44 protein-coding genes and 1 other annotated feature are annotated in these 45,760 nt (G+C 43.9%); of the genes, 7 read left to right on the top strand and 37 right to left on the bottom strand.

Annotation, left to right across the window (positions count from 1 at the left end; genetic code table 11):
• Window positions 1-88 precede the first annotated feature (88 nt).
• The 8 genes from BR02_RS0113375 to gdhA form a co-directional block, all read right to left on the bottom strand.
• Window positions 89-400, bottom strand: a complete 312-nt coding sequence (locus BR02_RS0113375; RefSeq protein ID WP_031517904.1) for a thioredoxin family protein — start codon at window positions 398-400, stop codon at window positions 89-91.
• A 27-nt stretch (window positions 401-427) separates the two neighbouring features.
• Window positions 428-1,342, bottom strand: a complete 915-nt coding sequence (locus tag BR02_RS0113370; RefSeq protein ID WP_031517903.1) for an NAD(P)/FAD-dependent oxidoreductase — start codon at window positions 1,340-1,342, stop codon at window positions 428-430.
• 119 nt (window positions 1,343-1,461) lie between these two features.
• On the bottom strand, window positions 1,462-3,318 hold the full coding sequence (locus BR02_RS0113365) for an aryl-sulfate sulfotransferase (RefSeq protein ID WP_031517900.1): 1,857 nt from the start codon (window positions 3,316-3,318) through the stop codon (window positions 1,462-1,464).
• A 165-nt stretch (window positions 3,319-3,483) separates the two neighbouring features.
• Window positions 3,484-4,098, bottom strand: coding sequence for a transporter permease (locus BR02_RS14965; protein ID WP_169738632.1), 615 nt, complete (start codon window positions 4,096-4,098; stop codon window positions 3,484-3,486).
• Between the two features lie 32 nt (window positions 4,099-4,130).
• The gene (locus BR02_RS14960; protein ID WP_051688332.1) at window positions 4,131-4,934 is read right to left on the bottom strand and encodes an SLC13 family permease; all 804 of its coding nucleotides are present in this window, start codon (window positions 4,932-4,934) and stop codon (window positions 4,131-4,133) included.
• A gap of 299 nt (window positions 4,935-5,233) precedes the next feature.
• Window positions 5,234-6,565, bottom strand: a complete 1,332-nt coding sequence (gene glnA / locus BR02_RS0113355) for a type I glutamate--ammonia ligase (protein WP_031517898.1) — start codon at window positions 6,563-6,565, stop codon at window positions 5,234-5,236.
• 228 nt (window positions 6,566-6,793) lie between these two features.
• Complete coding sequence (locus BR02_RS15700; RefSeq protein ID WP_031517897.1) at window positions 6,794-7,039, bottom strand: hypothetical protein; 246 nt, start codon at window positions 7,037-7,039, stop codon at window positions 6,794-6,796.
• 205 nt (window positions 7,040-7,244) lie between these two features.
• Entirely contained in the window at window positions 7,245-8,573 is a 1,329-nt protein-coding gene (gene gdhA / locus BR02_RS0113340; protein WP_031517894.1) for an NADP-specific glutamate dehydrogenase, read from the bottom strand.
• A 198-nt stretch (window positions 8,574-8,771) separates the two neighbouring features.
• On the opposite strand from gdhA, the gene BR02_RS0113335 reads away from it, so the two are divergent.
• Both BR02_RS0113335 and BR02_RS0113330 read left to right on the top strand, forming a co-directional pair.
• Entirely contained in the window at window positions 8,772-9,896 is a 1,125-nt protein-coding gene (locus BR02_RS0113335; protein WP_031517892.1) for a PRK06851 family protein, read from the top strand.
• Between the two features lie 140 nt (window positions 9,897-10,036).
• Entirely contained in the window at window positions 10,037-11,122 is a 1,086-nt protein-coding gene (locus BR02_RS0113330; protein ID WP_238442483.1) for an NAD(P)/FAD-dependent oxidoreductase, read from the top strand.
• 75 nt (window positions 11,123-11,197) lie between these two features.
• On the opposite strand, the gene BR02_RS0113325 is transcribed toward BR02_RS0113330, so the two are convergent.
• The 3 genes from BR02_RS0113325 to BR02_RS0113315 form a co-directional block, all read right to left on the bottom strand.
• A complete protein-coding gene (locus BR02_RS0113325) occupies window positions 11,198-11,869 on the bottom strand; it encodes a TerC family protein (RefSeq protein WP_031517888.1) in 672 nt (223 codons plus the stop codon).
• 76 nt (window positions 11,870-11,945) lie between these two features.
• Entirely contained in the window at window positions 11,946-12,521 is a 576-nt protein-coding gene (locus BR02_RS0113320; RefSeq protein WP_051688331.1) for a YqaA family protein, read from the bottom strand.
• Window positions 12,522-12,535: 14 nt separating this feature from the next.
• Window positions 12,536-13,102, bottom strand: coding sequence for a DUF2062 domain-containing protein (locus BR02_RS0113315; RefSeq protein ID WP_031517883.1), 567 nt, complete (start codon window positions 13,100-13,102; stop codon window positions 12,536-12,538).
• Window positions 13,103-13,330: 228 nt separating this feature from the next.
• Here BR02_RS0113315 and BR02_RS0113310 point away from each other — a divergent pair, with 228 nt between their 5' ends.
• A complete protein-coding gene (locus tag BR02_RS0113310) occupies window positions 13,331-13,972 on the top strand; it encodes a class I SAM-dependent methyltransferase (RefSeq protein WP_031517881.1) in 642 nt (213 codons plus the stop codon).
• A gap of 651 nt (window positions 13,973-14,623) precedes the next feature.
• On the opposite strand, the gene BR02_RS0113295 is transcribed toward BR02_RS0113310, so the two are convergent.
• The 14 genes from BR02_RS0113295 to nagB all read right to left on the bottom strand — a co-directional run bounded on the left by BR02_RS0113295 (window position 14,624) and on the right by nagB (window position 28,790).
• The gene (locus tag BR02_RS0113295) at window positions 14,624-15,082 is read right to left on the bottom strand and encodes a hypothetical protein (RefSeq protein WP_031517879.1); all 459 of its coding nucleotides are present in this window, start codon (window positions 15,080-15,082) and stop codon (window positions 14,624-14,626) included.
• 207 nt (window positions 15,083-15,289) lie between these two features.
• Window positions 15,290-19,045: a phosphoribosylformylglycinamidine synthase gene (locus BR02_RS0113290; RefSeq protein ID WP_031517877.1), complete on the bottom strand. Its 3,756-nt coding sequence runs from the start codon at window positions 19,043-19,045 to the stop codon at window positions 15,290-15,292.
• A gap of 111 nt (window positions 19,046-19,156) precedes the next feature.
• Window positions 19,157-19,459, bottom strand: coding sequence for a YbjQ family protein (locus tag BR02_RS0113285; RefSeq protein WP_031517875.1), 303 nt, complete (start codon window positions 19,457-19,459; stop codon window positions 19,157-19,159).
• 23 nt (window positions 19,460-19,482) lie between these two features.
• Window positions 19,483-20,244 carry an ABC transporter permease gene (locus tag BR02_RS0113280; protein ID WP_031517873.1) on the bottom strand — a complete coding sequence of 254 codons (762 nt, stop codon included), beginning with the start codon at window positions 20,242-20,244 and terminating at the stop codon, window positions 19,483-19,485.
• Entirely contained in the window at window positions 20,241-21,134 is an 894-nt protein-coding gene (locus BR02_RS0113275) for an ABC transporter ATP-binding protein (protein WP_031517871.1), read from the bottom strand. The genes BR02_RS0113280 and BR02_RS0113275 overlap by 4 nt, the downstream gene beginning before the upstream one ends.
• A complete protein-coding gene (locus BR02_RS0113270; protein ID WP_031517869.1) occupies window positions 21,127-21,528 on the bottom strand; it encodes a GntR family transcriptional regulator in 402 nt (133 codons plus the stop codon). Before BR02_RS0113270 ends, BR02_RS0113275 begins: the two co-directional genes overlap by 8 nt.
• A gap of 116 nt (window positions 21,529-21,644) precedes the next feature.
• The gene (locus BR02_RS0113265; protein WP_031517867.1) at window positions 21,645-22,643 is read right to left on the bottom strand and encodes a radical SAM protein; all 999 of its coding nucleotides are present in this window, start codon (window positions 22,641-22,643) and stop codon (window positions 21,645-21,647) included.
• A gap of 204 nt (window positions 22,644-22,847) precedes the next feature.
• Complete coding sequence (locus tag BR02_RS0113260) at window positions 22,848-23,870, bottom strand: hypothetical protein (protein WP_207641038.1); 1,023 nt, start codon at window positions 23,868-23,870, stop codon at window positions 22,848-22,850.
• Between the two features lie 147 nt (window positions 23,871-24,017).
• Window positions 24,018-24,815, bottom strand: a complete 798-nt coding sequence (locus tag BR02_RS0113255) for an ABC transporter ATP-binding protein (RefSeq protein WP_031517864.1) — start codon at window positions 24,813-24,815, stop codon at window positions 24,018-24,020.
• A complete protein-coding gene (locus BR02_RS0113250; protein WP_274377138.1) occupies window positions 24,781-25,722 on the bottom strand; it encodes an ABC transporter permease in 942 nt (313 codons plus the stop codon). The genes BR02_RS0113255 and BR02_RS0113250 overlap by 35 nt, the downstream gene beginning before the upstream one ends.
• 12 nt (window positions 25,723-25,734) lie before the next feature.
• Entirely contained in the window at window positions 25,735-26,718 is a 984-nt protein-coding gene (locus BR02_RS0113245; RefSeq protein WP_031517861.1) for an ABC transporter substrate-binding protein, read from the bottom strand.
• A gap of 217 nt (window positions 26,719-26,935) precedes the next feature.
• Window positions 26,936-27,182, bottom strand: a binding site (T-box leader).
• A 68-nt stretch (window positions 27,183-27,250) separates the two neighbouring features.
• Window positions 27,251-27,511 carry a hypothetical protein gene (locus tag BR02_RS0113240; protein ID WP_169738631.1) on the bottom strand — a complete coding sequence of 87 codons (261 nt, stop codon included), beginning with the start codon at window positions 27,509-27,511 and terminating at the stop codon, window positions 27,251-27,253.
• A 107-nt stretch (window positions 27,512-27,618) separates the two neighbouring features.
• Window positions 27,619-27,954: a BRCT domain-containing protein gene (locus BR02_RS0113235; RefSeq protein WP_031517857.1), complete on the bottom strand. Its 336-nt coding sequence runs from the start codon at window positions 27,952-27,954 to the stop codon at window positions 27,619-27,621.
• 110 nt (window positions 27,955-28,064) lie between these two features.
• Window positions 28,065-28,790 carry a glucosamine-6-phosphate deaminase gene (gene nagB / locus BR02_RS0113230; RefSeq protein WP_031517855.1) on the bottom strand — a complete coding sequence of 242 codons (726 nt, stop codon included), beginning with the start codon at window positions 28,788-28,790 and terminating at the stop codon, window positions 28,065-28,067.
• A gap of 193 nt (window positions 28,791-28,983) precedes the next feature.
• Between nagB and BR02_RS0113225 the strand changes: the two genes are divergently transcribed.
• Window positions 28,984-29,424, top strand: coding sequence for a MarR family winged helix-turn-helix transcriptional regulator (locus BR02_RS0113225; RefSeq protein WP_031517853.1), 441 nt, complete (start codon window positions 28,984-28,986; stop codon window positions 29,422-29,424).
• A 13-nt stretch (window positions 29,425-29,437) separates the two neighbouring features.
• Complete coding sequence (locus tag BR02_RS0113220; RefSeq protein ID WP_031517851.1) at window positions 29,438-30,817, top strand: MATE family efflux transporter; 1,380 nt, start codon at window positions 29,438-29,440, stop codon at window positions 30,815-30,817.
• A 46-nt stretch (window positions 30,818-30,863) separates the two neighbouring features.
• On the opposite strand, the gene BR02_RS0113215 is transcribed toward BR02_RS0113220, so the two are convergent.
• The 8 genes from BR02_RS0113215 to BR02_RS0113175 all read right to left on the bottom strand — a co-directional run bounded on the left by BR02_RS0113215 (window position 30,864) and on the right by BR02_RS0113175 (window position 39,557).
• The gene (locus BR02_RS0113215) at window positions 30,864-31,736 is read right to left on the bottom strand and encodes a PhzF family phenazine biosynthesis protein (RefSeq protein ID WP_031517849.1); all 873 of its coding nucleotides are present in this window, start codon (window positions 31,734-31,736) and stop codon (window positions 30,864-30,866) included.
• A gap of 348 nt (window positions 31,737-32,084) precedes the next feature.
• Window positions 32,085-32,849 (bottom strand): nitroreductase family protein, encoded by a 765-nt coding sequence (locus BR02_RS0113205; protein ID WP_031517845.1) that lies wholly within the window; start codon window positions 32,847-32,849, stop codon window positions 32,085-32,087.
• 65 nt (window positions 32,850-32,914) lie between these two features.
• Complete coding sequence (locus BR02_RS0113200) at window positions 32,915-33,358, bottom strand: MarR family winged helix-turn-helix transcriptional regulator (protein WP_034639664.1); 444 nt, start codon at window positions 33,356-33,358, stop codon at window positions 32,915-32,917.
• An 85-nt stretch (window positions 33,359-33,443) separates the two neighbouring features.
• A complete protein-coding gene (locus BR02_RS0113195; RefSeq protein WP_031517842.1) occupies window positions 33,444-35,309 on the bottom strand; it encodes an aryl-sulfate sulfotransferase in 1,866 nt (621 codons plus the stop codon).
• A 32-nt stretch (window positions 35,310-35,341) separates the two neighbouring features.
• Window positions 35,342-35,542, bottom strand: coding sequence for a hypothetical protein (locus BR02_RS0113190; protein WP_031517840.1), 201 nt, complete (start codon window positions 35,540-35,542; stop codon window positions 35,342-35,344).
• Between the two features lie 326 nt (window positions 35,543-35,868).
• Window positions 35,869-37,143: an MFS transporter gene (locus BR02_RS0113185; protein ID WP_051688329.1), complete on the bottom strand. Its 1,275-nt coding sequence runs from the start codon at window positions 37,141-37,143 to the stop codon at window positions 35,869-35,871.
• A gap of 374 nt (window positions 37,144-37,517) precedes the next feature.
• On the bottom strand, window positions 37,518-38,168 hold the full coding sequence (locus BR02_RS0113180; protein ID WP_031517836.1) for a Crp/Fnr family transcriptional regulator: 651 nt from the start codon (window positions 38,166-38,168) through the stop codon (window positions 37,518-37,520).
• 69 nt (window positions 38,169-38,237) lie between these two features.
• Window positions 38,238-39,557 carry a stalk domain-containing protein gene (locus tag BR02_RS0113175; protein ID WP_031517835.1) on the bottom strand — a complete coding sequence of 440 codons (1,320 nt, stop codon included), beginning with the start codon at window positions 39,555-39,557 and terminating at the stop codon, window positions 38,238-38,240.
• Window positions 39,558-39,831: 274 nt separating this feature from the next.
• On the opposite strand from BR02_RS0113175, the gene BR02_RS0113170 reads away from it, so the two are divergent.
• Window positions 39,832-40,197, top strand: a complete 366-nt coding sequence (locus BR02_RS0113170; RefSeq protein WP_031517834.1) for a DUF4180 domain-containing protein — start codon at window positions 39,832-39,834, stop codon at window positions 40,195-40,197.
• Between the two features lie 233 nt (window positions 40,198-40,430).
• Here the strand turns inward: BR02_RS0113170 and BR02_RS0113165 are convergent, their stop codons facing one another.
• Entirely contained in the window at window positions 40,431-41,321 is an 891-nt protein-coding gene (locus BR02_RS0113165; protein ID WP_051688328.1) for an acetamidase/formamidase family protein, read from the bottom strand.
• Between the two features lie 100 nt (window positions 41,322-41,421).
• Window positions 41,422-42,894, bottom strand: coding sequence for a PAS domain-containing sensor histidine kinase (locus BR02_RS0113160; protein WP_051688327.1), 1,473 nt, complete (start codon window positions 42,892-42,894; stop codon window positions 41,422-41,424).
• Window positions 42,895-43,202: 308 nt separating this feature from the next.
• Here BR02_RS0113160 and BR02_RS0113155 point away from each other — a divergent pair, with 308 nt between their 5' ends.
• Window positions 43,203-44,318 carry a mechanosensitive ion channel family protein gene (locus tag BR02_RS0113155; protein WP_051688326.1) on the top strand — a complete coding sequence of 372 codons (1,116 nt, stop codon included), beginning with the start codon at window positions 43,203-43,205 and terminating at the stop codon, window positions 44,316-44,318.
• Window positions 44,319-44,433: 115 nt separating this feature from the next.
• Here BR02_RS0113155 and cas6 read toward each other — a convergent pair whose 3' ends face one another.
• Window positions 44,434-45,171: a CRISPR-associated endoribonuclease Cas6 gene (gene cas6, locus BR02_RS0113150; protein WP_031517830.1), complete on the bottom strand. Its 738-nt coding sequence runs from the start codon at window positions 45,169-45,171 to the stop codon at window positions 44,434-44,436.
• Between the two features lie 308 nt (window positions 45,172-45,479).
• A partial coding sequence (locus tag BR02_RS0113145; protein ID WP_031517828.1) for an integrase core domain-containing protein occupies window positions 45,480-45,760 on the bottom strand: 281 nt, incomplete at its 5' end.

Genomic DNA, 45,760 nt, shown 5'->3' with positions numbered 1-45,760 from the left:
TAGAGCAAATTTCAGAGATTATTTAGTTAGTTTAAAGCAAATTAAAAGGGCGAATTACCTTCCGCTGGGGGTAATTCGCCCTTTCAATCTACCGGTTTATCATTTCAATAATCTTCGGTTTTTGCTGCAGTCCCTTTACTCGCTCCACTTCTTCACCGTTATTGAAAAGTATCATTGTCGGATAACCTGATACTTCATACTTCTCTACAGCCTCTTTATTGACATCAAAATCCAAGGTTACAATTTCTACCCCATCAACGTCCTTGGCCACATCTTGTAATACAAATCTTAACATTTTACAGGGGCCACAGGTTTTTGAATAAAACTTAACTAAAACCTTACCTTCACTGATCACCCGGTCCAATTCTGCACCGGTTACTTCTCTAATGGTAACCGCCATTATTTCTCACTCCTTGTTTTAAATAAACTATTTTAATTTTTCTACATATTTTGCCACAGCTTGTGCAGCTATGGCACCGTCACTGCAGGCGGTGATAACTTGCCTCAGGTGCTTACTGGTAATATCACCGGCCCCATAAATACCGGGTACCTTGGTGGCCATAAACTCATCAGTTTCTATGTAGCCATACTCGTTTAAAATACCCAGATCCTTAAAAGCCTCAGCAGTGGGCTGCAAACCAATGTACTCAAAAGCACCGTCCGCCTTAACAATAAGCTCTTCCCCGGTTTTGGTGGATTTTGCCCGCAAACCCTCAAACTTTTCTTCGCCTAGGAATTCAATAATATCGTGGTACTCGTAGATTTTAACGTTTGGCAAAGCTCTCAGCTTATCACAGGACGAGGGATCTGCGGTCAAGTCAAATAAAGTAACAAGGGTTACTTCCTCTGCCAGGCTTGCCAAGTAAATTGCTTCTTCAACAGCGGAGTTTCCGCCGCCAATGACAATAACCTTTTTATCCCGATAGTGAGGGCCATCGCATATGGCACACCAGCTAATACTGGTGCCGGCAAAGTCTAATTCCTTAGGCACTCCCAGCATTCTGGGTTTTGTACCGGTGGCAATAATTACAGCCTTTGCCTCAAAGGTTTGCCCTTCTTCACAGATGAGCTTTTTCAAGTTGCCTTCTGTTTGTATCTTTGTTACTGTACCGTAGTCAAAGTTCACCCCCAGCTCTTGGGTGTGCTCAAACATCTTGATGGCCAATTCAGCACCATTGATAGTCCCCATGCCGGTATAGTTTTGAATTTCAAAGGTGTTAACAATTTGCCCGCCCGGTGCTAACTTGTCTAAAAGCAGCACCTTTAAGTTTGCTCTGGCTGCATAAATTGCAGCGGTCATACCGGCCGGACCCGCACCAATAATTGCCACATCATATGCCATCCTTATCCCTCCTTATTTGGATAGAGCATTCATTCAGACTTGAAAATGACTCTTCATGCCAATAATATATTTATTTGAAAAAGCACTAAGATTTATGCTTAGTGCTTTTTCTTGCAAGCTTATAGCTGAACAGTTACCCCTGTGTCATACTTATAATCATCAACAATCAAGGATATCTTAAATTCACCTGACAAGCCCTCTGTGCTGATAGGAAACTCCACTGCACGGTCGTCAGCTTCTTGGAAGGTACCTACGCACATTGCCAAGAATGGACGCTTGGTGGTTGGAATAAAGTAACTATGGGTTGTGTCACCTTCCAATTGCAGCATTACCAATTGTCCCTTCTCAAAGGCTGCCTTGAAGATAAGTCTGTCTACTTCCTGTCCAATTCTGACATTGTATTTTTCCGGAACGGCACCGCCAGGTTGAGTTGGAGGAATGGTGGTGAACTCCTCGGTAACTCCCAAGCTGCCAAGCAGTTGGCCCTTACCCCAGGTCAATACATCCTTATCACTGTACAGCTTTACTTTTTCGGCACGGTAATAGTTGCCCGGCAGATGCATCTCGTACATCACCACGTCGTCTTTAACCTCTACAGTGATGGAATTTAGTTCCACTTCACTTTCATCACCCAGTACCGGCGGTTCATCACAGTATTCTCCGTCCTTCTTACCGATACCACCGGAGTGAATCATATAGTGACCCTCGTCGTAGTATTCTACGTTACAGATATAGCAAGAGAAAAATTCCGCTCCTCTTTCTTTACCATACTGCCATACCTGCTCAATTTCCATCTTTTCAGTATCAATTCTATATCTTACACCGCGGGAGAAGTTGTCCTTGGCCGGAATATATTTTTCTTTCACTTTTGCCCGGTAGTGACCGTTGTCGAAGGCCATGATGTCACCGTCGGGTAATACAATACAAGCGTGCTGCTCATACTGCCAGTCAAAATCTCCGTCGCCCACCGGCTTAAAGAAGTACTTGTCAACAAAGTCCTGGGGCCAGCCCTCTGGGTCGCCGATAACCCAATTCAATTCACCGGTATCGTAGTCAATGTTGATAATGGCGTCCTGGTGGCGTCCGGACAAGGTTAAGGTATGAGTCTTTTTGTCGTACCAAACGGCATTGTTGTGGAACCAGTCATGGGCATCCTGGCTGCCGGAGCCGCCCACATCCTGGGGCAGTACCTTTTGGTAGTCCCATCTCTTTAAAATTTTCCCGGTTTCGCGGTCAACCAATACGCACATATCCTCAACGGTACCCCTGGCCAGTTCTTGGGTTAACATTATCAGGTTGCCGTCTTCCATTTCAATACAGTCGTGGTGGTAACCGTCAGGCAGGCGATATTCTTTATAGATTTTGCCAATCATGCCCATCTCATAAACCCCGGTCACGTGATAGGGTGGGGTAACCAAACGTTGGGTTCCAATGAGCAGACGGCCGTTTTTAGATCTCTTGAGGTCCCAGCAAAGGCCCATGGTAGTATACCAGCGAACGTCTCCTTTATAATCATAGCCTGTTACCAGTACGTTAGATGTGGGGGTAACAAACATAATGTTATCTTCAAAATATTCAGGGGTGGTGTCGATTTTGGTTACCGGTTTAACTTTATCCGGCGCCGGCTCTGTTTTAATGCTAAGAACAGTTTTCTCTCCGTTGGATAGGGCTAATTCCACCCGGTTATCGTAGTCGGCGTAAAGACCATAAACAGGAATGGTGTGCTCAGTGGCTTCCGGAAATTCAAAACTAATATCGCCGGCTTTTTCTTTGCCCTTTACAGTAATGGTTACCGCAAGGGGTTCTGCCGTTTTAAACATTACCAAGGCAGTTAAGGGTGCAATTAGATATGGATTTAGCTTAACATAAGGGTTGTCGAATGTATACTCCCCTTTTTGATATTCAGCCAAAAAGGCTTGTTCGGCTTGGTATTGTTCATCAATAATGTGGTCAAACTTCTTAAACTTTACCGTCATATGTTTTTTTCCTCCTTAATTTTTATTGTTATTGTCTGCTTATTCACATGGTCTATTCTTATGTTTTTGTTAATTTATATAAATTATAACTAATTACCAGTTAGCAGGCTTGTAGTCTGGATTACCATAGCGCTAAAAATTTCACATTATTATGCAGTATTTTTTCTAATAAAACAGTCCCAGCCAGTAATAGTTCACCGCTAGAACAAGAACCGATAGGGTGATAATTGTGGGTACACCGTATTTATAGATATCAGCCGGTCTCATCCACTCCTTATTGGAGAACAGCAACAGCCCCGCGGGAGATGCAGCCGGTGTCAAAAAGGCAATGGCACATGCGGCAATAATTAAGTAAGAAACTTGTTCTGCATGCATGCCATAGGTCTGTGCCACCGATATACCCACCGGCATTAATATCATAGCCACAGGCATATTTGCCAATACGTTAGTCAAAACAACGGTCAGTACAACAATGGCCGCCAAGAAAAGACCCAGTGACATGCCGTCAAAAATCGGCAGCATTGTCTGTGAGATAAATGCAGTAATACCTGCTGCCTCACTGGTTAAACAAACCCCAATAGGGATAATTACCACAATCATCAGTATCATGTTCCAGGATATTCCCCTACCGGCAAGTTGGGCAAAGTTAAAAACAAATTTACCATCTATCCTAATTAGAGACAGGACAATAAATAATACCAGGGTAATTCCAACATAGCCCGTACTTTTAAGGGCTTGGGTAATGGCCAAACTTTCCGGCAAGAAATTTGGCAGCAGCAATGCGGTGACAAATGCCAACAAGGCCGCCAGCGCTATTTTTTAGTGGGAGTTAATTCTAAGTCTGCATCGTTTATAAAGCTGTCGTCCATGTTTTTTAAACCACTGACATCAAGGCGGTAAACAAACTTGCTCAACAGTAAATATGCGGCAATAACCACAAGGCCATATGGCACAGTGAATGTAATATACTTGGCCAAATCTATGGGAGCGCCAACGAGGTTGCCAAAGAAGGCCAAGAGTACGATGGAGTTAGTTCCCCATGGCATAGCCGTTAAACTAAGTGCCCCCATTACCGCTACACCGAAAATAACTACCGTCGGGAACTTATCATAGGGTTTAAACCCAAGGCTTTTAGATATGCTGTACACAACTCCCCATACCAGGAATATACCGACAAATATGTTAATCAAGCTACAAATTAAGTAAGCAACCAAAAGAATCATGAAAAACATGCGCCATGGGTGGCCCTGCAAAAATTTTCTTTTCAACATCCAAGCAGCAATAAACTGACTGACCCCTTGTTCTTCCAAAAATTTAACCAAAATGAACATTAATACAATAAACAAAGCAGTTTCGGTACCCCAACCGGCAGTGATGAAATCTTTAAAGGGTATAACTCCGGTGGCCGGTATTAACACAAAGGTTAATAGGCTTGGCCATGTTTCGGAGCTTACACTCCAAGCATAAACTGCAGCAATAAAGACAAAAATAAGTTTCATGCCAATGTCTGTGATGGCACCCATAGGCGGCATAAACCAACCAATTGCAACAATAACTAAATAAATGGCTACTTTCGCTAATTCTGAAAAACCTTTCTTACTCACTTGTTTGGTCATTTATTTTTCCTCCAATAATAATATTATTGTCCTTTGCGCCGCGCTCTTTGTCATCAAGATTGCAGAAAGCTATTGTTTTGCTTTTCACAACATCCTTTTAAAAAAACTGCAGTTTTCAGCTTAAGCTACGGTGATTATACAATGCTCAATAATTCAAGGCGTGTAGTCTTTACTACAACCAAGTGCTTTTTTTTATTTTTTATCGCCGGTTTTTTTTGTAAATAAAAAAGGAAAAAGGCGTGTCGCAAGATAGCTAAGAAGCTCTTTGCAACAACGCCCAAAGCTTGTCCATATAAATGCTAATACTTAGTTAGGTACTCTTCCAATTCCCATGGGTGCACCTGCATGCAATAACGTTCCCACTCTATCTGTTTTGCTTCCACAAATCTGTCCAGTACATGGGGGCCTAAGGCCCTCTTTATCACTTCGTTCTTGTTAAGCTCGATCAAAGCATCACGCATATCTTGGGGCAAGCGGCCAATGCCCAATTTTGCCCGCTCTTCCTCTGTCATTTCGTAAATATTAAAGTCACAGGGGGCCGGCGGCATTTTTTTATTCCTTATACCGTCTAAACCGGCGCTTAAACATACTGCCAATGCCAGGTATGGGTTACAAGACGGATCGGGACTGCGCAGCTCAATGCGGGTAGACATTCCTCTTTTGGCCGGAACCCTAATTAGGGGGCTGCGGTTGCGCGCAGACCAAGCAATATAAACAGGCGCCTCATAGCCGGTTGTCAAACGTTTATAGGAGTTAATTTGCGGGTTGGTAATGGCAGTGATGGCCTTAACATGCTCCATGATGCCACCCACAAAATACAGGGCGGTATCACTTAATTGATTTGCTGTGGACGGATCATAGAAAGCATTTTCATTGCCGCGCATTAAGGACATATTCATGTGCATCCCTGAGCCCGCTTCCCCAAAAATTGGTTTGGGCATGAAGGTGGCGTGCAGACCGTGACGCTGGGCAATGGTGCGCACAACAAATTTAAAGGTAACTATTTTATCCGCCACATCCAGGGCATCGGAAAATTTAAAGTCTATTTCATGCTGGCCGGGGGCCACTTCGTGGTGGGAAGCCTCTACTTCGTAGCCCATTTCATCCAACACCAACACCATATCCCGGCGGGCATCTTCACCCAAATCAACCGGGGTCATATCGAAATAACCGGCCCGGTCGTGGGTAACGGTGGTTGGCCTGCCGTCAGCATCCACATGAAAGAGGAAAAACTCTGCCTCCGGGCCCACGTTCATGGTGTATCCCATATCTTTGGCCTCTTTTATAGCCCGGCGCAATACGTAACGGGGATCACCAATAAAGGGAGTGCCGTCGTAGTTGTAAATGTCACAGATTAACCGTGCTGTGGCTCCGTCCCGGGGCTGCCAGGGAAATATCAAAAAGGTATTGGGGTCCGGCCGCAGGTACATATCCGATTCTTCAATGCGCACGAAACCTTCAATGGACGAACCGTCAAACATTAGCTCGTTATTTAATGCTTTATCCAGCTGTTCTACAGTTATGGCCACATTTTTTAATACCCCAAAAATATCTGTAAACTGCAAACGAATAAACTTTACATTGTGTTCTTTACATAAAGCCCTTACATCATCTGCCGTATATTTTGGCACCGCGCATACACCTCTCTTAATTATTTCAAGCATTTTATATGGTTGCCTAAATTATAGACAGTATAAATAAAAAAGCCTCAACGGTAATGCAAAGCAAAAATCGCATTGCCGCAAGGCCCCTTTGTCTAGGCACTGCCATCCCATGGCAGTATTATGTATGTTAAAAGCCCTGTATATTATAGCACAGGCCCTTTAGATTGTCAGCCCTTTTGCCATGGGTAAAATAAGCTATTTTTCTTTATGCAAATACTGCCGGAGTGTGGTGATACTGCGCATTTTTTCATCCCTCAATTGCTGACACATTTGGCGGGCGGTAAGGTCAGTAGCCATGGCCATGGCCCCCTTATATAGCCTGTGGCTGTTATTTTCCGCCACCGGTAACATTTGAAGCCAAGGTTCCCTCTTGTCCCTTGCGGGGTTTTCTTCGATGTAAATCCAGTATTCTGCCAGGGTGATTGCGGGTGCACTGTTCAAGTTCTTGTAAAATTTTTTAGGTTTACATCGGCAGTTTTATCGCAAACCATGCCAGTGCAATGACTAGCCCCCCTTGCAAATTTGTCACTACATATATTAATTGCATAAACAGCCAAATACATAGGCCCGACATTGAAAAAATCCCTGCCGGGTATTACCTTTACCCAGACAGGGATTTCTATTAACAGACCTATTAACACAGGTGCTAGATTACACCCTGTGCTTTCATTGCTTCGGCAACTTTTATAAATCCGGCTATGTTTGCACCGGCAACCAGGTTTCCTTCGGCGCCATAATCCTTGGCTGCCTTAGAAGCGTTATTATAAATATTCTGCATAATTTGCTGCAGTTTTGCATCAACCTCTTCGAAGGTCCATGAGTATCTCATGCTGTTTTGGGTCATTTCTAGGGCAGATGTGGCCACACCGCCGGCATTGGAGGCTTTAGCCGGCCCAAAGAGCACCTTATTCTCTTGGAAAACACGAACGGCCCCAGGGGTGGAGGGCATGTTTGCCCCTTCGCTTACCGCCATTACACCGTTGGCAACCAAGAGCTCAGCTGCCTTTTCATCCAGCTCATTTTGAGTGGCACAGGGCAGGGCGATGTCGCATTTCTCTGACCAAATATCGGAACTTACATTTCCTACTTTAGTGCCCGGCTGAGAATACTCGCTAATCCGTTTTCTTTCCACTTCCTTTAATTGTTTAATCAAGGGTATGTCTAAACCGTCCCTGTTGTAAATGTAGGCACTGGAATCAGACATGGCAACAACTTTACCGCCCAATTGGGTAACCTTTTCCGCAGCGTAAATTGCCACATTGCCCGAACCGGAAATAATTACTTCCTTGCCTTGAATGCTTTCTCCCTTGCCCTTTAACATTTCGTTAACAAAGTAAACCAAGCCATAGCCGGTGGCTTCTTTCCGCACCAGCGAACCGCCATAGGTTAAACCCTTGCCGGTGAGCACACCCTCAAAAACATTCTGCAGGCGCTTGTATTGACCAAACATATAGCCCACTTCCCTGGCCCCTACGCCAATGTCACCTGCGGGCACGTCGGTGTCTGCCCCAATATGTTTTGCAAGCTCAGTCATAAAACTTTGGCAGAAACGCATTATTTCCATATCGGATTTGCCCTTGGGATCAAAATCAGCGCCGCCCTTACCCCCGCCCAGGGGCATTCCGCATAGGGAGTTTTTAAATACCTGCTCGAATCCTAAAAACTTAATAATGCTCAAATTTACTGAGGGATGGAATCTAATGCCGCCCTTATAGGGTCCAAGGGCAGAGTTAAACTGTACCCTAAAACCTCTGTTTACGCGGACTTTTCCATTATCATCCACCCAGGGTACCCTAAAAATTATCTGCCTTTCGGGCTCTACAATTCTTTCTATAATACCCAATTCACGGTATTCAGGGTTTTTTTCTAAAACCGGCTCTAATGTTTCCAGCACCTTTTCTACCGCCTGATGAAATTCAGGTTCGTTTGGGTTCCTTGTTTTGACCTCTTCTAAAACTTCCGACACATAACTCATTCTTTTACCTCCAGTAACTATTAAATAAATACACTAATACTATTCTAGCTTTAGAAATTAGAAAAAACAATAATAATATATATAAGTACCACATTTTTCATGCAGTAAGTTGTCATAACTTACTTTTTCATTCTGTATAAATTAACACTGTATGAATTTAGGCAGGGTAAAACACACATTAAACAAAGGAGGATATATATGGCTGGAAGGGGAAAAGTTAAGAGGTTCTTTCCCGGCGGCAACACATCCCTTGGCTTTTATTCTTATTATGACTATGTCATAAAACCCTCTGCCACACGGATGATAATTATAAAGGGAGGGCCCGGGGTTGGTAAGTCCACAATAATGAGATGGATTGGAGAAGAAATGCTAAACCGGGGATATGATGTTGAATTTCACCACTGTTCTTCTGACAGCGACTCCATAGACGGTATTGTCATTCCCGCCATCCAAGTGGCCATGGTGGACGGCACAGCCCCGCATGTAACAGAACCGAAAAATCCCGGTGCAGTGGATGAAATACTTTACCTGGGCGACTATTGGAATGAAGACTTACTGCGCAAAAATAAAGACAAAATTATGGCCGCCAAGGCCCGGGTCAGCCGCTTGTTTAAAATTGCCTACTGCCAGTTGGCAGAGGCCAAGGTGATCAAAGATGAGCTGGACAGCTACTACGACGAGGCAAGCAACTGGGCCATGGTGAACGGGACAATTCACGAAATTGCTAAATCCATTTTCAGTAAAGCCGACCTTCAGTTTAAAAAGATACCTGAAGAAAGGCATCTTTTTGCCACCGCCTTTACTCCCAAGGGCAAGGTGCACCACCTGGACAGCATTCTACAGGATGTGGAAACCCTGCATCTAATCACCGGTGAAGCCGGCGCCATTGCTTCTCACATGGTTGGCACCTTAGCCCATGCCGTTAATATCCATGGACTGGACAGCGAAGTTTACCACTGTGCCTTGGAACCGGAAAAGGTTGACCTGGTGGTGGTTCCATCCATCAAGCTTGCCATTCTAAAAGAAATCCCCGGCATTAGCTTTAAACCCCAGGACCTTCCGGAAATGAAGCAGGTGAAAACCCATGACCTGAACCAATTTATCGATCAGGATCTACTGACTGTTTACGATAAGGAAATAAGGTGCTGCAATGAAAGGCTACATGCTGCCATCTGCCGGGCATTGAGCTACATTGCCGCTGCCAAAGCCGAGCATGACCTAATGGAAAAGCACTATATCCCAACCATGGACTTTGGGGCCATTAACGCTAAACGGGATGAAATTCTACGGCGGATATTAAAATATGCAGAAGAATTTATCTAACAGTTAAGGAAGGCACCTTAAAGGGGTGCCTTCTTATCCTTAAATTGGATAAGGGCAGGTGTTTATTGAGATACTAATAACCGTAGTTTACTGGGAGACAGAAGAGCACTAAAGTATACCGGAGGGCTTGGAAATTGAAGGTGGCAATTATAGGTGCAGGAATTTCCGGCTTGGCCTGTGCCCATGAGTTAGAGCGTCATGGGATTGAGCCGGACATCTTTGAGCAGAGAAGCAGTTCAGGGGAATTGTTTTCCCATGTGGGGGCGGCCATGAAGCTCTTCATCCGTCCCAAACGGGATCCAATAGAGTACCTAAAGACGGAGTTTGGCATCAGGCTAAAGCCCTTAAATAAGTTGAAAACGGTGCAAATGAACATGCCCGGTCTACAAAGGGATGTTTCCGGCGACCTCGGTTATTTTCTGTTGAGGGGGCATAAAGAGAATGCCGTTGAAACCCAATTATCCCAATTGGTTAAGACAAAGGTACAGTATAATGTAACCGCCGATTATGAAGAAGTAAGTAAGCAATATGATCATGTGGTGGTATGTACGGGAAACTATCAAGTGGCAAAAAGCCTAGGGGTTTGGGATAATTTGTTTCATTCTGTGCTTCGCGGCGCCGTCATTTTGGGACAGTTTGACGTTAATACCCTACACTTTTGGTTTAATAAAAAGTATAATGATACCGGTTATGCCTATTTAACACCCTTTAGTCAAGACATGGCATCGGTGGTATTGATTGTGCGAAACATTGGCCCCGAAGAATCGGACGATTATTGGCACCTCTTTTGGGAAAACTCAGGACTTAAAGACAGATGTAAAATTATAGAGAACTTTAACCTGGAACACACCTCCGGCTTTGTGTATCCCCATCAGGTGAATAATATTATACTGGCAGGTAACGCCGGAGGCTACCTGGAGCCCTTATTTGGTTTTGGTCTTTTGGCTGCCGTCAGATCAGGCGTGTATGCCGCCCAAGCCATAGCTGAGGGTAAAAACTATGAAAAACTTTTGGAACCCCTAAATATCGATATTAGTCGTTCAATACTGCTGAGGGAGTATCTCAATATTGCAGGTAACAGATCTATGACTTTGGCAACCCGGCTTGTCACCACGCCGGGCATAAAACAGGTGATTTATAACAGTAGAATTGATGTTTTGAAGTATGGAAATTGGCTGTTAAAGGCCCTTGATAAAATGACGGGGGAAAGAATATCAAGGCAGTAGAGCAGTGGTAAAAAGGTAAAAGCAGCTAATTATAGAAGCCGCTTTTTTTTCACAATTGACAGTCCGGGCACATTGTTAATGGGGTTCTGCCACCGTTTGTTTTTTTCTTTTTCCGGCCAACAAGACACCGGCTATAATAACCGCTGTCAAAGACCACTTTAACCAGGGGTAAGACTCTGCCAAGGGGCTTATCAGAGGATCGCCAAAAATCATTTTTCCGGCGGTAAAGGCCAGCACCCCTGCCCCAAAGTAAATAATTACGGGGAATCTTTCAATAAGCCTGATAACCAAAGTACTGCCCCAAACAATTATGGGCACACTTATTAACAGTCCCAGTACCACCAACAAAAATGACCCCTGGGCGGCACCGGCCACCGCCAGCACGTTATCTAATCCCATTACTGCATCGGCTATAATTATATTTCTGACGGCTTGTATTTTTGATGAAGCAGGTGCCACATCGACCTTTTTTTCGTCTGTTAATAGCTTATAGGCTATCCAAATAAGAAGTAAGCCACCCGCAAGCAGCAAATAGGGTATTTTTAACAACTGCACCACCAAGAGCGTAGCAGCCACACGAATTACTATTGCTCCGGCGGTACCTAAAATAATCACCTGTCGCTGATTTTCCCTGGGTAAGTTACGGGCAGCCATGCCTATAACAATGGCATTATCCCCGGCCAAGACCAGGTCTATCACAATAATTGAAAATAAGGCCGTAAAAAATTCTACCGAGAACAATTCCAACATCAATCACTCCAACTTTTGTACAGTGAATACACCATAGTGTTAGTACATTTATGGCTGTAAAACTTATTTCTTACTAAAAAGTTTTTTTCTTTACACTATATATCAGGTAGACAAGCAACACCAGTAGTCCGACGGCAATGGTGAAATACACGAACTGCGGGCCGGTTAAAAATTCTTGGGCGGCCCTTCCCATGTAATAAATTATTAACCCTTCCAGCACAAATCTGGCACTTCTGCCTATTACAGACCACAGTATCAGCTTGCTCAAAGGGGTTTGCAAAACCCCGGCTGTTATGGTAATCAGTTTGTAAGGTATGGGCGAAAAGGAAATTATAAAAATGGCCAGGGAACCATGCCTTAACATTAGTCTTTCCAACCTGGCCACCTTTTCAGTCTTAAACATTCGATATACCAAGGGACGGCCACCAAAAAGGCCGATCAGGTAGCCGACGGCACCACCCAAGACCGAGGCCAGCACTATGATCAGTGCATACCATAGGGCCAGGTGTGGATTAGCTAACCCCAGAGGAATAAAGACAAGCTCCGGGGGAGCAGGCAAAATAAATGAATCGAGGAAAGATATTATAAATAAACCTACGATACCAAATTGATTAATAATATCTACAAATTGCCCCAGTAAGGAGACCACCTACTTTATTTATTTTAACCGGAAGTTTTTTTGCTAGGCTTATTCTTTGCCATTTTTGTGTTACAGAAACCCATCATTAAATCTTCATCAGCCGGATGCTCACCGGATTGGTTTTCACTGATGTCCTTGCTGCTTGTTCTTTTTTGTGCGCTCTTATAAAATGCTAAGAATCCAATATAGGCCAGCAGGGCCACCAAGCAGGCATTAATAAAGCTGCCCAATAGATATGCCGTACCCAAATGGGTAAAAAAATCTACTATTTTACTGAAAAAAGATAAATCATATGGAATATCCATTTGCTCGGGCGGGGGCTCTGGGCTTTTTATTAGCATGGCACCGGTTTTATAATTTAGTACATAAAGAAACGGCGATACCGATATGAGCAGTATGCCGGGCAGGGTAGCGGCCAATATATTTAGCCTTAATAGCTTTGCCAGCACAGCACTTAAAAATATATTCATACCGGGCAGGGGTAACAGGGCCAGCCCAAAACCCAAGGATAAACTCTTAGCTAATTTATAAGGGCAGTCTTTAAGGTTTAAAATTTTTTTAAATGCCTCTATTGTCTTCTTGAAGTCCACCTATAACCACCCTTTACTAAATGCATATGTTTTATGAAATCTGTTAAATCTAAGCCTTTCCGGTGATATTTGTGCAAACATCTACAAAAAAACCCCCAAGCTACAGTATAACATGAATAACAAGTAAGAAAACACCCTTTTTGGCTCATTTGCCACAATAGGAAAACGAAATTTTTGCCAACAATCAAGGGGTAATGTAAAATAACACCTTAGAAGGGAGGACTGTATATGCCCGCCGACAAGTGCTGGTTGTGTAAGGCCACTGCCCTGCCAATAGCCGAGGGCCGGCCAGCTTATTATCAATGCCCCAGTTGTGATTTGATATTTATTGACCAAAATTACATATTAAGTCAGGATGAAGAAAAAGAAAGGTACTTGTTCCATGACAACAGCTTAGACAACAAAGGGTATGTAAGTATGTTTAAAAGCTTCATTGATAAGGCCGTCACACCTTACGCCGGCGGTGTGAAAAAGGGCCTTGACTTTGGCTGCGGGCCCGGCCCGGTCTTAAGCAAACTTCTTTCTGACAGGGGTATAGAAATGGAGCACTACGACCCCTACTTCTATAATAATGTGAAGTTTGACGGGAAAGAATACCATCTAATAACTGCCACTGAAGTTTTTGAACACCTGCGCCGTCCCGATCAGGTGCTGCACTTTTTAAAAAAGCATTTGGCACCGGAGGGGATATTGGCCGTAATGACCCTTTTCCACGGCAACAGCGACTTTACAAGCTGGTGGTACAAGCTGGATCCAACCCACATTTGTTTTTACAGCCATAAAACATTCCACTGGATAGCAGAGCATTATAACTTTAGTATTCTCTATCTTGACAGCAAAAATATTTGTGTTCTGCAAAATTCTTGTTAACCCCATAACCATTGCCCCGGCCATGTTTTAATCTCCTATTAATTGGAAATAATGTGAATAGCAGCACCGTAAGGAGGTTAAACCATGAGGAATTTCTTAAAAGAATTACTGGAAAGATTAAAAAGACTGCTTAACGGACCTAAGGAAGTGGAATGTCATCCCCTATTTGCTGCTGCCAGGGCCTAACCTTTGGGTTGGGCCTTGGCAATTAAAGGGTACAAAAAAACGGAGCCTTTAAGGCTCCTATATGTTTTGACTAGTCATTTATAAGGTATTTTTAATTCGGTGACAAATACGTATTTTTCACCCAGTTAACCGGCTAGTTGGTATCTAATTTGTTAACAGCTAAAATAACAAAAGGTAAGGTTAGAATATAGGCTACCCACAGTACTCCTGCTTCCATGATTTCACCCCCTTCTAATTATTATTCTGGATAAAGCCCTTAATACCTGCTTAGTATTAATAATTTTCTATAAATTTCGCTAAAGCATCTTTGAAAGGGGGCACAGTGGCCGCCGCCACAATGTGCCTTAGCTTGTATTTTATCTAAAGTATACAACCAAACAGTGGTACATGTCCAGTTTTTAATTATAAAAGTCTTTGCCGTTTATGTGATGCAGCTGCATTGATGTGCAACCGGGGCGGTTTAAGCTAATCTTCTTCTTCAACGGTCCACTCTTCCTGCCAGCCCATTATTTTACTAATCCTTGCCGATTTATTGTTAATAAATGCGGTGGCAAATTTATCAGCATCCCTTTCTGATTTTTCATCGTCTTCGGTGAAAATGTTTTTTATACCCTGATACCTGTGTCTAAGCTCATGGGCCAGGGCATGTAACGAATACAACTGTTTACTGTGCAGATCATCGCCGTCGTCCTTCTGGGCAAAAATGCATATATAAGCGGTGTCTGTGGCTTCATCATATGCACCCTCCAGTTTGCCAAAAAACTCTTCAAAGGAAAAATTATGACATTGGCTGTAAAACTTAAACAAATCTGATCGGCTTTCATATATCACAATTCTAGCCGGGCGGTAGTCTTTGCCCATTAATTCAACAAAAGCTGTTATTTGTTTGTTGGTGATAATGTTTTGCCTGTTAATGATTTTCAAAATGATGCAACCCCTTTGTTTTTATATTATAAAACAAAAGCCGCTATCGTAATAGACAGCGGCCATTTTTCTAAAAAAAATTGCAAAAATAAAAAATCCCCACCGCAAAGGTGGGGAAGACACAAAAAGTTATTCACGTTTATCATGGATTCTTATTATAATCGCCTTGCTAAAAAATATACAAAATTTATGACACAAAATGACACTCTATCTAAAATAATTTACCCCTGCTTCAAAGATTTTTTGGTCCTTTTCTCCGGGCACGTTTACTGCCACCCGGCTGCCTATTCTCTCGGAGTGGCCCATTTTACCCAGCACCCTGCCGTCGGGGCTGGTTAATCCTTCAATGGCGTCATAGGAGCCGGTGGGGTTGAACCTAAGGTCGTTACTGGGCAAACCGTCAAAGTCCACATATTGGGTTGCAACCTGGCCGTTTTTCATTAATTTTTCAATAAGCTGCCCCTTGGCCACAAACCGTCCCTGTCGGCCGGACAGGGCAAGGGTGTGCACATCTCCCAACTCCACATTGTTAAACCAAGGAGACAGGTTAGAAACCACCTTGGTTTGAACCATGGTGGAAACATGGCGCCCAATTATGTTATCGGTCAGGGCGGGGCTTTCCTCTGTTAAGTCAACAATTTCCCCATAGGGAACCAGTCCCAGTTTAAGCAAAGCCTGAAAACCCCTGCCAATGCCCAAGATCAATCCGTCCCTCTTGTTTAGCAAGTCCATCACCGCTTCTTTGACACGGGGAATTCTAAACATGGCCACACTGAATGTGCCGGCGTCGCCGGGCAGCATGATAATTTGCGCTTGGCCAATTCTTTTCACCATTTCATTAACAGAGTACTCCACCTCTGCCGGGCTAAGGTTTCTAATTACCATGGTATCCACCACCGCGCCGGCCTTTTCAAAATGCGGTGCACAGTCAAACTCACCGTTTGTGCCGGGGAATACCGGTATAAACACCCTGGGCTTGGCCACAGCAGTGGCGGGTTTTTTGGTATTTTTACCGTCATACCGGGCGGCCCTTGCCTTTGCCTCTGCCACCGCCGGCACCTTTGTGGGAAAAATGCTTTCCAGCGGACTTTCCCAGTGGGCTAGGGATTCTTCGATACTTATTTCAATGCCGTTTACAGAAATGACCGGCTCTTTTTGGGTGTAGCCCAGGATTTGATACTCCACATCGCCAAAGATTTGTGGTAAATCAAGGCTCCTATCAATCTCCAGCAGCACAGAACCATAATCTGCAGTAAACAAGCGGCTGACGTCAACAGGATTTGCAAAGCGAAAGCCTATGCCGTTGCCAAAGGACATTTTACTAATTGCCGCCGCCAAGCCCCCTACCTTTACGGTATGGGAAGCCAGCACTTTACCGGTGCTTATCAGCTCGCTTATTTTCGTAAAGTTTTTCTTCAGGGCCGCAAAGTCAGGCAAGAGGTTTTCATCCCGGGCCACCGGAAGCAGCACCACCTGGCTGTCGGTACTCTTAAACTCCTGGGATACCACCTGACCGGCGTCCACAACATTTACTGCAAAGGCAACCAGCGTGGGCGGCACATGCAAGTCTTCAAAGGTGCCGGACATGCTGTCTTTGCCGCCAATGGCCGGTATACCCAGGTTCTTTTGGGCCAAAAAGGCCCCCAGCAGGGCACTGAAGGGTTTGCCCCAGCGCACCGGGTCCTTACCCAGCTTTTCAAAGTATTCCTGCAAGGTGAGGCGAACGCTCCGGTAGTCCCCTCCCAGGGCCACCACCTTGGTAACCGCCTCCACCACTGCATACAAGGCCCCGTGGAAGGGGCTCCATGAAGCCAGCTGGGGGTTGTAACCATATGTCATGACGGTGGCAGTGGAGGTCTCTCCCGAGAGCACAGGCAGTTTAGCCACCATTCCCTCTGTGGGGGTAGCCTGATACCTGCCCCCAAAGGGCATTAAGACGGTGGCTGCCCCAACGGTGCTGTCAAACCTTTCCACCAGGCCCCTTTGACTGCACACATTTAAGTCCTGTAAATTGCCCAGCCAGGCCCTGTGTAAATCGGGCAGTTCCTTGGCCACCCCTTCCGGCAGCACATCAAAATACGGCTCTTCTTCCCGGGGTGCTGCCACTGTCAATTTTACCCTTTGTTTAATGCCGTTGGTGTTTAAAAATTCCCGGCTCAAATCCACAATGGCTTTGTTGCGCCAAAACATCCTTAACCGGCCATTGGCCGTTACCCTTGCCACCACGGTGGCCTCTAAGTTTTCTAGGCGGGATTGTTGAATAAATTCTTGGGCATGGGCTGCCGCCACCACCACCGCCATGCGCTCTTGGGATTCTGATATGGCCAGTTCAGTGCCGTCCAGCCCCCCATACTTTTGCGGTATCACATCAAGATTTATTTCTACGCTGTCGGCCAGTTCACCGATGGCCACCGATACACCGCCGGCACCAAAGTCATTGCACTTCTTAATCATCTTGCTGACTTCGGGCTTTCTAAAGAGCCTTTGTAAATATCTCTCCACGGCGGGGTTGCCCTTTTGCACGTCGGCACCACAGGTGGTGAGGGACTCTTCGGTGTGTTCCTTGGATGAACCGGTGGCCCCGCCGCAGCCGTCCCGTCCCGTTCTGCCACCCACTAAGATGACCACATCACCTTCTGCAGGTGCCTTTCTGACTACATTTTCCTTGGGCGCAGCGGCAATTACCGCCCCCAATTCCATTCTTTTGGCAATGAAGCCCTCATGATACACCTCTGCCACCTGGCCGGCGGGAACGCCGATTTGATTGCCATAGGAACTGTAACCCTCCGCCGCCTCGGTGGTTATCTTGCGCTGGGGCAATTTGCCGGGCAGGGTATCCTCAAGCTTGGCCCGGGGATCACCGCTGCCGGTAACCCGCATTGCCTGGTATACATAGGACCTGCCCGAAAGCGGGTCCCTAATGGCCCCACCCAGGCAGGTGGCGGCACCGCCAAAGGGCTCTATTTCAGTGGGGTGATTGTGGGTTTCGTTTTTAAACATCACCAGCCACTCTTCCCTGCTACCGTCAACATCAACATCCACCACAATACTGCAGGCATTGATCTCATCGGATTCATCCAAATCATTTAGTAAGCCCTTTTTCTTCAATTCTTTCATGCCCATTAAGGCAATATCCATGAGGCAGATGTCCTTAGGGCTTTCCCCGTACACATAATCCCTGGAGGCAAGATATTCCCCATAGGCCTTTTCGATGGGCCCGGTGTAGCGGGCCTTTTCAATTGCCACATCCTCTATTTCAGTGAAAAAGGTGGTGTGGCGGCAGTGGTCAGACCAGTAGGTGTCAATGAGCCTTATTTCAGTGATGGTGGGGTCTCTCTTTTCGCTGTCACGAAAATACTGCTGGCAAAACAACAGGTCTTCAAGGCCCATGGCCAGCCCATAATCTTTCAAAAACCCTTCCAATTGCTGGGGTGTTTTTGCAATAAAACCCTCCAACACTTCCACATCCGCCGGCACTTCTGCCTCCAGATCTAAAGACCGGGGTTTTTCCAGGGACGCCTCCCGGCTTTCCACCGGATTGATGCAGTATTCCTTTATTTTGGCAAACTGACTGTCAGATATATTTCCCTCCAGGATAATTACCTTGGCAGCCAAAACGGTGGGGACTTCCTTTTGGGTTAGTATTTGTATGCCTTGGGCTGCAAAATCTGCCTGCTGATGGTACTGCCCCGGCAAATATTCCATAGCAAAGACTCTTGCACCATTATTTAGGGGTAAATGCTCGTCATATACCATATCAACGGGCGGATCGGAAAAAATTATGCTTCGGGCCCGGTTGTATTCTTCGTCGCTTATCCCCGACAGGTCGTAGCGATCTACCACCCGCAGCCTTTCTAAGTTTTTAATGCCCAGGTTCTTCTTTAAATCCTGATACAAGTTTTGGGCTTCAAAGTCAAAACCCTGACGTTTTTCCACATAAATTCTTCTAACTTGGTTATTCAATTTTTGATTGCCCCCTGTATTTTTATTTACCCCATTATTGTACAGGAAAAGTAAATTTTCTCAAATAGCTTATCTCAAGTGTTTTTAGAAAAAACAGAGGATAAGAACCACCTATATTTTAACCGCTGTACCATAAACAATAACCTCTGAAGCCCCTTGGGCAATTTGACTGCTTGCGTAGCGCACCCCAATCACAGCATTGGCCCCCTTGGCCCGGGCCTCCCTAATCATTATTTCTTCCGCCTCTCTCCTGGCACTCTCCAGCAGATCGGAATACTCTTTCACATTGCCGCCAAAGAGCATGCGGATGAAGGCCATAATGTCTTTGCCCAAATGCCTTGTTTTCACGGTACTGCCCTTGACCAAACCCAATACTTGATACTCGGTATTAATTTCTGTTGTGGTTAATAACATTTATAATCACTCCCCAAGATAAATTATAATTCCTTTTTCTCCAGTGCCCGCAGGCCCAGATAATAAATTGCGCCGCTTATCAAGAGCATTGCCAGCAGCGGCATCAGCCATTCATCTTGGCCTAGGTAGATGGGCCAGCCCCTCATGTGCACAAATACCGACAAAAAGGCTGTGCTGCCAAACCATCCCGGTATTGATATGACAAAGGCGGTAAGGGCCGCTGCCACCCCGGCCTTAATTTGGTCATCAAAGACCACCGACCAGTAAACAGCAATGCTGTAGATTACCAAACTGCCGGCAAAGGCCATGGGTATCCCCGTTAAAAAGCTAAGGGAGAGGGCTTCCCCATAAAACTGCGACGCCAACCAGGCAGCAAAGGTGGAAACTGTTATTACCAATGCCAAACCCAGCCCACCGGTGGCGTACTTGGTAAAAAATATCTCCCTCCGGGAAAGGGGCTTGGTAAAAACAAATGACGCAGTGCCCCTGCCCACTTCTCCGGCAATGTTAGACATGCCCAAGATAATGGCAAAAAGCACTAAGCTTTGGTAGAAGGTCTTGCCGTACCAGTTGGCCCAGGCATAGAGGGCAAAATCCTCCATCATGGCGCCCATTAATTTATTGGTCAATTCAGCTTCCAGGCCGGTTAAAGACTGCAGTAGGTCCCCCAGCCACTTAAAAGATAAGAATAAGGTGCTGCCAAAGGCCAGCAGCCAAATCAATATTACCGCATACTTCCAGCGATTTTCCATCAGTTCTTTTTTAATCAGCGCCTTATAAATCATCTGTCGACCCTCCTATCGCCGGCATGCTCTAAAAAGATATCCTCCAAATCCATATCGATCAGTTCTAAGGCAAAGTGGGGTAATTGCTGCAGTCTTTGGTAGATATCTTCAACATTTTCTGTCACCGTCAGCATATAACTTTTCCCCTGGCGTTCAACTCGCCTTACCCCGGTCCACCTTTCAATATCATCGGGAGCTTCCCCCTGAAACACCACCCTTATGCGTTTTTCGCTAAGCACCAGTTCAGCAACCGGCTTTACCGTCAGTAATTTGCCCCTATTAATAAAAGCTGCGTAATCGGCAAAGCGCTCCACCTCACTTAATTGGTGGGTGGCTAAAAATACGGTGCCCCCTGCCGCCACCACATCCTCAAACAAGAGCGAATAGTAGGCCTGCCTTTTAACAGGATCAAATTGGGTGGCCGGTTCATCTAAAATAATTAAATCCGGCCGGGGACCCATGGCCAGGGCCAGGGCAATGGCTGCCTTTTGCCCCCGGGATAGGTGCTTTGCCTTTGTTTTTTTAGGAATATCCATCAAATGAAATATCTTTTCCACCAAACCATCATCCCAGCTGCTATACAGGGATTTACATAAGCGCACCAAATCAAGGGCATTCAGGTAGCCATAAAACTCCGGGTTATCTGGCACATAGCCCACCCTTTGTCTCACCTTGCTGTCATCCACCCCTTGACCCAAGAGCCAAACTTTACCGGCAGAGGGTTTTATTAGGCCCAGCAGCATTTTTATGGTGGTGGTTTTACCGGCACCGTTAGGCCCTAAAAAGGCAAAGACACTTTCTTTGGGCACACTTAAATCCAGCCCTGAAACTACCGTTTTCCCCTTATATTTTTTACTGAGCTCAGTGGTCTTAATTGCATAACTATCCATTGGGCCGGCCCCCTTTCTGCACTTTTTCTTCTAACATTTTATTTAATAAATCCTTTACCTTTTTTTCATTTAGCTGCAGCTCCTTGGCGGTATTCACCACCTCCTGCAGCAGGGGTGTAATTAATTTTATTTTTGCATCATCCAGCATTTGTTGGTTAAACTCTGACACATAATAGCCCATACCCGGCCTACTGTAAATCAAACCTTCCCTTTCCAGATCGCCGTAGGAGCGGCGCACGGTGATGATACTGACCTTGGTGTTTTTGGCCAGCCGGCGAATGGAGGGCAGTTCTTCATCGGCCATTAATTCCCCGGTTAATATTCTTTTTCTAATGCTATCAATTATTTGCTGATAGGCAGGTTTAGGACTGTTTTTTATTATCGGTATATACATTAGATTTATCCCCCACCCATTATACTGTGTATTCTCTATATACACAGTATAAGCGCCCCGGAGCGCCCTTGTCAAGCAAAAAAGACCGACTGATGTCGGTCTTTTTAAAGCATTTTCTATTTACAATCTAACATGGCACAGGTTTGACATTGGCTAACCAGTTGTCCCACCTCAAAGGTGCGGCGGAAGCGGGCGTAATCCTTTTGGCACCATATATCCAATAACTTATCATCTCGCACATTGCCAAAGGTTAAGGGTTGGTAGGCATAGGCCAGGGCTTTATCATGCTTTAAGGGTATGTTAGAAAACACACAGGGCGAAACGTCGCCGGAGGAGGAAATGTACAGTGCCCGCTGGATGTTTTCTGTGCACCAATTAAACTGCCCACTGACATTTCTTTTGCGGTAGTGAATGCCAATGCCGGTTTCCCCTGCCTGCTTAACCATAGCGTCCAGGTATTTTGCTACACTGCTGCCTTCACATAAGAGCAGTGACTCTTCTTCCAAGAGGGGGGTGGGAACAAAATCTAAAGTTTGTATTTCCACCTCATTTACTCCCAAACCCTTGAGCAGCTTTGGCAAATCCTTGGCACTTTCCAGGTGGGAGGCCAACAGCATATAGGCAATGTTGATTTTGGGATAGGCTGAACCGGCCTTTTCTTTGGCTTTATTAATCAGTTGAATGTTATTAAGTATCTGTTCAATATTGGTACCCACCCGGATAGTATCATTCTTTTCATCGGTGGATGCCAAGGGAATGGTAATAAGATCCAGGCCGCTGGACACTATTTTCCGGGCCTTAAGTTCGTCAATTAACATGCCGTTTGTGGTGGTACCCACGTAGCAGTCCATCTGCTTTGCCAGCCTTACCATTTCAAAGAAATCCGGGTTGAGAAAGGGCTCTCCCCAGCCCTGCAAGTAAATCTGCTTGGTCTTTTTAAATACCGGCAGCAGCTTTTTATAGGTGTCCAGTTGCATTTGCCTGTTGATCCAGGCATCGCTATAGACGGTGCGGGGACAGTAGACGCAGGAAGCATCACAATAGGTAGATACCTCCACCTGCATCCAGTCCAGGGACCAGCTTACCAGGGAAAAGATTCTACTCATCAAACTCATTGTTCATCCCTCCATAGGCCATTTTTGCCAAACCTCTAGTCGAATGGAGAGTATGCTTATAAATATCTTTAATAATATACATAGAAACTGACTCTCGTAACTATAATAACATGATCTGGCAATAGGGGAAAGTCAGCTGTATGTCAAAATTATCTTTTTTATTAAATTTTTTGCTTGTCCACCGGCCATTGAGCAATTAATACTTTAATTTAAAGGGCTGACATCAATAATTTTCCAGCGGTTCCCTTCCTCCACCAGGTAAAATTTTTGTTCACCCATTGTTTCCGCAGCGCCGGATTTTTCTTCCAAGGACACATACCTTAAAGTAACAGCAAAAACATCGGCTATACCCTTAAGCTCCCCCAGGTATTCTGTAATGGGCCGTTGGATAGACCAGGGTTTCTTTTCCTTTTGCATCCACTGCAGGTTTTTCCAGGGAAATTGCCCCTTTTCATTGGCCCGGAGAACTTGCCTGGCCCCGCCCTTATCTGTCTTTTCCCATTGCCCAACATATCTTTGGGCCTTTTTACTCCCCTCCTGATAGTCTTTTATAAATTCCACAACCGTCCCTTCGGGGTTGTACCGGCGGGAGTAGCCTAGGGGCCCATTAAAGGCGGTATACAATTCCACCTCAAAGTTCTCTGCCGTTTCTTTTGGGCCCTCCTGCCCTTCCCGGTGGTACTGCACATCCAGGTGGGTAATCCCATCGACGTCCGCATGGGCTGTGGCGGTAAAATAACTGAGCTTGCCGCCCTCTTCCACATCCAAAGTAAAACTGTCCTCTTCAATAACCAGATCTTCATTGACGGTGACGGTAAACCGGGGCGGCTGGGTATAACCCTCGTTTAAATAGGCGCCCGCTACTTCTATGCGATAGCCCTCTGTTTTTTGATAGGGACGGCTGTAATAGGCGGCAATGGCACCGGCGGCCTGAAAATAGCCTTCGGCCACCTCCCCCTGTAAGCGGTGACCCAAGGACCACAGGGGGCCCAGCCCAGCCATGCCTTGGTAATAACCGGGCGCCCTTTGCCAGTCATAAACACTGATTTTTTTAATCTGTACCCCTAAGTTTTGGGCTTCGTCCAATTGCCAGCCCGGTATTTCCACCGTTCTGGCAACAACCCGGTGGTGAAAGAAAAATATAAGGGTGATTACCAACCAGATGGCCAAAAGGGCCAGCAGTAGCTGTAGCCACAGGTTATTTTTTATCAGGCTTTTGTAATTCACCATAGTTAACCCCCACTGTTTTAAGGTCTAAAGGTGCTACTATATAAAGTTGGTAATTTTAAGCCGGTTTATACTTAAAATAAATTGACATAAAAAAGTGGCGGACTATAATTGTCCGCCACCGGTAAGCAAGCTATGAAAAGGTTTTTAACCGCCAAGCAGCATCCTGTCGTTGGCCAGCGATTGCCCGCTGGCTTTCTTGAACATTGCCAACAAATCAGGAATGGTGGTGTTGGCCCTTTCCCTACCGCTTAAGTCTAATATGATTTTACCTTCATGCATCATAATGGTGCGGTTGCCAATGCGCAGGGCATCCTCCATGTTATGGGTAACCATCAAGGTGGTCAGTTTATTATCCCTGACAATCCTTTCGGTAAGTTCCAACACCTTTTGGGCGGTATTGGGATCCAGGGCTGCGGTATGTTCATCCAGCAGCAACAGCTTTGGGGGCACCAGGGTTGCCATTAGCAGGGTCAAGGCCTGGCGCTGACCGCCGGATAATAAACCCACGGTGGTGGTCAAGCGGTCTTCCAGCCCTAAACCCAACTGGGCCAGCTGTTCCCGGAAAAATTCCCGATCCTTTTTTTTAATTCCCCGGCTTAACCTGCGCCGGGTACCTCTTTTTACTGCCATGGCCAGGTTTTCTTCAATGGTCATAGAGGCGGCAGTGCCCCTCATGGGGTCTTGAAACACCCTGCCGATAAAGGTGGCCCTTGCGTGTTCCGCCAGGGTCTCAATGGCATTGTTATCAATGGTTATGGTGCCGCTGTCCAGCGGATATACCCCGGCAATGATATTTAGCAAAGTGGATTTGCCGGCACCATTGCCCCCAATTACCGTTACCACATCCCCCGGGGCCAGTTTAAGGGATACACCGTTTAGGGCCAGACGTTCATTGACGCTGCCGGCATTAAAGGTTTTGTATACGTCGGTCATTTGTAGCACGCTGCACACCCTCCTTGCCGTTAAACCAGTTGAAGTTAAGGGACAGTTTTTCTTTTATGATGGGGGATGACATGGCCAGCACCACCAAGAGGGCGGTGAACAGCTTTAAGTCGGTGGTGGGCAGGCCCATGCGCATCACCAGGGCAATTACCGCCCGGTAAATAATGGAACCCATTACCACCGCCACCAGAGCCCGCAGCAAGGTGCCCTTGCCAAAGACCACTTCACCCACAATTACCGAAGCAAGGCCCACCACAATCATGCCGATGCCCATTTGAACATCACTGTAACCCTGGTACTGGGCCACCATGGCCCCGCTTAGGGCCACCAAACCGTTGCCCAATGCCAAACCCATGGTTTTACTGGCATCGGTATTGACGCCCAAACTTCTAATCATTTGCTCGTTATCGCCGGTGGCCCGTAAAGCCATGCCCACTTCAGTTTGTAAAAAGGTGTATAGCAAATAACCGATTAAGGTTACAGCCGCCAAACCCAGGCATGTCACCGCCAATGCCTGGGGCGCGCCGATGCCGGCCACATCGGTATAGACGGTATCAATGCGCAAGAGGGACAGCATTGACTTATTGCCCATCACCCGCAAATTGATAGAGTACAGCGCAATCATCATTAAAATGCCTGCCAAAAGCGGCGGAATGCGCAGCTTGGTATTTAAAAACCCTGTAACCAAGCCGGCCATCATCCCGCAGACCAGGGCCAAAGAGGTGGCCAGCCAGGGGTCGTGGCCATCCAATATCATTCGGGCTGCCACCGCCGCCCCCAGTGTAAAACCGCCGTCCACCGTTAGGTCCGGAAAGTTCAACACCCTAAAGGTAATGTATACCCCTAACACCATAATACCCCATAATAAACCTTGCTCCAGTACACCTAGCCATACAGTAGCTGTCACTTATATCACCTTTTATTCATTAATTATTTTAATTTGCTTATTCTTTAAGTCCTCTGAAACGGTGACACCCATTCGCTCTGCCGCCTGCAAATTAATTACAATATCAGAACCGGGCTGGCTCTGGATAGCCATGTTTTGCGGTTCTTCACCCTTTAGCACCCGCAGGGCCATTTCCCCGGTGGTGCGGCCCAATTGGTAGTAATCAATACCAATGGTGGCCACCGCCCCGTTTTCCACAGAATTGGATTCTGCGCTAATAACGGGAATCTTGTTCTCTTCAGCCACCCCAATCACCGCCGCCAAGGAAGAAATAACCATGTTGTCGGTGGGAAGATAGATTGCATCAACCCTGCCAACCAATGATTGGGCGGCCTGCATCACTTCACTGCTGGCGGTAACCGTTACTTTCACCAGTTCTAAGCCCAGTTCCGGGGCAGCTTGGTCCGCAAGATCCACCTGTACCTGGGAGTTTACTTCACTGGAGTTGTAAATAACACCGACCTTTTCTGCACCGGGAACAATTTCTTTAACCAGCTGCAGTTGTTCTTTAACCGGGTTGATATCGGTGGTTCCGGTGACGTTGGTGCCCGGCCTTTCTAAGCTTTCAACCAGCTTGGCGGTGACCGGGTCGGTAACGGCGGTAATTAAAATTGGTATATCGCCGGTTTCATTGGCCATTGTCACTGCAGATTGTGTGGCTATGGCCAGCACCAAGTCACACTCATCCTGAACAAATTTACGGGCTATGGTTTGCAAGTTAGCCTGGTCTCCCTGGGCATTTTGATAATCCACTGCCAGGTTTTCACCCTCAAGGTAGCCGTTTTCACTGAGCACATCTAAGAATCCCTGACGGGCCACGTCTAAAGAGGGGTGCTCAGCCACCTGAATAATACCTAAGTTTACTTTGTCCTCTGCCGCCTCGGGTTCCTCCCCGCCGCAGGCCATCAAGGTAAGAGCCATTAAAACAACCATTAATGACAAGATGATTTTTTTCATTTTTTAACCTCCCTAATTTAGTAATTATAATTTCAGCGCTTGCGCATATCCCTTCTAATTCAAAAATAATCGCCCCCCTTCAAAACAAAAAACTCCTTCACCCCCATAGGGACGAAAGAGTAATTTCGCGGTACCACCCTAATTGGCTAAAAAGCCCACTCATAGAAAGGTACAGGAATACCATACCCTGCCGGTAAACTAAAAAAGCATTTCATCCCCAAGGGACGAAATGCCAGATTTCGCGGTACCACCCTAATTGCTTAAAGCCGCCTTTACCGGTACAGGACATATAATCCGATACCTCTTCCCTTTTAACGGCGGGAACCCGGCCACACCTACTGCTATTTCAGCGTGGCGACTCCGGAGAGAACTTCAATCAGTCACACCTTAAAGAAACTTACAGTCACGGTTTCTTCTCCCTGGAAGGCTGAAGCTGACCTACTTTTCTCCATCACAGTCATTAAGATATCTTACTTGTATTTAAAGGTAGCACAAATACAAAAAAGGGTCAATATCTATTTCTTGAAAAAATTTACCTGCCGCCCTCTTCCTCAGGCTGCCAGTGTAAATAGATATCCCGGGCCAGCTGCTCACCTTCCTCTTCCGACATGGCATTTATTTTCTCAATAATCTGCCCGCCGTTTACCTTAAGCATCTGGCAGTAATGGGAGAACTCTCTTTTCTCAGCCAAGGACAGTAATATTGCCTTTTTGTATCCCAGGCCTTTAAGTACCCTGGGGTGTGCAATAAAACCGTCTTTAATACTTGCAGCCACCGCAATAAATTCATCCATTAACAAGTCGTATTGTAATTGCAGATAAATCATTCCCTTCCAAAGCTAAGTCAATAATAAATAAAAAATCCACCAATGGCAAGGGTATACCATCGGTGGGGTAAATTTTATTTGTTCTTTCCGGGCAAAAATTTGTTAAGCAATTTGTTTGGCTCCACAAACCATTCCTTGTTGCCGTCTTTTTTCCAGTACTTTTTATCCCCGTCGGCTTCCACATATACTTCCCTAACATCTTTGCCGCTACTGTCCATCTCTCTTTTGGCGTAGTACCTAAAAGTTTTTACATTGGCTCCTTTGGCTGAAGGTGCTTCCCGGATAAATGAATCGAAATGGTCTTTTTCAAAACTGCCGGGTAACAGCCGGTCAAAATCAGAGAACATTTTTCTACGGATTCTTGCCATGGACTTCTCCACTTCCTGCATTGCCTTTAATATTTCATCCATAGAACGACGCCCCCTTACATCCTTTTTTTGTCATATATTTTGCCATAGGACAGGCTAATTATGCAAGGGGGGCCTTGTAAAAATTAAACTGACCGACCACAGCCGGCGCCTTACAGCTTAACCGCTGCGGCTTCGTCTATGATTACAGTAATATCCGGGTGCAGCTGCAGCACCGATGCCGGTACACGGGGTGTAATCTTTCCTTTAAGCGTTTGATAAATGGCTTCGGCCTTACTTTCACCGTTGGCCAAAAGTACTATTTTTTTCGCCCGCATAATGGTTTTTATACCCATGGTTATGGCCTGGGTGGGTACCTCATCTATGGAATTAAAGAACCTGGCATTGGCTCTTATTGTATCTGGGTGCAGATTTACCAGATGGGTCAGGGCCTCAAAATTTTCACCGGGCTCATTAAAACCGATATGACCGTTCTGCCCAATACCCAGCAATTGAAGATCAATGCCCCCGGCCTCCTTAATGCAGTTTTCATACCTCCGGCATTCTGCCTCCACATCCGCTGCCTTTCCGTCAAGAATATGGGCATTTGCATCTTTTATATCTATTTCTTTAAAAAGATACTCTCTCATAAAATAATGATAACTTTGGGGATCATCCTCATCCAGGCCATAATATTCATCCAAATTAAAGGTTACCACATCCGCAAAACTTATTATGCCTTCCTTGCACATTCTAACTAATTCCCTGTAGGTTCCTATGGGGGTGGAACCCGTTGCCAATCCCAAAACACTGTTGGGTTTTTGAATGATCTGGGCGGATATTATTTGGGCTGCCTTTTTGCTAAGGATATCATAATCCTTCACTATATCTATCTGCATTTTATCGCCTCCGTTTAATAAAGAGCTTAACCACTGCTTTTCTTTCACCGGCGTCCTTTTTCATTATAATTCTACTGTTCCTTTTTGTAAAACATTACTTTAATTTTTATTAGACTATATTTTTTTATTTAGTTGTATTGACAACCTTTTTTGTTTATAATGTTAGTTGTATGCACAACTAAGGAGGAAGATAATGGATACCATGTCTCTTGGGAAATGGATCTCATTGCTGTACCGCTATGGTCAAATTTATGTTGCCAGGGAATTAAAACAATATAAGATCGGCACAGGGCAGTTTCTTTTTTTAGTGGTCCTATATAAAAAAGACGGCTTACCACAGGATCAGCTGGCCCGCTGCTTAAACATCGACAAAGGAACCACCGCCAGGGCCATAAGCAAACTGGAAGAGGCCGGTTATGTGAGCAGAAAGCAAAATCAAAAGGATTTGCGATCAAACCTGGTCTTTTTAACACAAAAGGCAAAGGACTTTCAGCCCCGGGCATATTCCATCATCAACAGGTGGTCTGAAGTTATTACCCACGGTATGAGCCCGCAAGAAGTGGATTATGCCCTGGCGCTGTTGGAGAAGATGGCTGAAAATGCAACTGTATACATAGATAACAAACGACCATAAAGGAGAAATCTTAGTGAAACAGCAACACATTGAAAGGTTGGGCAAGGAACCCATACCAAAGGTGTTAACAAAACTGGCAACCCCTGCAGCATTTGGTCTGCTTGTGATGGCATCATATAATATTGTAAATGCAATATTTGTAGAAAGAGCAGTGGGAATGGTGGGGGTTTCTGCAGTATCCATTGCCTTTCCCGTGCAATTGATTATTATGGCAGTGGCAGGGGCCATCGGTATTGGGGGGGCATCCCTGATATCAAGGCTGCTGGGAGCTAATAAAATCGAAGAGGCTAACAAGGTATTTGGCAATATAATTACCCTGCTACTAATCGTAAGCGTCCTTGGTGTAGTGCTTGGATTAAAATACTTAACACCCATACTATATTTATTTGGCTCCTCTGAAAGTATACTGCCTTACGCCCAGGAGTATTTAGGGATTATTTTATACGGCACCTTCTTCTTTGCCGTTGGTTTTTGCATGAATAATATTGTCCGTTCCGAAGGCAATGCCCGCATTGCCATGTATACCATGCTTATCTCAGCAATTCTTAATATTATCTTTACACCGCTTTTTATCTTTGGATTTGACATGGGAATTAAAGGATCTGCCCTGTCGGCAGTGGTGGCCCAAGGAATTACAACCGTTTACCTGATCCACTACTATGCCGCCGGAAAGAGCAGTCTTTCCTTTTATGCGCCCTATTTACGGCCTAAGCTTGCAATTATTAAACAAATACTGGCCATTGGCTCATCGGCCTTTGTTCAACAGGCGGCAGGAAGTATTATGTTTGTCTTTGCCAACCACATGTTGATTATCTATGGCGGAGACATTGCAGTGGGGGTATTCGGCATCATCCACAGGATTATTATGCTCTCCTTCATGCCCGTTATCGGCATAGTTCAAGGACTTTTGCCCATAGTGGGCTACAACTACGGGGCAAAACAACACCACCGTGTGAGTGAATCTATCAGCCTGGCCATAAAAGCTTCCACTGTCATTGTGGCAGTTTGTTTTGTCATAATTATGGCCTTTCCTAAACCCATCTTATTGGTTTTTACAAGCGACAGTACAGCCATCAAGATAGGTCAAACAGCCTTAAGAATTATGTTTGCCCTTTCCCTTACCGTCGGTATTCAATCGGTGACCGGGGCAGTATTTCAGGCATTGGGAATGGCTAAGGCTGCCTTTATCCTGTCCACCTCGCGTCAAATATTGTTTTTAATTCCCTTAATACTGATTCTTCCGCTTAAGTTTAAGTTAGAGGGCATTTGGCTGGCCTTTCCGGTGGCAGACCTATTGTCTTTTCTCCTTGCCCTTGTTTTTATTTATAGTTACAAATCTATATTTTTTCCCGTCAAAAAAACTGCAACCATGGCACAGTCTACAAGTGAATAATTAAGGTAAAGGTGGACGAATCTCTCGTCCACCGATTTTTCTTAATTTAAACTAACTCTCCCTTGGCAACCATAATCACATTCCCGCCCACTAAAACTTCGCAGCTTCCGTCTTCTTCCCTTGCCTTTAACAGCAGCAGTGACGGTCTTCCGATTTCATATCCTTGCTCTACACGTATATTAATTTGCTTGTTATTAAAATATCTGTTTTTCACCAAGTACCCAGCCAAACAACCATTGGCGCTTCCAGTTGCCGGGTCTTCCGGGATGCCATAGAAATCTACAAATACACGGGCGTTCAGGTGATTTTCGGGCTTATAAGTCTCCGGGCAAAAGACCAGTATTGCCTTTGCTTCGGTACCCTTTATTAATTGACGGAACTCTTCGCTTTGGATTTTAGCTTTTCTTACAGCGTTTAAGGTTTTTAAAGGAACAATAATAAAAGGCAATCCGGTTGATACTTCCTGGATGTTAAACCTTGTATCTATTTCCTCTACTTCAATTCCCAATGATTTAGCAATTGGTTCTGCATCAATTATGCTGCCAAAGCTTGGTTCTATTTGCTTCATCCACAAGACTTCATTTTCAAAAGTAACCGGGATTTGCCCAACCTTCAAATTCAGTATTACTGAATCAACAGGCTTATTGATAATTTCCTCTTTTATCACATAGGCTGTCCCCAGTGTCGGATGACCTGCAAAGGGCAGCTCTTCCTCAGGGGTAAAGATCCTTACATCGTAACCGCCGTTTCTAGCTTTATCTGATAATATAAAGGTAGTCTCAGAAAAATTCATTTCCTTAGCTATTCCTTGCATTTCATTGTCTGATAAAAGATTGGCATTTCTAATCACTGCAAGTTGGTTGCCGGCATACTTTTTTTCCGCAAAAACATCCAATATGTATAATGTTAATTCCATCATTAATTAGCCTCCCCCCTCTATGCAATCTTTTGATTCAATAGCATGATAGTGCATTGAAAAGGAGCCGTAAACTCAATTCTGCTACATAAAACCAATTCTAACAATATTTCCTTTTACCTTCATCACAAATAAATCTTTCCGGTCCACAGAGCTGATATTTTTAAATAAAGGTATTTTATTGTTGGCAAGGAGTATAATTATACCCCCAATGAAAGTAGTGTTATGGAAGCAATAAAGAGCTGTTTTTAGGCAGCCGGCCGGCTTAAAAAGGGGTTGTACCGAAACTGAACCTTTCGGCACAACCCCTTAAAGCTTTAGTTTTCTTCTTTAGTTTTTGGCCACCTTGTTCTACAAGCCCTCCTTAATAAAACCGGCCTTTTGTAAGGTGGCATAAAGTTTATCTTGCATTTTTGCAAATTGTTCAGATTTTTGAGGTTTACTCCACACTGCAAAAAACCAATCCAGGTAGTTGGGGAAGTCTTCACTGGGCTTAAAGAAGGGCAGCCCTAATTTATTTTCCGGTTGGTTGTACTGATCCACCACTTGATCCAGCTGTTCTTCAGTTAAAGGTTGATATTTACCGTAATGGATTACACCGGGTCCCCTTAGCCTACCTTTACAACCGCGCTTTTCTTCAAGGCCATAGCCTAAAATTAATGTAATTAGCGGAAAGCAATACTTCTCCGGCAGATTAAATTGTTGGTAGAATTTAGACAAGTCACCGCGGTGCAAACTATTGGTAAACATTGAGTCAATTCCCAAGGAACGGGCGGCTATGACTGCATTTTGAGCCGCCAGGGCAGCGTCTGTGCTGCCTGATATAAAACTGGAGATATTGTCACAGGAATATTCGTAATTAAGGTGTTGGGCTGTGTCCACTATTCGGTTGTAGTCCACACAAAAGACTAAAGCCTTGCTGCCCACATAATTAAAGTACTCTTTCATCAATTCTCGATCATCCACCACAATAATGGAATAACTCTGCCGGGATGAGGCGTTGGCAGCCCGAACGGCAGCATCAAGGATGGTATTTAAGTCATCATCAGAGACTGCCCTTTCAGAAAAGTCACGGCTTGTGTGCAAACTATGGATTGTTTTTAACACCTCATTCATTTTCTCTACCCCCTGAAAGTTTATATTAGTTAGATGTCTAATTATTAAGGTAAAAATTTATGAATCTACTGCAGATTCATATTCCTGTCAAAGGTGGCGTTAACCCTTTCCAGTAAATTTTCAAAGGTTTCTGCCTCTTTCTCTGTTAAATCTCCGTACATAACTGCATTTAGCCTACCGGAAACGGTATCAAAGATCGGTTTCAGCTGCCTCCCTTTTTTAGTTAGTTTTACATAGGTAAGCCTAGCATCTTCACTGTCTTTTTCCTTCTCAACAAAACCATATTGGACCAGTTTTTCTATTAGTACCGTAACTGTGGGTTTTGTGCGATGAATTTTATCCGCTAACTCCTTCATGGTATATCTTTCGCCCTGAAAAAGGATAACTAAAATATCACCGTGGGAAGGAACAATACCTTCAATCCCATGGCCTTCCAGTTCTTTAATAATCAGTTTGGTTGCTTTTTCCCTTATTCTGCTTATCAGGGACAGTGCATTTCCTTTCTTCATAGTGTTATTATAGTTAGATGTCTAACCATTGTCAATATATGTAATGGACGGACCCAGTGGCCCGCCCATTACTTTAGGTACAGTGTTAGAGGTTAACGGTTACCCCTGTGTCATATTTGTACTCGTCCACGATGAGAGATATTTTAAATTCACCGGACAGATTTTCCCTGCTCACCGGGAATTCCACCGCCCGCTCGTCACTTTCTTGGAAGGTACCTACACACATGGCTAAGAATGGACGCTTAGTGGTGGGTACAAAGTAGCTATGGCTTGTGTCACCTTCCAACTGCAGCAGTACCATTTGTCCTTTATCAAAGGTTGCTTTGAAAATCAGCCTATCTTCCTCCAGACCTATTTTAACATTGTATTTGTCAGGTACCATGCCGCCCGGTTCGGTGGGGGGAATGGTTGTAAACTCTTCGGTAACCCCTAAGGTGCCCAACAATTCACCTTTACCCAGGGTTAATACATCCTCTGCACAGTAAAGCTTTAATTTTTCTGCCCGGTAGTAGTTTGCCGGCAATTCCATTTCGTACACAACTTCATCGTCCTTTAACTCCACAGTTACTGAACGAAGTACAACTTTTTTCTCATCTTCGCCCCTGTACTGCACCGGAGGCTTGTTGCAGGTTTCGCCGTCAAATGTACCAATACCGCCGGAGTGCACCAGATAGTGGCCCTCGTCGTAATATTCTACGTTGCAGATGTAGGTTGAGAAGAATTCTTCTCCCCTTTCTTTACCATACTGCCATACCTGTTCAATTTCCATTTTTTCAGTATCAATTCTATATCTCACACCCCGGGAGAAGTTGTCCTTGGCCGGTAGGTATTTTTCTTTTACTTTCGCCCTCCAGTGACCGTTGTCAAAGGCCATGATGTCGCCGTCGGGCAGTACAACACAGGCATGCTGCTCATATTGCCAGTCAAAATCCCCGTCACCCACCGGCTTGAAGAAGTACTTGTCAACTAACTCCTGGGGCCAGCCCTCTGGGTCACCAATAACCCAATTTAATTCGCCGGTGTCGTAATCAATGTTGATAATGGCATCCTGGTGGCGTCCGGATAAGGTTAAGGTGTGGGTCTTCTTGTCATACCATACTGCATTGTTGTGGAACCAGTCATGGGCATCTTGGCTGCCGGAGCCGCCCACATCCTGGGGCAATACCTTTTGGTAATCCCATGCTTTCAAAATTTCCCCGGTTTTGCGGTCAACCAATACGCACATATCTTCAACGGTGCCCCTGGATGGATCTTGGGTTAAAATGAGCAGGTTGCCGTCTTCCATTTCAAATTGGTCATGGTGATAGCCGCCGGGCACACGATACTCCTTGTAAATCTTACCAATCATGCCCATTTCGTAAATACCGGTGGTGTGGTATGGGGGCATCAGCAAGCGATGGGTACCAATTAACAGGCGACCGTTTCTGGCCCTCTTTATATCGAAGACAAAGTTAAGGGTACCATACCAGCGAACATCTCCGCGGTAATCATAGCCCGCGGTCATGGCAGGAGATGTGGGGCTAAGAAACATAAGGTTGTCTTGGAAATATTCTGCAGTGGTGGTAATCTTGGTTGGACGTTTTACCAAATCCGGTGCTTCTTCTGTCTGGATGGTAAGAAGGTTACCCTCCCCGTTTCCTAACACCAATTCAACTTGGTTTTCATAACCGGGGTAAAGGCCGTAAACAGGTATCAGGTGTTCGGTGGCTTCAGGAAAGCTAAAGCCAATATCCCCAGCCTTTTCTTTCCCTTTAACAGTGACACTTACCGTTGTTGGCTCCGCTGTTTTAAACATCACCAAGGCTGTCAAAGGAGCAATGAGGTAAGGATTTAGTTTTACATAGGGATTTGCAAAGGTATAATTACCCTTTCGGTATTCCGCTAAAAATTCTTGTTCTGCCCGAAACTGCTCGGTAATGATGTGATCAAACTTTTTAAACTGAACTGCCATTATAAATCCTCCTTTTTGTGATAGTTAGTTTATTAGTAAATAAGATTTGCCAAAGGCATGCCTATTAACAAATACAGCAGGAAGCAACCGATTAAAAACACACTGCCATATTTAACAACATCTTTTGGTTCTAACCAATCCCGATTGCCAATTAAAATAGCAGCATAGGGTGAGGCCGCAGGGGTTAAGATTGCCACATGCAAGGCAAATATTACCGCCCTTGTTATGGCCATGGGGTGACACCGTTTTGTATTGAAAAGGTGTATATAATGGGCGTCAGTATTACACCCATTACTCCGTAAGCAAAGTGGATCTTTCAAAGGCACCTACAATCATAAGGGCCGAGCCGGTCCCCCTTTACATTATCCGATTGTACTTTTGTTAACAATTATAACATCGGCGTATAATATTGATGTTAGCACAGGCTAACACCTTGGCCCTTTTTGATATATTGGTAACATTTTTCTTGCGAGTATGGCTTGTATAAATAATAAAAAGCCATGGTTAAAAACCATAGCTTTTTATTATTTAGAAAAAGGGTTTCTTCGGCTTATATATATTATGAATTGGGTATTCGCCAATTGGGAATTACTAAACGGCTAGAGAATAAGGCTCCCATTATTGCCACTGCCGCAGCCAAAACAAAGGCTCCCCCAAACGAAGTGGTAAATTCTTTTATAAAACCGGCTGCCACAGGGCCTAGCACTTGGCCCAACCCAAACACAAAGGTGATGAACCCCAATACTGCCGGCGCCCGCCTGGCATCACTTATGTCACCACAACAAGAAGCAGCTATACCCGGAATACTCCAGGCTGTCAGCCCATACAGTACTGCCGGCAGCCAAAGTAAAAAACCTTCGGTAAACTTGGCCTGCAACAACAAGTAAGCCCCTGCCTGGATTAAAAATATGGTCACCAGCATAGCCCGACGTCCAAACCGATCAGAAAGCATACCCCACATTAATCCACTGACAATCCCTAGCATTCCGGCTGTGCTCCAAATCTGTCCCGCCAGTTCTTGTGAGCAGCCCAGTTCATCCACCAGGAACGTAACCAGATATGTGGCAGTAATTATGTACGAAAAACCAAAGCAAAAATAAAGGGTGGCCAAAGGAATTGTGCCTTTAATTTTAATAATGTTAGTGATACTAAGATCACCGGGGCTGGCATCCTTGGGATTTATTTCATTGATATCCGGCAGACCGCCAATGGGCGTAAGTTGCTTCTCCGAAGGATTGTTGCGCAGTATAAACCATGCCAATATCGCCATTAGCATTGCAATGATGCCAAGCAAAAACCAATTATAGCGCCAGCCTGCCTCTAGAAAGATCCCGTTTACCAGGGGTACTGTTAAACCGGTAATAGCAATGCCGAGGCCGGAACCGCCTACTAAAAACCCCATGGCCATACCCCTACGGTTACTGGCAAACCAGGCTGCTGCCAATCCCATTATTGCCACATTGGCCCCTGCACTGCCTGCTCCGGTAAGAAATCGAGCCAGTGCTGCAGTATACACATCATTTGCCAAACCTGTTAAGGCCATGGCCAGCGCTACCCAAACCAAACCCACTGCACAAACAATGCGGGGACCGAACCGACTAGCCAACAAACCTGCTACTAATGCACTAATAAAGTAACCGAACATGTTAGCCGATGCAATAAAACCAGTCTGGTCGTGGCTTAGTCCAAGTCCTTGCTGCATAGAGGGCAGTATCATTCCAAAACCAAAGCGTGCTAAACCAAGCGCCCCACATACCACCAGAATGCCCATCAATAAAATAATCCAACCGTAGTGCAACCCTCCACGATGTGCCTCTTCCCTCATCACTTGCATAGTTACCCTGCTCCTTCTGGCTTTATCTAAAATAAATTTAACCTCGGTGGAAGGAAAATAAAAAAGCCTCCCCAAAAAAATATAGGAGGGCAGAAAAATGCTTTTAGTATGCTAATATACTTATGCCGTCATAGCTTTTCCACCATACTACAACCCTACCATTTTAATAAATCCATAATCTAAACTTATGTCATTTTCACTACCATACTACTTTAAAAAGCCAAACCACTGTGCATTATTATAGTACAATAAGTTGTTTTTTTACAAGGAGTAATTTGTTATGCTGTCTTTATCCTCCCCTTTAAAGGGGTTATAAAAAGCGACCCATATGACTTATGATAAAAACCATGGGTAGAATCACCCATGGTTTTTTATTACTTATAATCTATAATTTTTTCGGCATTGGCATAATTTTCTAATTGTTTTTCGTCCAGGATAACAATGCCTTCCTTTTCTCTGGTAATCACGCCTTCGTCTCTCAGGCTTTTTAATATCTTTGCCACAGTCACTCTATGGATACCTAAAAACTGGCTTATTTTTGTAAGGCTGTATTTTTTATTTACTATTAATTTTCCATTTTTATGATAAGCATTATTTAATAAAAGCTCACAGAGTCGGTTAGCTACCTTTCCTTCCTGCCTGGCTTGAAAGGATTTTTTCAATTCACGCAGTTCGTACATGGCAAGGGAGACTAAGCTATTTAAAATATCCGGTTTGTCTTGCACATATTCAGTGAAAGTATCCTTGGGAATTCTATAACACCTACAATCTTCTTCTGCAATAAAATTGCTTACACTGACACCGTCACTGTATAAAATCAAGACCCCCAGCACCCGTTGAACAAACTCCTTAGACGAATCCTTTATGCCAAAAACAATCTCGTCACCTTTTTCTGTGATGGTTGACCGGCGGCAACTACCTTTCTCTAAATAGTAAAGGTACTGAATTTCTTCCCCCTGTCTAATAATATAATCGCCTTTTTTGAATTTACAAAGAACAACCCCCGGCTGTTTGATTAGATCCATATGGGTTCCTCCCTTTGGTATAAACAGCACCCAATATTGCCGGGATTTTTGGATTGATTCCCCATAATCCTACCTATAACTGTTCATCCAATAATCTTGAATTATGCTCTGACCGTAGGTTGTTCCCGGCACTGCCCATCTGGCATTTAAACCTTGCCAGGTGGTTGCAGATCCCCTGTTAACCAGTACATATCTAGGATTACACAGTTCCTTATTGGCAGGAAGAGGAATATCCTTGGGTGTTGAATATGCATATAAATGCTGGATATGGGCCTCTACCCCTATTTCCGGAGAGGCAAATACCAAGCCATGTACCCCTTTCTCAAACCAGGCCTTGGACGGATCAACACCGTTTAGCGGTTCGGCTCCGGAACATGGTGACCCGGTGGCCCATAATCCACAGAAATTATTTTGATAAGGCTTGACGTCACCGGTGAATTGGAAATAGTGGGTTTCCTTTACCGCTTGACAAAATGCCAAGTCACCCCTAATCCCGTACTCTTTACCAATTTCTATATACAGCTCTGCCAAATAATCGGGAATAGGAATAAACTCCCTGCCCATTTCTTGCATTTTAGCCCGGATCCGTGGAGTTTCTTTTCTTAGCCAATCATTGAGCTGTTCCGCTGTAACCAAAGGAGCACCCTTAATGGTTAAATCTGCACTGGCTATAACTTGTCCATTGGGCAGCTGAATATTTTTATCGTATCTTTTTAGTAAATTAAGTAGTTGCTTAAGGTGATTTATTTCCGCTGCACTAAAGCTATTAATATCTTTAGTCAGTAATTCTTTGGAGTTAATGAAAGACATATCTGACAAACGGATGTTAGTTTGATAACTGGCTAATTCATTTATTAAGTTTGCCACTTCAGGATCGGCATTGGGGTCGGGGCTTGGGCTTGGGCCCGGTACAGGGTAGAAGTCCTTATTTTTATGAAAGATTTCTACGGTACGGGAATCTTCTATCCATTCCACCTGACATTCCAGGTTTTCTCCAATTAGTCTTAGGGGAACTAAAACACGACCCTTGTCTGTTATAAAGGGATTGCCATACCCTGCGGGTGGTTCAATTACTCGTTCGTTAATTACAATTTCAACAGCATTTTGATAGTTATTTCTAGGGACAGGCTTAATATTTTTTGCCAGGGTAGAAATTACCACCTGTTTAGTTTCAGAAAACCATTCTACCTCAGCACCCAAATTTTCTGCAATAACCCTTAAGGGAACAAATACTCTGTCGTCTCGGATAATGGCCTGCTGGTCTTCGTGGGGAATGGTTACCCTATTGCCGTCAATGACTATTTGAATACCTTTTGCCTCTGCCAATCCCACATAAAGAAGGGCCACTAAAAACCCCAAGCACAACCATATTATAAAACGCTTCTTCAATTCATTAACCTGCCTTCCATATAATTAATAAGTTGATATTATCATTTTATTTTCTTTGTGTGGACAAAGCAAGTATAAACATGAATATCAAAATATGGTAATGATGACAACGGAATTAAAGAAGGGGGCAATGACACCGGACAATTGATTTGCGGTTTTGTGTGTTTTCCCATACCCTGCTATAATTTTAGATAATTTAGTTCGGCAGGGGAATTACATCATGTGCTTAAGTGAAAATGTCTGATGAAGAATACTATAAACTTGGAGGTTTATTATGAAGATAAATATTGTAAAAGAGAATAATATTGAAATCGCTGTTGTAAATAGTAATGAGATACTAATAACAGATGTTCAGTCAGCATTGGATTTTATGGCAACAATAAACTATAAAACAGGTTGTAATCGTATGATTTTGAATAAATCAGCAATATGTGAGGACTTTTTTGACTTAAGTACGAGGCTTGCCGGGGAGATATTGCAAAAATTTGTTAATTATAATGCGAAAATAGCTATCATAGGAGATTTCTCAATATATAAAAGTAAGAGTTTAAGAGATTTTATATATGAGAGCAATAAAGGAAAAGATATTTTTTTCTTGCAAGATGAAAAAGAGGCCATTGAAAAGCTAAGTAAGGTTTAGCCTTGTTTAAGTACATCATTTTTATAAAATGTACACCAGTAGATTAATGTGCAATTAATTAATAAACGCTGAAATTTGCTTACAGTAAATGCATATGTTATGTTTTCTAATGCGGAACGCCACAGGGGGCGTTCCCTACACAATTTGATATAATTGTAGGGAACAACCCCCGTGTTGTTCCTAAGCGTTAGAGAAAATATTTATCTATCGGGATATACGTAGCATCTTTACCATTAATTTATTTTTAAGCCATATTTGGTTAATATCCACCTAGGCACTACAATTCTAGCCGTTTTAAGCGGGTCTACCACCTGAGATATTTGCAAGTCTGCCGCGGCGCTTAACAGCATCCCTGCCTCATTGTAAGGTAAGCCAAGCTCCACAAGGCAGTTAACAGCATATGAAGTGGCTTTTTTCACCGCTTCATCCAGTGTTAGGGCAGAACTCAAAAAGGCCACTATTTCATTATTGATAATAACCGGCTCTTGGACCGGGATGTTCTTTAACACTTCTACCTTCACAGTAACATTGGCTGCAATCTCAATGCCGGTAACCCAGACTTCACCTTCACCCATACGGGCATGAACATCACCCATGGCCAGCAGTGCCCCCGGTGCACTTACCGGAAAAATAATTTCATTGCCGGGACACACAAGGGTGGTGTCCAAATTACCGCCATGGGGCCCGGGGGTATCGCAGGTTACAACATCTTCTTTGGTGGCAACACCAATTACCCCCACCATGGGCTTTACTTCCAAGGGAATATCATTAAAATATGCCAGGTTTTCTTTAACAGGTATAATTTTAAATTCTGCCTTCTCTACTGTATCACCCAGCACACCAAGGCCAGGCATTGCCGCCATTACTCCCTGGTCAGCAAGCTCAATGGATAAGATGCTGACCTTGAGGCTATCCCCCGGTTGTGCATCATTAATGTATACCGGCCCGGTAGCCGGATTTATATTCTGCCAGTCAAGGCTGTCCACCGACTTGGTGCTGCAATTTACCTGATTCCCAAAACAGTCCTTGGTTTCAAAGATGATTATATCACCGCTGTCAGCATGAGCTACCGGTTTTAGCTCCGGTTCAAAACGAAAAATTACTTGATCCGATGTTATTTTCACTGTTATTCATCCTCCGTTAACAATTATTAGCGGGATTATATCGTTATAATATTGTTATTGCAACATAATCCTTAATTTGCTCAGCTCACCAATTTAGTGTTTATGAACTTTTATTTGAAAATTTAACATAAAAGGTTGTGCCATTAGGGCTTGTGTCTACTTCTATAACGGCATTATGACGGGCAGCAATTCCATAACAAATGGCTAAACCTAATCCTGTACCCTGTTCCTTGTTTGTAACAAATGGGGTTCCCAGTTTTTTCAGCACCTCTGAATCAATGCCATATCCCTCGTCTTTAATAGCAAGTATAACACGATCATTATTGGTATAGGTACTAATAAATAAATTTCCTCCATTAGGCATTGCATCAAGGCCGTTGGAGAAAATATTCAGCACCAATTGTTTTATTTCTTTTTCATTTATCATTAAATCCGGTATATCACCTTTGTTTATGATTACATTTATATTTTTATTCATGGCAGTGGCTTCAATAAGAGGGTAAATCGAATCCAGTGTATGATTTAGATTTCCCTTGGACTTGTTTATATGTTTTGTTCTTGCTATTGATAAAAACTCTGTAATAATAGAGTTTGCCCTATCCAGTTCATCAATCATAATATCAAAGTAATCCTTATAGTTTGAGCAGTCCTGTTTTTCTTTCAGAATTTGTATTAAGCCCCTTACGGTGGTCATTGGATTTCTAACCTCATGCCCTATGCCTGCAGCCATTTGGCCAATTACTTCCATCCTCCCAAGGTGTGCCATTTCTTCCTCATACTTTTTCAGCTCGGTTATATCTTTAGCGGCTGTTAATAAGAGGCGCTCACCCCATAATGTTACGACATCTACGGACAAAAGGGTCACAAAAGGTTCACCGTTTTTGCGCACAAACCATACCTCATGGTTTCTAATGAAACCTTGTTCAGCTAATATTTTCTTCATTTTCAATAGGTCATTGGGGTCAAAATATATATTAATATCCAGAGGAGTTTTGCCTATTACCTCATCACGGGAGTAGCCGGTGGTATCAACAAAACTGTCATTAACATCAATACACCGCAAGTCTTCATATCTTAGTATTGTCATGGAAACCGGGCTAAGATTAAAGATTGTGGAAAAACGTTTCTCGGAAAACCGCAATTGTTCTTCAGCACTTTTTCTTTTACTTATATCACGTTGTATACTTCCCCAAGCAAGGGGTCTGCCATCTCTCCCCCATATGGGAAAGACTTCAAATTCAGCTAAATACTTCGAACCATCCTTCTTCCTTTGTAGTATATCTCCCGACCACTTCTTTAATTGTTTCATATGGCTGATAATTTCCCTTTGAATTTCATCTGCCTTCTCTTCCCCATTAAGAATACCAGGTTCTTTTCCAATAAGTTCATCATATGTATAGCCGCTATTTATCTCAGTGGATTTGTTAACATATATTACACGCCCCTTCAGGTCTGTGAGCATAATACAATTGGGAATGTGATCAAGCAGTAGGGGAAGTAGGTCTTTTAACTTTTTAGAATGTTTATATGTATCAAGCTTTAATTTTCTTTTAAAACAAAACCTGGCAGACATAATTTAATAACACTCCTTAAAATATGGATTGTATACTATATAACAACATTTTACCAATCTTAATTAGATAACATGTAAAAACTATGTCGAATGTTCTTATTCTGCTACCACTGGACAGTATGAACCGGAAAGAAAAAAGTTCTTTCACCACTGACTAAAAATAACACTTCTCGGAAACCAAGCAATAGGCAAGTTTGAAAAGGGGTATTGTTGTGCAGAGTAAGTATTATGTAGTTTTTTGAAGGACATGCCCTTTGTTTTATAGAATTATAAGTAACATTAGGTATAAAGGTGGGATTTTTTGCATCATGCAAAAACTGCTTGACATGTATCACTACAGTTTGGGTTATCTTGAAGGCATGCTAAATACGCTGCCGCCCGTTGCCCAAGATTTTGTAATAGCCACTTTAATATTTTTGTTTTTTATGCTACTGCGAAAACTGTTTACAAGCTATGTTTTTAAATTAGTATTAAAACTATTTAAAAGAACTAATATAGATACAGACCAAAAGGCACTGCTTGCCTTTGAAGGCCCCATGAGAGCCTTTTTTATAGTGCTAGGCATTTATGCTGCCCTGGTATATTTGCCTTTGGAAGAAGGTCAGCAGCTGCTTGCCACCAGGTTATTCCGCACCGCAATAATAATTCTAATTACCTGGGGTTTATACAACCTGCAAGACGTTCATTCAATATTGTTTAAGAAATTTCAGGATAAGGTTAATGTGGAAGTAGATAAAATCCTCTACACCTTTATTTCCAGGGCACTGCGTATAATCACTATACTTATCGCCTTTACCATCATTGCCCAGGAATGGGACTATGATATAAACGGTTTAATTGCCGGCCTCGGCTTAGGTGGTTTAGCCTTTGCACTGGCAGCCCAAAACACCCTGTCTAACATTTTCGGCGGTGTGGTTATTATAGTTGATAAACCTTTTTCCATTGGGGATTGGATTAAAACCCCCAACGTTGAGGGCACTGTCGAAGACATTAATTTTAGAAGCACAAAAATAAGAACATTTGCCGATGCAATAACCACTGTGCCCAATTCCACCCTTGCCCATGAACCCATAACAAACTGGTCAAGAATGGGTAAGCGCAGAATTACCTTTAATTTGGAAGTTTCCTTTACAACGCCTAGGGATAAATTAAAGAGATGTGTAACCCAAATTAGGGAGATGCTTGAAAAACACCCGGATATCCACAAAGAAACCATCTTTGTAAGGTTTGATAATTACGGCAAATCCAATCTGGAAATCTTTCTGTATTTCTTTACAGTTACAACAGATTGGGAAGAGTTTTTAAGTGTTAAAGAAGATGTAAACTTCAAGATAATGCAGATACTGGAAAATGAAGATGTGTCGGTGGAACTTCCCAGAAGTAGAAGCGTTAGTTTTGGAAGCAAACAGCAGGTGGAAAATTAGGCACGGCCGGTGTTTTACTAATCTAGCAACCGACAGCCCTGTCGGCTTTCATTGGTTTACAGTATAGGGGTGGATAAAGTCGTCCACCCCTGCGTTATTAAAAAGCAAGGTTGGTTTATTGACATAACGCCATACAGCCATAACCCTGACTGTTTTTAGAGCCTAAACCTGCCGCCAAGGCTATATTTAATAATTCTTGGTGACCGAACAACTTTAAACGACAACTATAACCCTTAATAATAAAGTCTTTGTATTTCATTACATGTAATTTAGGCGAACCCAGCACTTTAATATTTAAGTCTTCAGCAGGTGCTTTTTCATTGTAATTTGCTTCGTACTTTTTTATTAAGTTATTAGTCAGTTGTTTGTTAAACTCTGGTTCCCCGGGTTGAAAATATACCGTGTACTTTCTACCGTCAGGCTTCACTAGCGTGCTATAAGTTACTATAGGAGAGAGTGTTTTTAATACTAGTTTGCTGTCTACTATTCGATTGTCTTCTATATAGATGCTTTCCACTTTGACAGTTGTTCTACCAAGACGAATAGTATTTGCACTAATCAAGCCGTTAACTATAGAATGACAAAAAACTTTTGAAGGTGAGGAGATTACCAATTTCATCTCCTCGGAAAATGAAACTTCGCCCTTCTGCTTATTAAACCGGCAATTACCAACAAGCCTTGAAAACGCAAATAATTTATACCTTCGACCACCACCCATATAACCTTCATTGTGAAAGAAAGAAGCATTTTCCGGTAGTAAATTAGAGTAAATGGCCGATTGAACTATATGGTTGTAATGTATAGGCAAAACGAGGGGGGGTGCCGTTGGTTTAAAAGTTACATAAATATGCATAAACCTAGCTCCTCTTTTATTTTTATGTGTGTTTTCGTCATTAATTTATACAATCCTTTAAATCGACAACATATCCCATGTTATCTAAAGTTTCACCACTACACCCCTCTTGTCATAAGAATCAATGATACCTGTCAACAGTTTGACAATGCTTTTTATATTAAAAAATCATCCACTGTTTTTTTATAAAAGTGGATGATTATAATTACAAAAAAAGTTCTTCGCCGCCTTTTTCTATTCCAATAATTTCTCTGCTGGAGTATTGAAGGTGACGTGGTCAAGCAAAATTGTAACACCAGCACATAGTATCAAGCCACTCTGGCAGCAGCCGGTGTTAGACCACCATTGAACGTGTGAGGCCGTACTCGGTTATACCAAGCGTAGGCAAATTCCGCTACTGCAGCATCCAATTCACGTTCAGTTCTATACTCGAAAAGATAGATCAGCTCATGTTTCAAGGTGTTAAAGTAGCGCTCGATCGGTGCATTGTCATAGGGACAGCCTGTTCGGCTCATGCTTTGCTGGATGAACAGGGCTTCGCATGAGCGAACAAATTCCTTCGAAGTAAATTGGCTACCCTGATCGCTGT

Source organism: Desulfofalx alkaliphila DSM 12257 (assembly GCF_000711975.1).
In the GTDB taxonomy this organism is placed as follows: Bacteria; Bacillota; Desulfotomaculia; order Desulfotomaculales; family Desulfohalotomaculaceae; genus Desulfofalx; species Desulfofalx alkaliphila.
This window is presented reverse-complemented; position numbering and strand designations above follow the sequence as displayed.

What these genes read in the sequence shown, in the direction of transcription:
- BR02_RS0113375 (WP_031517904.1), bottom strand. Translation starts at nt 400, where the DNA reads ATGGCGGTTACCATTAGAGAAGTAACCGGTGCAGAATTGGACCGGGTG.
- BR02_RS0113370 (WP_031517903.1), bottom strand. Translation starts at nt 1,342, where the DNA reads ATGGCATATGATGTGGCAATTATTGGTGCGGGTCCGGCCGGTATGACC.
- BR02_RS0113365 (WP_031517900.1), bottom strand. Translation starts at nt 3,318, where the DNA reads ATGACGGTAAAGTTTAAGAAGTTTGACCACATTATTGATGAACAATAC.
- BR02_RS14960 (WP_051688332.1), bottom strand. Translation starts at nt 4,934, where the DNA reads ATGACCAAACAAGTGAGTAAGAAAGGTTTTTCAGAATTAGCGAAAGTA.
- gdhA (WP_031517894.1), bottom strand. Translation starts at nt 8,573, where the DNA reads ATGAGTTATGTGTCGGAAGTTTTAGAAGAGGTCAAAACAAGGAACCCA.
- BR02_RS0113335 (WP_031517892.1), top strand. Translation starts at nt 8,772, where the DNA reads ATGGCTGGAAGGGGAAAAGTTAAGAGGTTCTTTCCCGGCGGCAACACA.
- BR02_RS0113310 (WP_031517881.1), top strand. Translation starts at nt 13,331, where the DNA reads ATGCCCGCCGACAAGTGCTGGTTGTGTAAGGCCACTGCCCTGCCAATA.
- BR02_RS0113285 (WP_031517875.1), bottom strand. Translation starts at nt 19,459, where the DNA reads ATGTTATTAACCACAACAGAAATTAATACCGAGTATCAAGTATTGGGT.
- BR02_RS0113280 (WP_031517873.1), bottom strand. Translation starts at nt 20,244, where the DNA reads ATGATTTATAAGGCGCTGATTAAAAAAGAACTGATGGAAAATCGCTGG.
- BR02_RS0113275 (WP_031517871.1), bottom strand. Translation starts at nt 21,134, where the DNA reads ATGGATAGTTATGCAATTAAGACCACTGAGCTCAGTAAAAAATATAAG.
- BR02_RS0113270 (WP_031517869.1), bottom strand. Translation starts at nt 21,528, where the DNA reads ATGTATATACCGATAATAAAAAACAGTCCTAAACCTGCCTATCAGCAA.
- BR02_RS0113265 (WP_031517867.1), bottom strand. Translation starts at nt 22,643, where the DNA reads ATGAGTTTGATGAGTAGAATCTTTTCCCTGGTAAGCTGGTCCCTGGAC.
- BR02_RS0113245 (WP_031517861.1), bottom strand. Translation starts at nt 26,718, where the DNA reads ATGAAAAAAATCATCTTGTCATTAATGGTTGTTTTAATGGCTCTTACC.
- BR02_RS0113240 (WP_169738631.1), bottom strand. Translation starts at nt 27,511, where the DNA reads ATGGATGAATTTATTGCGGTGGCTGCAAGTATTAAAGACGGTTTTATT.
- BR02_RS0113235 (WP_031517857.1), bottom strand. Translation starts at nt 27,954, where the DNA reads ATGGATGAAATATTAAAGGCAATGCAGGAAGTGGAGAAGTCCATGGCA.
- nagB (WP_031517855.1), bottom strand. Translation starts at nt 28,790, where the DNA reads ATGCAGATAGATATAGTGAAGGATTATGATATCCTTAGCAAAAAGGCA.
- BR02_RS0113225 (WP_031517853.1), top strand. Translation starts at nt 28,984, where the DNA reads ATGGATACCATGTCTCTTGGGAAATGGATCTCATTGCTGTACCGCTAT.
- BR02_RS0113215 (WP_031517849.1), bottom strand. Translation starts at nt 31,736, where the DNA reads ATGATGGAATTAACATTATACATATTGGATGTTTTTGCGGAAAAAAAG.
- BR02_RS0113205 (WP_031517845.1), bottom strand. Translation starts at nt 32,849, where the DNA reads ATGAATGAGGTGTTAAAAACAATCCATAGTTTGCACACAAGCCGTGAC.
- BR02_RS0113200 (WP_034639664.1), bottom strand. Translation starts at nt 33,358, where the DNA reads ATGAAGAAAGGAAATGCACTGTCCCTGATAAGCAGAATAAGGGAAAAA.
- BR02_RS0113195 (WP_031517842.1), bottom strand. Translation starts at nt 35,309, where the DNA reads ATGGCAGTTCAGTTTAAAAAGTTTGATCACATCATTACCGAGCAGTTT.
- BR02_RS0113190 (WP_031517840.1), bottom strand. Translation starts at nt 35,542, where the DNA reads ATGGCCATAACAAGGGCGGTAATATTTGCCTTGCATGTGGCAATCTTA.
- BR02_RS0113185 (WP_051688329.1), bottom strand. Translation starts at nt 37,143, where the DNA reads ATGCAAGTGATGAGGGAAGAGGCACATCGTGGAGGGTTGCACTACGGT.
- BR02_RS0113180 (WP_031517836.1), bottom strand. Translation starts at nt 38,168, where the DNA reads ATGGATCTAATCAAACAGCCGGGGGTTGTTCTTTGTAAATTCAAAAAA.
- BR02_RS0113170 (WP_031517834.1), top strand. Translation starts at nt 39,832, where the DNA reads ATGAAGATAAATATTGTAAAAGAGAATAATATTGAAATCGCTGTTGTA.
- BR02_RS0113160 (WP_051688327.1), bottom strand. Translation starts at nt 42,894, where the DNA reads ATGTCTGCCAGGTTTTGTTTTAAAAGAAAATTAAAGCTTGATACATAT.
- BR02_RS0113155 (WP_051688326.1), top strand. Translation starts at nt 43,203, where the DNA reads ATGCAAAAACTGCTTGACATGTATCACTACAGTTTGGGTTATCTTGAA.
- cas6 (WP_031517830.1), bottom strand. Translation starts at nt 45,171, where the DNA reads ATGCATATTTATGTAACTTTTAAACCAACGGCACCCCCCCTCGTTTTG.